General features: G+C 58.9%; 43 protein-coding genes, 1 tRNA gene and 10 pseudogenes (2 of these 54 running past the window's edge). 12 read left to right on the top strand and 42 right to left on the bottom strand.

Annotation, left to right across the window (positions count from 1 at the left end; all coding sequences use genetic code 11):
- The 4 genes and pseudogenes from A2G06_09060 to A2G06_09075 all read right to left on the bottom strand — a co-directional run.
- On the bottom strand, positions 1-2,358 hold the 5' portion of the coding sequence (locus A2G06_09060) for a translation initiation factor IF-2 (protein ANA40417.1). The gene continues 294 nt to the left of window position 1, outside the view; only the first 2,358 of its 2,652 coding nucleotides appear in the window; the start codon lies at positions 2,356-2,358; the stop codon falls past the left edge of the window.
- A complete protein-coding gene (locus A2G06_09065; protein ANA40418.1) occupies positions 2,336-2,953 on the bottom strand; it encodes a 50S ribosomal protein L7 in 618 nt (205 codons plus the stop codon). The genes A2G06_09060 and A2G06_09065 overlap by 23 nt, the downstream gene beginning before the upstream one ends.
- 3 nt (positions 2,954-2,956) lie before the next feature.
- Positions 2,957-4,125: pseudogene (locus A2G06_09070) on the bottom strand (transcription termination/antitermination protein NusA).
- A gap of 25 nt (positions 4,126-4,150) precedes the next feature.
- The gene (locus A2G06_09075; GenBank protein ANA40419.1) at positions 4,151-4,630 is read right to left on the bottom strand and encodes a ribosome maturation factor; all 480 of its coding nucleotides are present in this window, start codon (positions 4,628-4,630) and stop codon (positions 4,151-4,153) included.
- A gap of 231 nt (positions 4,631-4,861) precedes the next feature.
- Here A2G06_09075 and A2G06_09080 point away from each other — a divergent pair, with 231 nt between their 5' ends.
- The 3 genes from A2G06_09080 to A2G06_09090 are packed head-to-tail and all read left to right on the top strand — an operon-like array spanning position 4,862 to position 7,920.
- Positions 4,862-5,851, top strand: a complete 990-nt coding sequence (locus tag A2G06_09080) for a biotin synthase BioB (GenBank protein ANA40420.1) — start codon at positions 4,862-4,864, stop codon at positions 5,849-5,851.
- Entirely contained in the window at positions 5,844-6,566 is a 723-nt protein-coding gene (locus tag A2G06_09085) for a dethiobiotin synthase (protein ANA40421.1), read from the top strand. The genes A2G06_09080 and A2G06_09085 overlap by 8 nt, the downstream gene beginning before the upstream one ends.
- Positions 6,559-7,920 (top strand): adenosylmethionine--8-amino-7-oxononanoate aminotransferase BioA, encoded by a 1,362-nt coding sequence (locus tag A2G06_09090; protein ANA40422.1) that lies wholly within the window; start codon positions 6,559-6,561, stop codon positions 7,918-7,920. Before A2G06_09085 ends, A2G06_09090 begins: the two co-directional genes overlap by 8 nt.
- A gap of 36 nt (positions 7,921-7,956) precedes the next feature.
- Here the strand turns inward: A2G06_09090 and A2G06_09095 are convergent.
- The 5 genes and pseudogenes from A2G06_09095 to A2G06_09115 form a co-directional block, all read right to left on the bottom strand.
- A pseudogene (locus tag A2G06_09095) lies at positions 7,957-10,598 on the bottom strand (polya polymerase).
- A gap of 45 nt (positions 10,599-10,643) precedes the next feature.
- Entirely contained in the window at positions 10,644-11,510 is an 867-nt protein-coding gene (locus A2G06_09100; protein ID ANA40423.1) for a hypothetical protein, read from the bottom strand.
- Positions 11,511-11,589: 79 nt separating this feature from the next.
- The gene (locus tag A2G06_09105; GenBank protein ID ANA40424.1) at positions 11,590-12,549 is read right to left on the bottom strand and encodes a GTPase; all 960 of its coding nucleotides are present in this window, start codon (positions 12,547-12,549) and stop codon (positions 11,590-11,592) included.
- Between the two features lie 87 nt (positions 12,550-12,636).
- On the bottom strand, positions 12,637-13,041 hold the full coding sequence (locus A2G06_09110; GenBank protein ID ANA40425.1) for a methylmalonyl-CoA mutase: 405 nt from the start codon (positions 13,039-13,041) through the stop codon (positions 12,637-12,639).
- An 11-nt stretch (positions 13,042-13,052) separates the two neighbouring features.
- The gene (locus A2G06_09115; GenBank protein ANA40426.1) at positions 13,053-13,583 is read right to left on the bottom strand and encodes a cob(I)yrinic acid a,c-diamide adenosyltransferase; all 531 of its coding nucleotides are present in this window, start codon (positions 13,581-13,583) and stop codon (positions 13,053-13,055) included.
- Positions 13,584-13,877: 294 nt separating this feature from the next.
- Here A2G06_09115 and A2G06_09120 point away from each other — a divergent pair.
- Positions 13,878-13,952: transfer RNA gene (locus A2G06_09120), tRNA-Val, on the top strand.
- 83 nt (positions 13,953-14,035) lie between these two features.
- On the opposite strand, the gene A2G06_09125 is transcribed toward A2G06_09120, so the two are convergent.
- From A2G06_09125 to A2G06_09150, 6 genes and pseudogenes are all read right to left on the bottom strand, one after another.
- Entirely contained in the window at positions 14,036-14,494 is a 459-nt protein-coding gene (locus tag A2G06_09125) for a 2-deoxyribonucleoside glycosidase (GenBank protein ID ANA40427.1), read from the bottom strand.
- Positions 14,495-14,602: 108 nt separating this feature from the next.
- A complete protein-coding gene (locus A2G06_09130; GenBank protein ID ANA40428.1) occupies positions 14,603-14,794 on the bottom strand; it encodes a hypothetical protein in 192 nt (63 codons plus the stop codon).
- A gap of 28 nt (positions 14,795-14,822) precedes the next feature.
- Positions 14,823-17,794, bottom strand: a pseudogene (locus A2G06_09135) (amino acid dehydrogenase).
- Between the two features lie 44 nt (positions 17,795-17,838).
- Entirely contained in the window at positions 17,839-18,138 is a 300-nt protein-coding gene (locus A2G06_09140) for a hypothetical protein (GenBank protein ID ANA40429.1), read from the bottom strand.
- A 13-nt stretch (positions 18,139-18,151) separates the two neighbouring features.
- Positions 18,152-20,100, bottom strand: a pseudogene (locus tag A2G06_09145) (penicillin-binding protein).
- A 454-nt stretch (positions 20,101-20,554) separates the two neighbouring features.
- Positions 20,555-21,379, bottom strand: coding sequence for a mechanosensitive ion channel protein MscS (locus A2G06_09150; protein ANA40430.1), 825 nt, complete (start codon positions 21,377-21,379; stop codon positions 20,555-20,557).
- A 474-nt stretch (positions 21,380-21,853) separates the two neighbouring features.
- Here A2G06_09150 and A2G06_09155 point away from each other — a divergent pair, with 474 nt between their 5' ends.
- Complete coding sequence (locus tag A2G06_09155; GenBank protein ID ANA40431.1) at positions 21,854-22,225, top strand: FMN-binding protein; 372 nt, start codon at positions 21,854-21,856, stop codon at positions 22,223-22,225.
- A gap of 39 nt (positions 22,226-22,264) precedes the next feature.
- A complete protein-coding gene (locus tag A2G06_09160; protein ID ANA40432.1) occupies positions 22,265-22,468 on the top strand; it encodes a tautomerase in 204 nt (67 codons plus the stop codon).
- Here the strand turns inward: A2G06_09160 and A2G06_09165 are convergent.
- The 4 genes from A2G06_09165 to A2G06_09180 all read right to left on the bottom strand — a co-directional run bounded on the left by A2G06_09165 (position 22,440) and on the right by A2G06_09180 (position 27,915).
- A complete protein-coding gene (locus A2G06_09165; protein ID ANA40433.1) occupies positions 22,440-23,048 on the bottom strand; it encodes a Cro/Cl family transcriptional regulator in 609 nt (202 codons plus the stop codon). The genes A2G06_09160 and A2G06_09165 overlap by 29 nt on opposite strands.
- 27 nt (positions 23,049-23,075) lie before the next feature.
- Complete coding sequence (locus A2G06_09170; GenBank protein ID ANA40434.1) at positions 23,076-23,561, bottom strand: rubrerythrin family protein; 486 nt, start codon at positions 23,559-23,561, stop codon at positions 23,076-23,078.
- 113 nt (positions 23,562-23,674) lie between these two features.
- Entirely contained in the window at positions 23,675-26,878 is a 3,204-nt protein-coding gene (gene carB, locus A2G06_09175; protein ANA40435.1) for a carbamoyl phosphate synthase large subunit, read from the bottom strand.
- A gap of 602 nt (positions 26,879-27,480) precedes the next feature.
- Positions 27,481-27,915: a hypothetical protein gene (locus A2G06_09180; protein ID ANA40436.1), complete on the bottom strand. Its 435-nt coding sequence runs from the start codon at positions 27,913-27,915 to the stop codon at positions 27,481-27,483.
- 261 nt (positions 27,916-28,176) lie between these two features.
- On the opposite strand from A2G06_09180, the pseudogene A2G06_09185 reads away from it, so the two are divergent.
- Positions 28,177-29,259, top strand: a pseudogene (locus tag A2G06_09185) (transposase).
- Positions 29,260-29,505: 246 nt separating this feature from the next.
- Here the strand turns inward: A2G06_09185 and A2G06_09190 are convergent.
- A pseudogene (locus A2G06_09190) lies at positions 29,506-29,778 on the bottom strand (hypothetical protein).
- Between the two features lie 113 nt (positions 29,779-29,891).
- On the opposite strand from A2G06_09190, the pseudogene A2G06_09195 reads away from it, so the two are divergent.
- Together A2G06_09195 and A2G06_09200 are read left to right on the top strand one after the other, a co-directional pair.
- Positions 29,892-30,085 (top strand): annotated as a pseudogene (locus tag A2G06_09195) (hypothetical protein).
- A 9-nt stretch (positions 30,086-30,094) separates the two neighbouring features.
- Positions 30,095-30,388: a transcriptional regulator gene (locus A2G06_09200; protein ANA40437.1), complete on the top strand. Its 294-nt coding sequence runs from the start codon at positions 30,095-30,097 to the stop codon at positions 30,386-30,388.
- 37 nt (positions 30,389-30,425) lie between these two features.
- Here the strand turns inward: A2G06_09200 and A2G06_09205 are convergent, their stop codons facing one another.
- From A2G06_09205 to A2G06_09300, 20 genes and pseudogenes are all read right to left on the bottom strand, one after another.
- Positions 30,426-31,229, bottom strand: a complete 804-nt coding sequence (locus A2G06_09205; protein ANA40438.1) for a transposase — start codon at positions 31,227-31,229, stop codon at positions 30,426-30,428.
- Positions 31,230-31,346: 117 nt separating this feature from the next.
- Positions 31,347-31,508, bottom strand: a pseudogene (locus A2G06_09210) (transposase).
- A gap of 251 nt (positions 31,509-31,759) precedes the next feature.
- Complete coding sequence (locus A2G06_09215; GenBank protein ANA40439.1) at positions 31,760-32,323, bottom strand: antibiotic biosynthesis monooxygenase; 564 nt, start codon at positions 32,321-32,323, stop codon at positions 31,760-31,762.
- 888 nt (positions 32,324-33,211) lie between these two features.
- Positions 33,212-33,631: a hypothetical protein gene (locus tag A2G06_09220; protein ANA40440.1), complete on the bottom strand. Its 420-nt coding sequence runs from the start codon at positions 33,629-33,631 to the stop codon at positions 33,212-33,214.
- A 103-nt stretch (positions 33,632-33,734) separates the two neighbouring features.
- Positions 33,735-34,562 carry a DNA polymerase III subunit beta gene (locus tag A2G06_09225; protein ANA40441.1) on the bottom strand — a complete coding sequence of 276 codons (828 nt, stop codon included), beginning with the start codon at positions 34,560-34,562 and terminating at the stop codon, positions 33,735-33,737.
- 43 nt (positions 34,563-34,605) lie between these two features.
- Complete coding sequence (locus A2G06_09230) at positions 34,606-35,364, bottom strand: hypothetical protein (protein ID ANA40442.1); 759 nt, start codon at positions 35,362-35,364, stop codon at positions 34,606-34,608.
- Positions 35,365-35,431: 67 nt separating this feature from the next.
- On the bottom strand, positions 35,432-35,827 hold the full coding sequence (locus tag A2G06_09235) for a hypothetical protein (GenBank protein ID ANA40443.1): 396 nt from the start codon (positions 35,825-35,827) through the stop codon (positions 35,432-35,434).
- A gap of 2,023 nt (positions 35,828-37,850) precedes the next feature.
- Positions 37,851-38,447, bottom strand: coding sequence for a hypothetical protein (locus A2G06_09240; GenBank protein ID ANA40444.1), 597 nt, complete (start codon positions 38,445-38,447; stop codon positions 37,851-37,853).
- A 129-nt stretch (positions 38,448-38,576) separates the two neighbouring features.
- Positions 38,577-39,356, bottom strand: a complete 780-nt coding sequence (locus tag A2G06_09245) for an AAA family ATPase (protein ANA40445.1) — start codon at positions 39,354-39,356, stop codon at positions 38,577-38,579.
- Positions 39,344-40,603 (bottom strand): hypothetical protein, encoded by a 1,260-nt coding sequence (locus tag A2G06_09250; GenBank protein ID ANA40446.1) that lies wholly within the window; start codon positions 40,601-40,603, stop codon positions 39,344-39,346. The genes A2G06_09245 and A2G06_09250 overlap by 13 nt, the downstream gene beginning before the upstream one ends.
- A gap of 247 nt (positions 40,604-40,850) precedes the next feature.
- Positions 40,851-41,222 carry a hypothetical protein gene (locus A2G06_09255; GenBank protein ANA40447.1) on the bottom strand — a complete coding sequence of 124 codons (372 nt, stop codon included), beginning with the start codon at positions 41,220-41,222 and terminating at the stop codon, positions 40,851-40,853.
- Positions 41,223-41,590: 368 nt separating this feature from the next.
- On the bottom strand, positions 41,591-42,676 hold the full coding sequence (locus tag A2G06_09260; GenBank protein ID ANA40448.1) for a transposase: 1,086 nt from the start codon (positions 42,674-42,676) through the stop codon (positions 41,591-41,593).
- A 1,059-nt stretch (positions 42,677-43,735) separates the two neighbouring features.
- Positions 43,736-44,626 (bottom strand): integrase, encoded by an 891-nt coding sequence (locus A2G06_09265; GenBank protein ANA40449.1) that lies wholly within the window; start codon positions 44,624-44,626, stop codon positions 43,736-43,738.
- On the bottom strand, positions 44,623-44,985 hold the full coding sequence (locus A2G06_09270; GenBank protein ID ANA40450.1) for a hypothetical protein: 363 nt from the start codon (positions 44,983-44,985) through the stop codon (positions 44,623-44,625). Before A2G06_09270 ends, A2G06_09265 begins: the two co-directional genes overlap by 4 nt.
- A gap of 322 nt (positions 44,986-45,307) precedes the next feature.
- Positions 45,308-46,054: a hypothetical protein gene (locus A2G06_09275; GenBank protein ID ANA40451.1), complete on the bottom strand. Its 747-nt coding sequence runs from the start codon at positions 46,052-46,054 to the stop codon at positions 45,308-45,310.
- 39 nt (positions 46,055-46,093) lie between these two features.
- Positions 46,094-46,585, bottom strand: a complete 492-nt coding sequence (locus A2G06_09280; GenBank protein ANA40452.1) for a hypothetical protein — start codon at positions 46,583-46,585, stop codon at positions 46,094-46,096.
- Between the two features lie 181 nt (positions 46,586-46,766).
- On the bottom strand, positions 46,767-46,994 hold the full coding sequence (locus A2G06_09285) for a hypothetical protein (GenBank protein ANA40453.1): 228 nt from the start codon (positions 46,992-46,994) through the stop codon (positions 46,767-46,769).
- Between the two features lie 189 nt (positions 46,995-47,183).
- Positions 47,184-48,230: a transposase gene (locus A2G06_09290; GenBank protein ID ANA40454.1), complete on the bottom strand. Its 1,047-nt coding sequence runs from the start codon at positions 48,228-48,230 to the stop codon at positions 47,184-47,186.
- Positions 48,231-48,652: 422 nt separating this feature from the next.
- Positions 48,653-49,468: an exodeoxyribonuclease III gene (locus tag A2G06_09295; GenBank protein ID ANA40455.1), complete on the bottom strand. Its 816-nt coding sequence runs from the start codon at positions 49,466-49,468 to the stop codon at positions 48,653-48,655.
- Between the two features lie 139 nt (positions 49,469-49,607).
- Positions 49,608-50,867 carry a cytochrome C gene (locus A2G06_09300; GenBank protein ANA40456.1) on the bottom strand — a complete coding sequence of 420 codons (1,260 nt, stop codon included), beginning with the start codon at positions 50,865-50,867 and terminating at the stop codon, positions 49,608-49,610.
- 308 nt (positions 50,868-51,175) lie between these two features.
- Between A2G06_09300 and A2G06_09305 the strand changes: the two are divergent.
- From A2G06_09305 to A2G06_09315, 3 genes and pseudogenes are all read left to right on the top strand, one after another.
- Positions 51,176-52,803 (top strand): annotated as a pseudogene (locus tag A2G06_09305) (AAA family ATPase).
- Positions 52,800-53,324 carry a hypothetical protein gene (locus A2G06_09310; GenBank protein ANA40457.1) on the top strand — a complete coding sequence of 175 codons (525 nt, stop codon included), beginning with the start codon at positions 52,800-52,802 and terminating at the stop codon, positions 53,322-53,324. Before A2G06_09305 ends, A2G06_09310 begins: the two are co-directional and overlap by 4 nt.
- Positions 53,297-53,497: a hypothetical protein gene (locus A2G06_09315; protein ANA40458.1), complete on the top strand. Its 201-nt coding sequence runs from the start codon at positions 53,297-53,299 to the stop codon at positions 53,495-53,497. Before A2G06_09310 ends, A2G06_09315 begins: the two co-directional genes overlap by 28 nt.
- A 42-nt stretch (positions 53,498-53,539) precedes the next feature.
- On the opposite strand, the gene A2G06_09320 is transcribed toward A2G06_09315, so the two are convergent.
- Both A2G06_09320 and A2G06_09325 read right to left on the bottom strand, forming a co-directional pair.
- Complete coding sequence (locus tag A2G06_09320; protein ANA40459.1) at positions 53,540-55,327, bottom strand: exodeoxyribonuclease V subunit alpha; 1,788 nt, start codon at positions 55,325-55,327, stop codon at positions 53,540-53,542.
- Positions 55,324-57,671: pseudogene (locus tag A2G06_09325) on the bottom strand (exodeoxyribonuclease V subunit beta); it runs 1,264 nt beyond the window's last position. Before A2G06_09325 ends, A2G06_09320 begins: the two are co-directional and overlap by 4 nt.

Here is a 57,671-nt window from a genome sequence, read left to right on the forward strand (position 1 = left end):
CTCGCGCAGGGTTGGCTCGAGGAGCCCTTCCATGGCCTTTTTGATATCCTCCACCGCATCGTAGATGATGTTGTAGAGACGGATATCGACCCCTTCCTTCTCGGCAAGGACGGACGCCTTCGGCTCGGGCCGGACGTTGAAGCCGAGGATGATGGCGTTGGACGCCGAGGCCAGGTTGACGTCGGTTTCGGTGATGGCACCGACCGAGGAATGGATGACGTTGAGCCTTACCGCATCGGTGGAGAGCTTGCGCAGCGATTCCGAAACAGCCTCCACGGAGCCTTGGACGTCGGCCTTGACGATGGCGTTGAGGTCCTTGACCTCGCCCTTCTGGATCTTGTCGTAGAGTTGCTCCAGCGACATCTTGCTGTGCTTGGCAAGTTCGGTTTCGCGAAACTTTTGCTGACGATGGGAGGCGATTTCCTTGGCACGCTTTTCATCGGTAAGGCTGATGAACACATCGCCCGCATCGGGGACCCCCGTAAAGCCGATGACTTCCACCGGCATGGAGGGGCCTGCTTCGGCGACCTTTTCGCCCCGATCGTTCTGCATGGCGCGGACCCGTCCCGAGTGGACGCCGGCCACGAAGTAATCCCCGACCTTGAGCGTTCCTTCCTGAACAAGCACCGTAGCAACGGGGCCGCGGCCACGGTCGAGCTTTGCCTCCACGATGGTGCCGCGGGCGTCCTTGCCCGGATTGGCCTTCAGGTCCATCACGTCGGCTTGGAGGAGCACCATTTCGAGCAGTTCCGGCAGATTGATCCTCTTCTTCGCCGAAACCTCGACAAAGATGGTTTCACCGCCCCACTCCTCGGAAACCAAACCGAATTCCATGAGTTCCTGCTTCACCCGCTCGGGCTTTGCCTCGGGCTTGTCGATCTTGTTGATGGCAACGATGATGGGAACTCCGGCGGCCTTGGAGTGGTTCACCGCCTCGCGGGTCTGCGGCATCACACCATCATCAGCGGCCACCACAAGAATGACGATGTCGGTCACCTTGGCGCCGCGGGCGCGCATGGCGGTAAACGCCTCGTGGCCCGGCGTATCGAGGAAGGTGATCTTCCGGCCGTTTAGTTCCACATCGTAGGCACCGATGTGCTGGGTGATGCCGCCGGCCTCACCGGCGATGACGTTGGCTTCGCGGATCGCATCCAGGAGTGAGGTCTTGCCGTGGTCGACGTGTCCCATGATGGTGACCACGGGCGGCCGTTTCCTGAGGTTCTCAGGCGCGTCAGGCACCGATTCGAGCATCTCGTCCACATCGATCGCAACGTTCTCGATTTCGTACCCGAATTCAGCCGCAACCAGGGTAGCGGCGTCCACATCGAGGGGATGATTGATGGTGACCATCATCCCCATCTTCATCAGGAGCCGAATCAGATCGGTCGCCTTGATCCCCATCCGCTTGGCCAGTTCGCCGACGGTAATCGACTCGGAAATCTTGATGATCCGCTTGATGGCCTTGGGCACCGTGATTTCGGTCTTTCTGCCGAGAGAGACCATATCCCTCTCGCGTCTCTTGCCTTTGCCCGTCTTTGGCCCGGGCTCAAAGATCCGTTCACGCTTCTCAAGAAGTTCCGCCTTCTTGAACGCTTCCTTCTTCTTGCCCGCACCGCCTCCGCCGGGCTTCTTGGCGCCCCTGTCGGGCTCGGCCGGAGCAACGAACTCCTTGCCCTTGCGAGGAGGGGGCGGAGGAGTTCCCGCCCTGCGGCGGTCATCGCCCGCAGACGCCGGCCGTTCGGCCGGAGAGGGGGTCATGATACGCTCTTCGATCCGCTTCCTGGGCGCTGTCGCTTCGCGCCTGTCCGCAGACCTGGGTGCAGGAGTCGTGATGCCTGGAAGCTCGACCCGGCCGAGAATCCGCGCCCTGTTGGGCGTGGGCCTGTCATCCACAGGAGGGGCGACGGGCGCGACCGGAGCCTTTTGCACAACCGGGGGCTCGGGGGCGGACTCGGCAACAGATGTAACCTGCTCTTGCGCCGGAGCGGCCACTGGCTCCTGCCCCACCGAAGGCTCGACAACGGACGGCGCCTGGTCGGCAGCCCCCGTGGCTCCTTCGATTTCAACCGGTGCGGCTGCGCTTTCGGCCGGAGGGACAGCAGCCTCGACCGGCGGCTCGACGGGAGCGACCTCTGCCACACGGCGACGACGGATGACGGTTGTCGTCACGCGGACTTCTTCCTGGGGGCCACTCTTCGGGGGCGCGGCAGGCGGCGCGGTTACCTTGCGGACATCTTCTTCCTCCAGCACCGACAGGTGGTTTTTCACCTCGATGCCAAGGCTCTTGAGTCGGGCAAGGAGCTCCTTATTTTCAATCCCCATTTTCTTTGCCAGTTCATACACGTGGGTTTTGCTCATCAACCGCACCCCCATCAAGGAAATTACCGTAACGTTCTAATTCTTTCAGAATTATAGGGACAAAGCCGCTCTCCCCGATTGCCGCGACACTCCGCAACCCCTTGCCGAGAAGAGCGCCGACCCGATCCTTGTCCAAGAGGCGGAAACAAGGTACCTGGTATCGTTCGGCCAGGGAAGTCACTTTTTCACCAATATCAGCGGAAATGTCTTCCGTGAGGATCACGAGACCAAGCCGGTCACCGCGCCGAAGGCGCTCCATCACCGTGTCGCTTCCCGACACGACCTTGCCTGCCTTGTTGGCCAAGGCCACATACGAGGATATCCGCTCCTCGAGACGTGCCCGTATCTCAGCGATCAGCGTATCCGCAGGGGCAACGCTACCCTCCCCCCTGAAGGCCCGCGCAAACTGCTTCCGCGCTATGGCAGCACGCACACAGACAGGATCGGGACAGGTATATGCACCGCGGCCGGGAAGCTTGGCGACGATATCGGGGACGACTCTTCCCTCGGGATCAAGAACGAAACGGAGCAGTTCGCTCTTGCCCCTCTCCTGCCGGCAGCCGATGCAGGATCTGCGTGGCTCGTCTCCCCCCATACCCTATACTTCCGCCTGCTCCTCGGCAACCACTTCTCCTGCGGCCTCAACGGCTTGGGGGGCCTCTTCGGCAGCCTCTTCGGCAACCTCTTCCGTAGCGCCATCATAGGAGGAATACTGGAGCAACTCCGCCTCAGCGGCCGTGGTTTCGCTCTTGATATCGATACGCCAGCCGGTAAGCTTTGCGGCAAGCCGCACGTTCTGCCCTTTTTTGCCAATGGCCAGCGACAATTGGTCGTCGGCGACGATGATCTCCATGGACCGGTTCTCGTCGTCGATGTACACCTTCGACACCACGGCCGGTTGCAGCGCATTGCACGCAAAGCGGGCCGCGTCCTCGGACCAGGGGATGATGTCGATCTTCTCGCCCCTCAGTTCGGACACCACATTCTGCACGCGGCTACCCCGCATGCCCACGCAGGCACCAACGGGATCCACGTCGGAATCATGGGAGTAGACCGCAATCTTGGCCCGACTGCCCGGTTCGCGCACAACCGCCTTGATCTCCACGATCCCCTCGGCGATCTCCGGAACTTCCGCTTCGAAAAGCTTGGCCAGGACGCCGGGATGGGTGCGCGACAGGACGATCTGGGGCCCTTGGGGGTCATCCGGATGTCGGTGATCAGAGTCTTGACCCGGTCACCCTGGCGATATACCTCGCGCGGCGCCTGCTCCTTGTGGGAAAGCACCGCTTCGGCGCGCCCGAGATCGACAACCAGATCACCCTTTTCAAAACGGCGCACAACGCCGGTCACCAGTTCGCCGATCCGATCCTTGAACTCGTTGAAAATGGTTTCCCGCTCCGCCTCGCGCACCTTCTGAATGATGACCTGCTTGGCGGTCTGGGCCGCGATGCGGGTGAAACCGCTCGCATCAAGCTTCATGCCGAGAGAGTCGCCCACCTCCACGTCGGGGTCGATCTCCCGGGCTTCCTCCATGTCGATTTCCTTGTAGGAATCCTGAACCTCGTCGACCACGGTAACAAACTCGAAGAGCTCAACCTCGCCAACTTCCGGGTTATAGTGGGCCTCAAGATCGCGGGTATTGCGGAACTTCTTGTTCGCAGCAGTAAGCACCGCCTGTTCCAGGGCCTCAACGACGATGTTCCGGTCGATCCCCTTTTCCTTGACGATCTGGTCAATAATGTGCTTGAGGTTGAAGGTCGTTTCCACGTCCAATCTCCTTGAGCTGATCTCTCTAAAATTCGAATTCCAGGTTGGCTTTAGCTATTTTGTCCAGAGGGATGCGGGCCAACTGCCCTTCCCGAAGCGTAAGGGTGACGACTCCGTCGGAGAGGCCGACGAGATCGCCCAGAAACGTCTTGCGCCGGTTCCCCTCTTCATCCGCCAGGAGCTCGAATGTGCGCACCTTGACAAGGCGCCCCGCATAACGCTCGTAGTCCGCCTCTTTCTTGAGGGGACGATTGAGGCCGGGCGAAGAGACCTCCAACATATAGTGCTCGCGAATAACATCCTCGACATCGAGGATTTCAGACAACTCACGACTTACCGCAGCGCAGTCGTCCAGGGTTACCCCCTCCGGCTTGTCAATGAAGAGACGCAGAACCATCTGCCGCCCCTCACGCTTATACTCAGCCTCCACAAGCTCCAACCCTTGAGGGGCGAGCAACTGCTCGGCAACCACTGTTATCCGACTGACAACATCATCCTTCTGCATGAATCGAAAACCTCAAAAAACAAAAAAAGTGAGCTGCTGAGCCCACTTTCTAGTGAACGATTTACTTGAAACAAATGTTTAACATGCGTTGCAAGGAAATGCAAGTAATTATTTTGATGTACCAAATCGATATCAGGGCGTGCAGCCGACCATTGTCAACCGCAAAACATGTACGGGTTGACAATGGCGCGCGGCCTATGGTAATCCAGGAAACCGGAGGAACCACACACAATGACCAACTTCCCTGAATCACTTGCAAATCGTATCATCGAAGGAGACATCCTCGACGGGGACGAAGCCCACAGACTGCTCCTGCTGGAGAGCACCGCTGCCTACGCCCTCTTCCTGGCGGCCAGTCGTGTGCGCGATCATTTCCTCGGCACCGGCGTGGACCTGTGCTCCATTATTAACGCCAAATCGGGCCGCTGCCCGGAAAACTGCTCCTTTTGCGCCCAGTCGTCCCACCACCCCACCAACGCGCCCGTCTACCCTCTCGTCGACGAAGAGCAGATCATCGCCTGCGCCAGGGAAGCGGCAGGGGCCGGCTCCCATTGTTTCGGCATCGTAACCAGCGGCTCGTCCATCTCGCCGGGCGGCGAGCTGGACCGGATTTGCCGCGCGCTGCGGCGCATCCGCCGGGAAACGGCCATAGAACCGTCCTGCTCCCTCGGCGTCATCGACTACGAAACCGCCCTGGCGCTTCGCGAGGCCGGAGCCGTAACCTATCATCACAACCTTGAAACAGCCCGCAGTTTCTTCCCGAACATCTGTACCACCCATGATTACGAAGAGGATGTGGAAACAGTGCGCGTCGCCAAGCGGGCAGGGCTCAAGGTATGCTGCGGCGGCATCTTCGGACTGGGAGAGACCCCGGAACAGCGGGTCGAAATGGCCCTTACCCTGCGCGAACTCGACGTGGATTCAATCCCCCTCAACTTCCTGAACCCCATTGAAGGGACGCCCCTGGCCGGTGCGGACCGGATCACCCCGCTCGAATGCCTCAAGACCATCGCCGTGTACCGCCTCATCCTCCCGGATCGAAAAATCGCCGTTTGCGGCGGCCGTGAGCGCAACCTGCGGGACCTGCAGTCGTGGATGTTTTTCGCCGGTGCCAGCGGCACCATGATCGGCAACTATCTCACCACCACCGGTCGCCCGCCCGAGCAGGACTGGCAGATGCTGACCGACCTGGGGCTCACCGTGAGGCAGTGCAATGGCTGAGAAAGGAATTTTCATCACTGGCACCGACACGGGGGTGGGCAAAACGATCGTAGCGGCGGCCATCGCCCGCCTGCTGCGGGGCCGGGGCGTCAACGTGGGCGTGATGAAGCCGGTCACCAGCGGCTGCATCGAACGCGACGGCACCCTGGTTTCCGAGGATGCAGAATTGCTTGCCTGGGCCGCCGGGGTTCCTCTGGACGAGGCCTGCGCCCCCTATCGCCTTCGCACCCCGATCGCCCCGTCCGTGGCCGCCAGCCGCGAAGGGGTCAAGATTGACTTCAACCTTCTGAAGGATGCCCATGATACCCTGCGGCAACGGCATGACTTCGTCATCGTCGAGGGAGCCGGGGGGCTTATGGTTCCCCTGTCGGGCGGCATGCTGGTGGCGGACCTTGTGGACCTCCTGAAACTGCCGCTTCTCGTGGTGGCCCGTCCGAATCTGGGAACCATCAACCACACGGTCCTCACCTGTTATGCCGCGCGCCAGCTCGGCCTTGATGTGCGCGGGGTCATCGTCAACAGCTATCCCGAGTCGCCGGACATGGCCGAGGAGTATGCGCCGCACCTGATCGACTCGCTCTCCGGCGCACCGCTTCTCGGTGTCTTTCCCCGCATCGAGGGAGCTGAAGGACGCGCCATGGTGGAACAGCTCGCGGCACGCCTGGCAACGGAACCAACCACAAAAATACTGGCAAGGGAGATCGGCTGTGCCTGACTATGATACTCAGACCCTGAGAGACTGGGACCGTCGCCACATCTGGCACCCCTTCACCCAGATGAAGGAGTGGGAGGAAAGCGAACCGGTGGTGATCGTCGAAGGGGACGGCTCCTGGATCGTCGATTCGGAAGGAAACCGCTATCTGGACGGCGTGGCTGCCATCTGGACCAATGTGCACGGACACTGCCGCCACGAGATCAACGAGGCGCTCAAGGCCCAGGTGGACCGCCTGGAGCATTCGACGCTCCTGGGGCTCACCAACGACAAGGCAGCCGTTCTGGCCAAACGCCTCGCGGAGATCACACCGTCCGGGCTGTGCAAGGTCTTTTACTCCGACAACGGCTCCACAGCCGTGGAAGTCGGCGTCAAGATGGCATTCCAGTTCTGGCGCCATGAGGGGCAGCCGGAAAAATCCCGGTTCATCTCCTTTACGAGCGCCTATCACGGCGACACCCTGGGGGCCGTGAGCGTGGGGGGCATCGATCTGTTCCACGGCGTATTCCGGCCCCTGCTCTTCCCGACCATCCAGGCACCGGCGCCCTACTGCTACCGCTGTCCCATGGGCAGGGGCACCCCTGCCGCCTGCGGTATGGAGTGCCTGGCGGAGCTGGAGCGGATCATGGAAAGCCATGCCGGAGAGGTGGCTGGCCTCGTCATCGAGCCGCTGGTTCAGGGTGCGGGTGGGATGATCGTGCAGCCCGAAGGTTTTTTGAGGGGTGTGCGGGAACTCTGCGACCGGCACGACATCCTGATGATCGCCGACGAAGTCGCCGTGGGCTTTGGCCGCACCGGCGCCATGTTCGCCTGCGGACGCGAAGGGATCACTCCCGACATCATGGCGCTCTCCAAGGGGATCACCGCCGGCTACATGCCCCTGGCCGCCACCCTGGCGACCCAGCGGGTCTATGATGCGTTCCTGGGCGAATACCGGGAGATGAAGACCTTTTTCCACGGTCACACCTTTACGGGCAATCCCCTCGGCTGTGCCGTGGCCCTGGCGAGCCTGGACCTGTTTGAGAGCGACCGGCTCCTGGAAAAGTTACCAAAAAAAATCAATAAATTAAAAGAAAAGCTTCAAGGACTGATTGAGCTTGGACACGTGGGAGATGTGCGGCAATGCGGCATGGTGGCCGCCGTGGAACTGGTGCGGGACCGGGCAACCAAAGAACCGTTCGCCTGGGAAGAGCGGGTGGGGGTCCGCGTCTGCCAGGAAGCGCGCACGCATGGTGTCTTTTTGCGGCCCCTCGGCAACGTGATCGTCATTTTCCCGCCCCTTGCCATCACTGTGGAGGAAATCGACTTCCTCGTGGACGGATTGGCAAAGTCAATCCGCACGGTCACCGAAGGGTGAGCCACACACTGCACAGGCATTGAGCACTGGCGATTGTCAGGCCGGGGCCGCCAGGCTCCTGACGATGCGCATCTCGTCCTCGCGGGTTGTCGCTTCACCGTTGAGGCGGGCGGAGAGGACCTGATCGAGGATCTCCCGATACCGCGGCCCTGAAGGGATCCCCAGGACCTTGAGATCATTGCCGGTAATGTGGGTAACAACGCTCCGCAACCGGGTCACGTACAGGGAAACGTAGCGCCTCACCTCGTCACTCCGGGTTTTTGCCATGATGTAGAGCAGCACCTCGGGAGAGAGCCCCCGGAGCCAGAAGTAGATATCGCTGCAGCGCACCCCCTCCCGCCGTCCCGCCCTGCGTGCCATGATCTCCAGGACCTGCTCGCCCTGGATCCTCATGTCGATGAGCTTTTCCCGGTAATGCTCTGACACGGAGAGCCGCGTGCAGGTCCCCCAGAACCCCTCGTCCGGCAGGCTTGAGGTGAGCGCCAGGAAATACACCACCCACGTCTCGACCTTCTCTCCCAGGTAGAGGAGCTCGAACCAGGTAATCACCTTCTTGACCTCGTCCAGCACCCGCAGGGTATCGGACGTCAGGGCCAGGTCCGGGTGAATGAAGTGGAGAAGCTCCAGGCCGGACATCCGGAGAATGGCCTTGACCGGCTCCCGCTCCCGCAGGATCAGCACCAGCTCGTTCAGCAGCCGCCTCCCCCCAAGCTTGTCCAGAAATCCCATTTTCACCGCATTCTTGATGAGATTTTCCGTGTGCCGCGAGATCGGGAAACCAAGCCGCTGTTCGAAGCGGATGGCTCGGAACACCCGGGTCGGATCCTCGACAAAGGACAGGTTGTGGAGCACCCGGATGGTCTTTTCCCGCAGGTCGCGGTAGGCGCCGAAGTAATCGATCAGGGTGCCGAACCCCTCGGCATTGAGCTTGACCGCCAGGGTATTGATGGTGAAATCACGCCGGTACAGGTCCATTTTGAGCGACGAACGCTCCACCGTGGGCAGGGCGCCCGGCGTTTCGTAGTATTCGAGCCGTGTGCTCGCCACATCCACCTTGAGTCCGTCGGGAAAGACGATAACCGCGGTTCCGAACTTGGCGTGGCTTTTCACGCGGCATCCCATGCGGGTCGCAACGGCCTCGGCGAACAGGATGCCATCGCCTTCCACCGACACGTCGATGTCGTCGTTCTCGGCGCCCAGGAGCAGGTCCCGCACAAAGCCGCCGACTGCATACACGGGCAGCTCCAGTTCGTCCCCCACCTTGCCCAGATCACGTAGTATGGCCACTGCAGGGCGCGGCAGGTGCTTGTTCATGAGATGGACCACCTCGCGTCGCCGCACCGGCAGATTCTCGCTGCCCAAGTCATAAACCGGTTCGGCGCTACGCTGCATGCCGGTGTACATGTACCGCAGGAGGTCGGTCCGCGTTATGACCCCTGCGAGCCGCTCGCCGCTGAATACCGGCACCAGCCGCCGATGCTGCCCGACGATATAGTCCTGGATGGCGGCGATGGGGGTATCGGGGGCAGCCCGCATGAACTCCGTGTGCATGTATTCGTCCACAGGCAGGTTGCCGAGGCCGTGATACAGAGCCTTTTCCACGATCCGGCGCGAGATGATCCCCGCCATCCGCTCCCCGTCCATGACCGGCATGGCATTCACGTTGTAGCGGGTGAGGATCTCCCGGGCCTCGGCGATGGTCGTGGCAAAGGGCAGGGTTATCACCGGCGACGACATAAGGTCCGCGGCGGTTCTGACCGGATTGACCAGCTCGGGCAGGAGAAGGTTGAGGCGGCCGAGGACCTGAATCACGGTCTGGCCCCTTACCGTAGCAGCCGCCGCGGTGGCATGCCCTCCCCCGCCAAAGGCGCGCGCGACAGCGCCGGCATCGACTTCGGCAATGCGGCTGCGCGCCACCAGGTAAACCCTCTCCCCCATCCCGACCACGAGAAAGACCGCGTCCAGATTCTGCATATCGCGCATCATGTGGGCAAGAACCGCAATATCGCCCACATAGTGGTCAAGGGTGGCATGGGCCACGGCAATGTCGACCCCGTTCACCGGGGTGCTGCGAAGGGACTTCAGCAGATCGTTCAGAAGCGCGACCTGTTCGGCGTTCAACTCCTGGGAGACAAAATCCGACACGATGTTCAGGTTGGCTCCCTGCTCCAGGAGCCAGGATGCTGCGGCATAGTCGTCGGGTGTGGTGGAGGGAAAGGTCAGGTTGCCCGTGTCTTCATAGATGCCCAGCATCATGAGGGTTGCCTCGACCGGCGTCACCCCGATGCCCTGCTCCATGAGCTTTTGGGCCAGGATGGTCGTGGACGAACCGCAACCGCGAATCTCTCCGCCGCTCGGCCGGATGTCGCCGCTGGAGCCGGGATGGTGGTCATAGATATGGACCTCGACGCCTGGCCGGCGCGCAACCTCCGCAAAGCGGCCGATGCGCGAGGTATTCTGGCAGTCCACGAGGACCAGTCGCGTGATGTTCGGGAAATCCACATCCCTGAGCCGGGTAAAGGGGAGTTCGTAGCCGGTTGTCTTGAGGAAGAGGTCCCTCATGCTCTTTTCCTGGGAGCCGGAGAAGACCATGAGGCGTCGGGGTAGAGCTTCCTGGCCGCGACCATGGCGCCGAGGCAATCAAAATCGGCGTTCATGTGGGTGGTAATGACGTCCATGGAGAAGAGTGTGCCGCAGCCTCGGCAAAAGTAAAGATCGGCCCGCTAGCGCGTGGCGACCATTGGGCGCAACGGAGCCGGCTGGTAGGCAGGGTTCTCGCCGACTACCTCCACAACGGGTCCATTGCCGATAAGTTCAAGGGTGCCACTGTCGGGGCCGAAATCGGCCTCTCCCACGGCCCAGTCGTACAGTTTCTTTGAGTCGTGCAGCACCGGTCGTCCGGGGGTACCGTACATCCGGTTCTGCATGGGCTCGTCAAACAACCCCACACAGCCGTGTGAAGCAGGTTTGCCCGGCAGATCGCGGGCATGGATCCAATACCCCACGTTCTGCTTGTCAATGAAGAATCTCATGGCGTAGTCCATGGGATACTGGGCCGACTTGTCGTCGGTCTGGTAGAGCGACGAGGTATGGGTACGATCCCGGGCATCGATCCGGAAGAGCCCCGTCGGGGTCTCGTTTCCCTTCTTGCCGGTTGCCGCCGGCATGGAAAACTTCAGCGTGCCCCGTTCGTAAGCCCCGATCCACTGTTCGGTGAGGCTGATCAGGATGTATTTTGCATAGCGCCTGGCCGGCTCGTGCTCCTTAGGCAGCGGGGAGTACGTGCGGGCAACCTCCATGTCCCGCGGCACCTTGATGGTCATGCCGGGGTAGGTGTGGCGGCGGTCGATGCGGTTGAAGCGGGCAACGTGGGCCCAATCGTCGCCGAAGAGCGATTCAAGCGTGTCGTTGGGCCTGATGAAACGGGGATACCAGTCCAGATCCCGCTGGCTCGGGTAGTCCACCCGTGACAGGTCTTCCTTGGCCGGGTCCAGGGGTGAGGCCGCCGGTTCGGCCGTGATGTTCGGCTCGTGCACGACAATGGCGGCAAGAATGATGAGTGCGACGACAACAGCCAATCTGCGGATCATGATAGGTCCCGGGAAAAAAGAATGGGGCTGTCGCCCCATTGGAATTCTTGCGCAAAACTAGCATGATTGACACATCGGGTCAAGATTCTTGGCAAGGGGTCCCGAAACGCTCCGAGATCACGGTGTCCACGGCACGGTAAGGGTCGGTGCGACCGGATGCCATGGCCTCCACGATCTCCCGGTAGCGGCCGTTCACCCGGATATGGCCGAAGACTTCCGCAAAGAGCCTTTCCCGAAGCAGCTCCTCGAAATGGCGAACGGACCGCTCCTGGCGGATGCGCTCCAAAGTCCCCGAATCCGCCAGCCATGAACGGTGAAGCGCTATTTCGTCCACCAGTTCGGCGATTCCCCGATTGCGGCTCGCCTCGGTCATCATGACCTTGGGCAGCCAGTCGCCGGGCGCTGTCTTCTTCATTTCAAGCATGACCGCCAGTTCCCGGGCGGTCCGGTCCGCGCCGTCCCGGTCGGCTTTGTTCACCACGAACACGTCGCCGATCTCAAGAACCCCGGCCTTGATCGCCTGAATGTCGTCGCCGAGCCCGGGCACCGACACCACCACCGTCGTGTGGGCCAACCGGACGATATCGATTTCATCCTGCCCCACCCCCACGGTTTCGATGATGACGACCTCCATCCCCATGGCGTCCATGACGTTCACCACGTCGGCAGTGGCGCGGGAAAGCCCTCCCATGTGGCCGCGGGTGGCGAGACTGCGGATGAAGACCCCCGGATCGTCGGCATGCCGGTTCATCCTGATCCGGTCTCCCAGGATAGCGCCCCCCGTAAAGGGGCTCGTGGGGTCGATCGCCACAACCCCAACCCGTTTCCCCTGCTCACGGTATGCGGCGGTAAGCTGATCCACCAGCGTCGACTTGCCGGCTCCCGGAGGACCGGTGATGCCGAGAATGAACGCACGTCCCGTATGGGGATAGAGTTCCTTCATGTCATCGACGGCACTCCGGAAACCGTCGTCCAGGTTACGCATGAGTCGGGCCGCGGCACGCAACTCGCCGTCGAGTATCCGAGAAGCCAGGGACATCGTCAGGTTCCTTCCAGAAAATCGGTCAACTCCGGTGTTCGCGGCAACAGTCCAAGGAGATGGCCGCGACACCGGAAACAATGGTGGTTACGCCCGCGGTGCCACGTTCTCCCGCACCCACTTGACGATGTCCTCCGTGGAGGTGCCGGGGGTGAAGACCTCGCAGACGCCAGCCCCCTTCAACCCGGGGATGTCGTCTTCGGGAATCACGCCGCCGCCGAATACGATGATATCGTCGGCCCCCTTCTCCTTGAGGAGCTGGCAGACGCGCGGCAGGAGCGAGTTGTGGGCGCCCGAAAGGATCGAGAGTCCCACGGCGTCCACGTCTTCCTGGATGGCGGAGGACGCGATCTGCTCAGGCGTCTGGTGGAGGCCGGTATAGATCACCTCGAAACCGGCGTCACGGAAGGCCCGAGCCACCACCTTGGCGCCCCTGTCATGGCCGTCGAGCCCCGGCTTGCCAACGAGAATACGCAGCGTTCTTTCAGTCATGACCATCTCCTTTATTTTTCGATTCCCGTACGCGCCGGCACGCCGGCACGGTAATAGTGCTTGATCTCGCGCATCTCGGTGACCAGGTCGGCCGCGGCAATGACCCGTTCATCGGCATTGCGTCCCGTGAGGACCAGTTCCACCCGGGGCGGCTTCAGGGCCATCAGATCCAGGACGTCATCCACCGGGACAAGGCCGAAGGAGACGGCACCGTTGATTTCGTCGAGGATCACCAGATCGTAGCACTCCCCGGTCAGCGCCGCGCGGGCCATGTCGAGGGCCTCGCGGGCAAGGCGCACATCCTCCGGATCCGGGTTCTCCCGATTCACCCAGCCCGGCCGGCCAGTGGCGATGATGGTCAGCTCCGGGGCCAGACGCTTGGCTGCCTCATGCTCGCCATAGGGGCCGCCCCCCTTCATGAACTGAATCATGAGAACCCGGAATCCCCGCCCGGCCGCCCGAAAGGCAAGCCCCAGGGCAGCAGTGGTCTTGCCCTTGCCATTGCCGGTATAAACCTGGATGCATCCCTGGTCGAGCTTCACGGAGTTTGCTCCTGCGGGGGCGAGCTAGTGCCGCGCTCTTTTGCCGTCACTGCGGGCCGATTCTGCCGCCCGATCAAAACCGCCTCCCGTTTTATTCTCAATAAAGAACAGGCACGGACTATAACAACAGCCTCAGCGCGCTGTCAAGCCGTATTCACGGAAGTATAACGGGTTTTTAGCGACAATGAAACAACGTCCGCGCAGCCGGGGCCGGTCGCCTTCCCCGGCTGTCCGAAAAATCGCCCTTGACATCAATGCCGGCATTTGATATTCAGTCAACTCTACTTTTTAGACGGGCGCTTAGCTCAGCGGGAGAGCACTGCCTTCACACGGCAGGGGTCACTGGTTCAATCCCAGTAGCGCCCACCAGAAAACACACCGGCCAGGTCGCAAGACCCGGCCGGTTTTTTATTGCCATCAGTCGGCACGCACGGATCAGGCAGGCAACGGCCTCACAGGCAAATATCGTCAATACGTCTGAACAGACACCCGCCGCTCCGCTCGATGAAGCGCAGAATCTGCAGGTTGATCGGGACGCCGACAAAGTCCCCGCAGTCCCTGATATCCGTCCTCAAACCGTAGCACTTCCTGCCAAGGGCCGAGGCGAATCCCACCTCGCCGGCCGTCCCCGAGTCGACTTCGGCACCGTCCAGTATCGCCAGCAATCCGTCGCACGCCATGATGCCTTTTTCGTTTATCTCTCCTATCCCTGACGCAATGGCCCTGAACTCGTCCACTCGGGCGTGGAAGTCCCCAATCCGGTACGCCTGTTCAATGCGCCGGACAAAGTGATCCTGTTCCCAGGGGTCGAACACATCGTGTCCCAGGGACCTGAGCTTATGTTTGACCTTTTCGAGATAAGATTTCGTTTCGGGGCTGAACCCAAGGGGCGATGCTAGATAGATGTTCATTGGCACCTTCCCTCGTGTCGCAGTCGCTTTACTTCTGCTGCCATTTCCTCGCCATACCGTGTTTCGGACATGATCAGCACCCCGCAGAAGCTGCTACGCTCCGGTGAACTACTCGCCTTCCCCCGCCACGAGCCGCACGGGCAGCGGCTCCTTGTCCCACGTGACCTCAGGATAGAGAGCCGGGTTGAGCCGCAGGTAGGTGCCGTCGACCCCCTTTTCGGCCCACCAGCATTCGGAGCCCCTGATGGGGAGGTCATTAAAGAGATACAGGTCGTTGTTCTTGTCTCGTGCCAGGTACATGGATGGGTCTCCTTTGCCGATTGAAAGGTTATGCGGTTGGAAAACTGCGCATCAGGTGGAGGCGGATCATGTCCTCGAACTCGGTTTCCCGGTCGCCCCGATAGACCATGGACGAGCCGATCTCCGCGGCGAGAATGGCAGACAGGTACTTCTGGGGCAGTTGGGCGAGGCGGCGGCGGAAACGGGGCTCTGCGACAATGATCTTCGGCAGGTGAGCCAGAATCGCCCGGCGGTAGAGGGGCTGGAGGCAGAGCTCGGGGCGCGTCTGGAAAAACCTGAAGAGCCGGGCGTAATTGGCGTTGATCTCGGTGCTCAGGGAGTCCGATATCTCGGTGCACAGGGCTCCCGGCTGTTCCCGGCGGCGCTTCAGGATCAGCCTGGCCTCGTCGCCGGCCCGCTTCTCCAGGATCCGGAGCACGTCGGCCACGTAGCGCTCCTTGTACTCCATGAACTCCTTTTCCGTCAGGAGCAGATTGGCGATGATCTCGTAGGAGGAGGAGATGACGCCGCACTTGTTGGCCGAGGCGTCGCGCATGACGATGATCCCCTTTTTCTGGAGCTCCACGCGGGCCGCCGGGCTGATGAAGGAGTTGGCCCCCTCCACGATGGCTTGGGCCGAGGGGGTGCCGTCAGGCAGGAGGAATCGGTCCCAGTTGTCCTTGTCGATGGTTTCCGGGCGCCGCCGGCGGGGATGAAGAGATCCGCCGGCACGCTGAATACCAGGTCGCCGAACTCCTTGGAGAATTCGTCCAGTGATATCCACTCCTCCACGAGCCCCGCATCGGCCCTGGTCACGCGCCGGAAGAGCTCCCGCAGCCCCTCGCGCCGGCTGCCGGTGCGGAACAGCATGAACCCGCCCGGATGGAGCGCCGCCGGATCAAAGGCATCCAGGTCCTCCTTCAGCATGATGCGGCCCAATTCGCCGTGATCAGCGCCTTCGGGGTCGCACAGGGCCGCGGTACCGTCGAGGATCAGGCCGATCTTCACCTTGGGGCAGCGCTCCAGCATGATCCGCATGGCATTGCCGGCCACGTCGCCGTTGGGGCCGCCGGTGAACTTGACGGTGAAGGGGTCCTGACGGATGTCGATGCCCAGCTCCGCCATGGTGATCTCGGCGAACGCTACCACGCCGGTGGAGGTGACGCCGTACTTCTTGTGGTTGATCCCCACCCGCTTGCTGGACATGATGCCGATGCCGAGCATGTAGCCGCGCCGTTTGGACATGCTGGCAATGGTCTCGATCATGTTGTCGTGCATGTTCTCGTCGGGACCCAGCTCGATGGGCTCGTCCTCCCGGTAGTAGTCCACCACGGCCGGATGGCGGGCCACGCCGTTGTCGGTGGTGAAAATGTCCAGAAAGGCGGCGGTGATGCCGTACTGGAGTTTGTAAAGACGCCAGGTCTCCAGGGGCCGGTCCTGCGCCTTCAGGTCCGAGACGTCCAGGGCCACCACCAGCTTTGATCCGCCTTCGTAGATGTCCTTGTTCTTCAGGTGCTGGGTGTGGGCCAGGACGAAGTTCTCCCGGAACAGGGTGTTGGCGTTGATGACCAGGTCGTCGGGGGTGCGGCAGATGACCGTGCGCCATCCGCCCCGGGCAATGTCGGAGAAGCCGATGTGGTAGCCGAACCCGAAGCGGCTGAAGAAGAAGGTGACCCGGAAGGGCATGGCCGGGGGCAGGTCCGCGGTGAAATCGGTGCCCAGTTCGGTCAGGTAGGTGGGGTCGAGCCGGAAGGCCAGGGCCTGTTTTTCCAGGACAAAGAAGTTGGTCTTCAGGGTGCGGGTGATGAAGATGAGGCAGCAGTGGAAAATGGTCCTGCGCACCTCATCCAGATAGCGGTGACCGGTGTTGTACTCCGCCACCTCGTGCCGGGTTTCGGCCAGTACCCGCTCGTAGAGCGCGGCCCGGTCCTCCGCGGCCGGGTCGAAACGAGCCCGGAAGAGCTTCGCCAGTTGGAGCGCTATCTCCGGGTGAGCCAGAAAGGCGCCGCGCACGTCGTCAAGGCCGAAGCGGTCGGGCTGGTTGTGGGCCAGGTTGGAATGGCAGAAGGCGATGAAGGCATTGGTGAGAGTGGCGTCCTCGCCGCTCATGAGCCCGGTGATCACGAACTCGCGGTAGGCATGGGAGCGGGTCGCCAGGAGCTGGGTGTTGGACAGTTCCCGCTGGAGCCTGCCGAAGAGCTCGGACCCCCGCTGCAGCACTTCCCCGTCGCGCCGCCGCACATAGAACGTGCCGAGGAAATAGGGATGGATGCCGTTGGAGATGGTCAGGCAATAGGCGCGATTCACGCCAAGGTCGAGCCGGTTGAAAACCTCCATTACCTGAAGGAGGAACTCCTTCTGGGGCGGGTTTCCCACGGCGAAGAAGACCCGCGATTCATTGCCGCCCGTTCCGTCCTCCCTCTCTTCCACATCCAGGTAGAGGCCGCCGCAACGGTTCCCTTCCTGGAGGAGGCGCAGCGCCTGGGCCACCCGGCGCGGGGGGGAGATGCGGACGTAATTCTCATTGTTGAGCCAGAGGATGCGAAGCAGCCGGTCCAGGCCGGCCAGGGCCAAGTCGGGGTAGTATTTCCGCACCGCTGCCGTCACCGTGCGCCGGATGCCCGGAGGAACCTGCACGTCCCTGCCGGCGAGGATATCTTCATTGGTCTTGCGGTCAAACTCGAAACGCTGGATCTCCAGGTTCTGGTCAAGCCCCGGGATGGGGTCGTCCGAGTGGGCGATCATGGCGTAGGATATCTCCCGCTCCTGAAGCCGGCGCAGGGTGTCGTAGAGGGAGCCGGGCTGATCGACCATGGCCATGATCAGGGCCTTGTCCCGGTCGGCCAGGATCAGGCGCCGGTTGCGCCGCAGCATGCCCAGTTCGCGGGTCAGAACGGCCAGGGCCTCGGGTTCGTCCTTCATGGCGATGAAGAAGTAGGGGTTCATCTGCTCGCGAAGCCATTGGCGGTTCTCCGCCCGTTCCGCAGCATGGGTCCTTCCGGTGGTTCCGGCAGCATTCATGGTTGTAGGCTCCTCTCGCTGTCAGACATGCCCCTTGTTCGCGGTCAGCGCAGCTTCTCCTGCACGCTCCGCACCTTGTCTTCCATGGTCTGGTTCCGGTCCGTGCGGGTTCCCAGCTTGATGGTGGTGGTGATGCGGGGCGCGCCCATGCCGTGCACCACCTCGTGGCAGCGCCTGACAGCGGTGAACACGGCATCCCACTCCCCCTCGATGTTCGTTCCGTAGGAATGGAGCGAGGTCTTCAGCCCCGCCTCGTCAAGCACCTTCTGACAGGCCGCCACATAGGGGGAAAGAGAAACCCCCACGCCGATCGGCACGATGCACAGATCAACCATCACGTTCATGCACGCCTCCTTGTCACATCGGATTGTCGGTGGCCGCAGGCTCCTGGTTTTCCCCTTCCGGCATCGGCTGGCCAGGCGGTTCGGGCATCAGGAGTTCCCCGCCGTGGGCAGGGCAGTATTCGACCGGTTCCGTGCCGGCCATGAAAAATTCCTCCCGCTGTTCCGGGCACTCCGGCGCCGCCCGGTACCCCGTGGCAGGATCCACGGCCACGGCAACGACCGTTTCCGGCCGGGCAAAGTCGGCGGCCGGCCGGCCAGCCAGGGCCGATGCCATGAACCCCTCCCTCCCGGCCGGGGCTTGTCGTGGCCGACCCAGATGCCGGTAACGACGCCGGGAGTATAGCCGATGAACCAGGCGTCCCGGTAATCGTCGGTGGTGCCGGTCTTGCCGGCGGCCGGCCGGGCCTGGCTGAACTTCCTGAGCGACTTGGCCGTGCCGTACACCATCACGTCCTTCAGCATCTGGGTCGTGACATAGGCCGCGGCGGGCGAGATGGCCGGGGTGACCGCCGGCGGATTGTCGGTCCAGGCGCGGCGGCGCTTGTCGTAGATTCGGAGCACGGTCCTCGCTTCGGCCCGGAGCCCGCCGTTGGCCAGGGGGGTGTACGCCGAAACGAGGTCACGCAGGGTCACCTCATCGGTGCCCAGGGCCAGCGAGAGGTCGTTGGGCGACCGGAGCGACAGCCCCAGATTCCTGGCGATCTCCACGAAGTAGGGAACGCCGACCGTCTCCAGCACCTTGACCGTGATGACGTTGTTCGAGTAGGCCAGGGCCTTTCTCAGGGAAAGTTCCCCGTACTGCTCGCCGCCGTAGTTCCTGGGCTTCCAGGTCTGATTGGCGCCGCGGACATAGGCAACCGGGGTATCGTCCCAGACGCTCGCGGCAGTGATCCCCTTTTCCAGGGCAGCCGCATAGATCAGGGGCTTGATGGCCGAGCCGGGCTGGCGCCGCGCCAGGAATGCCCGGTCATAGGAGCTCTTGGCGAAGTCCACGCCCCCCACGGCCGCCAGCACGTCGCCAGTGGCGGGATCCAGGGACACCAGCGCTCCCTGGAGGTCGGGCGAAACCCGCTTCACCCCATCCCGCAAGGTCTTTTCGGCCAGTTTCTGCAGGTTCAGATCCATGGCCGCAGTCACTTCCAGCCCCCCCGCCTCGATGACCTGGGGGCCGTACCGCTCCACCAGCAGGTTCCGGATATGGGACAGATACCACGACGCCTGGTCCGGCGGGGTAACGGCCACTCGCTGGCTGCGCAGCTTCTGCTTCTGCCGGGCGGAAATCATCCTGAGGTCTGTCATCCGCTTGAGGACCACGTCCCTGCGCCGCCCCACGTCAGCCGCCTTGCCCAGCGGGTTGTAGCGGCCCGGATTCTTGGGCACACCCGCCAGCAGGGCGCATTCGGCCTCGGTCAACTCATCCGGGTTCTTGTCGAAGTAGACGCGGGCCGCCTGGGCAATCCCCCAGGCTCCACGGCCGTAGTAGATTTCATTGAAATACATTTCTAGGATCTGGCTCTTGCTGTATTTCTTCTCGTAGTCCATTGCCAGCCGGGCTTCTTCCAGCTTGCGCCCGATACTCTTCTCCCCGGAGAGATACTTGTTCTTGATCAACTGCTGGGTAATGGTCGAGCCACCCTCGGCCAGCCTCCCCTTGGCCACATCCTTTACCAGGGCCCGGGCAATTCCCCGCACATCGATGCCGCCATGCTCGTAGAAGCGGGCATCCTCCACCGCCACCACCGCCTTTTGCAGGAAGGCAGGGATGCGGTCGATGGGAACCCAGTAGCGCTTTTCGGGAAGAATCCGGCCCGCAAACCGGCCGTTACGGTCGAAAACTTTGATGGAAGAATAGCCGGCGGGCAGGATTGGATGAGTGGCGATGGCATCCTGGGCCCCGGCCGGCGACGTCAGGCTCAGGGTCAGGACGATAAGTACGATCAGGCAATAGGACAGCTTGGACATTACTCCTACCCTCGCGGGCGGCATTCATCGGTTCAACGGGTGTTCCGCCCGTTGCGGGGCAGTCCGGACCGGTGACGGTGACGCTTGAAGTGTTTACGCTCAAACAGGCACCGCAAACGGTATATGCTTCGTTGAAGGATGTCAAGGGCAGGCACGGCAGGGAGCGGGGGCATTCGGCGCCTGCGGGGAGGCACCGCTGCCCGGAGCGGGAAGAGCAGCGAACGCAGAGGGGATCGCGGTCGCGGAGAGAATCCGGCCCCCCGGCCGGCGGCGGCGTGAGGCCGAACCCGCCGGCAATCCGTCCTTGCCCGTGCGCTACCTCCTCGCCCGGAGGCATTGGTTACGTCAAGTCAGCCCTGTGGGGCTATGGCGATGTCCCGCCGGATCGCACGTCAGCCTGGCCGAGCGGTAATCGCGCCGCGGCAGTTCCCGGCATATCCGGCACAGCGACCGGTCATCCCCCCTGCGGATTCTGGACCAGCACCACCTGGGCAGGCATTGGCGCCGGGAATCCGGCCGCGGCAAGGGCCTCGCGGATCGTGCGGTTACCGTCGAAATAGACTTGCCAGTAATGGTCGTTGTGGCAGTAGGGACGAACGGCAAGCACGGGCCCCACCAGGGTGAAATCGAGGATCTCCACATCGACCGCAGGCATTGACAGCACGTTCGGCACCGCCGCCAGCTTCTCCCGCAGCAACTCCATGGCAGCCACATGGTCGGCGCTGCCGGCCAGTTGGCATTTCAGCTCAACCCGGCGGTAGTCGTTGATGGTATAGTTCTGGATGGTGTCGTTGAAAATCTTGGCATTGCCCACCATGGTCATGACATTATCGGGGGTGTTGATGGCAGTCACGAACAGGCCGATTTCCTGCACGGTTCCGGTGATGCCGCCGATGGTGACGAAATCCCCCACCTTGAAGGGACGCAGCACCAGGAGAAACGCCCCTGCCGCCAGGTTGGAGAGGAGCCCGCCCCAGGCGGCACCCACGGCAATGCCGACACCGGCCACCAATGCGGCGAAGGTGGTCGTCTGCACCCCGAAGTAACCCAGGATCGCAACCACCAGCACGATGTTCAGGGCAACACCGAGGAAATTGCCCAAGTACCGCATGAGACTGGGATCGACCTTCTGCTTCTCAAGGACCTGCTGCAGCATCCGCTGGACCAGATGGATCAGCCAGCGACCGACGATCCAGAAGATAATGGCGGCGATGATCTTTGTCCCGATTTCCGTTGCGTAGGCGATAACAAGTTGCTGATACTGGCCAATGCTGTCCATGCCGTTCCTCCTTGATGTGAGCCGTTCTCCCGGATGGTGCGCACACCTGGAACGGCCGGCTTCCTGCCGGCGCCCGCTCCACCAGGAGCCGTTACTGATCAAGTCTACCGCTAATCGGGTGAATTGCCATTCATTCGGATGTCTCATCTCCCCGTTTCAGCCGGCCCGCGCAACCGGTGATGCTCGACTCCGGCGCCATTGTAGCTACAGAGTCTCGTCTGTTTGGACAAAACTAATTGAAACTCCACCTCCCAATGGGGACAAAAATCGACTATCCTAACAATGTTGTTCAGCCGTTGCGGGCAGCCCTGCGCAACAAATGGCGCGGTCGGGCCGGAGCAGCGGGTGCGGCCGGATAATCCGGCACAGACACGTAGTGAAAAGGTACCGCATCATTCACGGTCAGCACAAACAGAGATTCTTCCGGTCGCAGAACCCGGCCGGACCACTCTCAACCAACAGGAGGCAGCACGGATGATCCCCGAAACATTGATGGAAATACTGAAGCAGGACGGCATCGTCGCCATCGCCACCCTGGGCCAGGACGGCCCGCATCTGGTCAACACCTGGAACAGCTACGTCCGCATCTCCGACGACGGCCGCCTGCTGATCCCCGCCGGCTACATGCACCGCACCGAGGCCAACATTGCCGTCAACCCCGAAGTTCTGATCACCATCGGCAGCAGCAAGGTCAAGGGGCTGCACGGACCGGGCGCGGGGTTCCTGATCAGGGGCACGGCCGCGTTCCTATTCTCCGGCCCGGAGTTTGACCTGCTGAAGGCACGGTTCGACTGGCTGCGCGCCACCCTGGCCGTAACGCCCGGCTCGATCACCCAGACCTGGTAGCATATGGCCCTGCACGACATCTGAAAGGAGAACGGTTTCATGCCCTACGTGAACATCAAGATCACCCGCGAAGGAGCGACGGCGGAGCAGAAGGCGGCCCTGATCAGGGGGGCCACCCAGTTGCTGGTGGATGTGCTGGGGAAGAATCCGGCCACCACGGTGGTGGTGATCGACGAGGTGGATACCGACAACTGGGGGATCGGCGGCGAGTCGGTCACCGTGCGGCGCAGGGCCGGACGCTGACCGTCCGCACCAGCTCCACGTCGGGCAGGTTGGCGTACACGTCCCGATAGTCGTCATGGCGGCGCAGCACCGAGACCACGCAGTCCAGTGGCTCCGACCATATCTCGGGAAGATCGGCTTCCAGGCTGTCGTCCGGCGAGAATGCCAGGCGCTCGACCGGCGGAGTGAACCGGGCATCGATCCCGTCCCTGTTGCCCCGGGGATCGATCCGATACCAGCCATGCGCGGGCAGGAAAACCGCATTCAGGCCGTGCAGACAGTACGGCGCCCCGTGACCGCCCAGGCTCAGCCGCTGATAGCAGAATCCCGCCGGAATGCCGCATGCCCGCAGGAGCGCCGCGAGCAGATGGCTTTTTGCATAGCAATACCCGGTCCGATGGCGCAGAACGTCCGACGCCGTGCAGGTCACGGGGTTGAGCTTATGGTCCCAACTGTGGCGGACGTTGTCGCGCACCCACTCAAAGCATCTTCCGGCAATCTCGCTCTCCGGGCGGCAACCCGCCGAGAGCGCCGTTGCCAGCGAGAGGATGTCCGGGTGGCTCCAGTCAATGATGTCCGACTCCGCCAGGTATCGATCCATCTCGGTCGTTGTCCTTTCAGACGCGGGCTACCCGGGGAGAACGGCGGCGCACAGGTTGCGCACCTCCTGGAGCATCACGAGGTGCGCCCTCTCCTCGGCCATGATCGCCGTGATGACATCGGCATCAAGACCATCGAGACCGGCCGCCGCCTCCGCGTAAAAGGCGACGGCATCGGCCTCCATGGCTATCGCCATGTCCAGCGCCTTGCCCGGGTTCGAGGCGATGACCATCTCGCTCACCACGCTCGCCCGGGGCAGGACCTCCCTGCGCACGCGTTCCGCCGCAGCCATGAGCTCCTCTTCTGTCAGGTTCGGACCGCGCAGCCCCTCCGGCAGTCCCTCCCGCATGCGCGTAAAGGTTTCCAGGTGATCAATCTCCGCCTTTGCCAGCGTGGCGGCCAGCGCCGCGATCCGCCCGTTGCCGCAGCCGAGGGCCAGCGATTCATAGAATGTCCGGCCCCGCCGCTCCAGCTCCATTGCTATCTGCAAGATCACATCCGCAGTAAGCTTCACGGGTTTTATCCTCCTTCCGCCCCACCCTGCGGGTCATCCTGCCCGGCAGTTCCTCCGTGCGCAAGCATATCGCCAGGTTACCCCCGGGACAGATCAACCCCGGCGCATCAAACCTACCGACCGATTCCCCCATGATACTCCTGCAGGCTCCTGACTGACTCCTTCCCCTGCCTGCGGGCGGCAATGCCGTCAGCGGCGGCGATTGCCGCGGCAATGGTCGTAACATAGGGGATCTTGTGCTTGATGGCCGCCTTGCGGATGTACGAGTCGTCATGGATGCTGGCCTTGCCCGACGGCGTATTGACCACCAGGTGAACCTCGCCATTCTTGATGGCGTCGGCCACGTTCGGCCTTCCCTCGTGCATCTTGAGCACGGTCTTCACGGTTACTCCGTTGCCGGCAAGGAACGCCGCTGTCCCCTGGGTGGCCATGATCGCCAAACCAATGGCGGAGAACCGCTGTGCCGCCTCAAGGGCTCCGGCGCGATCGTGCTCGTTGACCGTGATGAGCACTGTCCCCTCCAGCGGCAACATGGCGCCGGCCGCCTCCTGGGCCTTGTAGAACGCCATCCCGTATGACGACGCCATGCCCAGCACCTCGCCGGTGGAGCGCATCTCCGGCCCCAACACCGGATCCACCTCCGGAAACATGTTGAAGGGGAATACCGCCTCCTTCGCCCCGAAATGGGAAACAGCCACTCGGGCCAGTCCCATGTCCTTCAGTTTGGCGCCCAGCATCACCTGCACCGCGATGCGCGGCATCGGAATGTTGCAGACCTTGGAAACCAGCGGCACGGTGCGGCTGGCCCGGGGGTTGGCCTCCAGGATGTAGACCTTGTCGTCGCTAATGGCGTACTGGATGTTCATGAGCCCCACCACCCCCATCTCCACCGCGATCCGGCGGGTGTACTCCTCGATGGTGGCAACATGTTTCGCCGGGATATTGACCGGCGGTATCACGCAGGCCGAGTCGCCGGAATGGACGCCGGCCATCTCGATATGCTCCATCACCGCCGGCACGAAGGCGTCGGTCCCGTCGCTGATTGCATCGGCCTCGGCCTCAATGGCGTTCTGCAGGAAACGGTCGATCAGGATCGGCCGCTCCGGGGTCACATCCACCGCCTTGGACAGGTATTCGCGCAGCATCTCCTCGTCATGCACCACCTCCATGGCCCGCCCCCCCAGCACGTAGGAGGGACGCACGATCAGCGGATAGCCGATCCGCTCGGCAATGACGATGGCATCCTCCAGCTTGCTGGCCATGCCCGATTCGGGCTGGGGTATGCCGAGCTTGCGCATTATGGCGTTAAACTGCTCCCGGTCCTCGGCCAGGTCGATGGTATCGGGCTGCGTGCCGATGATCCGCACTCCCGCCTCCTGAAGCTGACGGGCGATGTTGAGCGGCGTCTGGCCGCCGAACTGCACCAGCACCCCTTCCGGCTGCTCCTTGGCGTAGATCGACAGCACATCCTCCACGGTCAACGGCTCGAAGTAGAGCTTGTCCGAGGTGTCGTAGTCGGTGGAAACCGTCTCCGGGTTGCAGTTGACCATGATGGTTTCATAGCCTGCATCCCTGAGGGCAAAGGCGGTGTGGACGCAGCAGTAGTCGAACTCGATCCCCTGACCGATCCGGTTGGGGCCGCCCCCCAGCACCATGATCTTTTTGCGTTCCGTGACCGCCACGCTATCCGGGGCATTGTACGTGGAGAAGTAGTAGGCCGCATTCTCCACACCACTGACCGGCACCGGCTCCCACGACTCCAGCATGTCGAGGGTGATGCGCCGCTCACGGATCCGCTCTTCGGGAACGTGGAGGAGTTGCGCCAGATAGCGGTCCGAGAAACCGTCTTTTTTGGCCTGAACCAGCAGATCGTTCGGCAGGCGCCCCCATTTGTGGGCAAGAATCCGCTCCTCCAGTTCCACCAGCTCCTTCATCTGCTGCAAAAACCAGGGCTTGATATGGGTGCGGCGATGGAGCAGGTCGATATCGGCTCCCTTGCGCAGTGCCTCGTACAGGATGAACTGCCGCTCGCTGGTGGCCTCGGCCAACAGCTCCAGCAGTTCGGGCAGGGAACGCTTGTTGAAGTCCTTGGCAAACCCCAGGCCATAACGGCCGTTTTCCAGGGAGCGGATCGCCTTTTGCAGCGCCTCCTTGTAGTTCTTGCCAATGCTCATCACCTCGCCCACGGCCCGCATCTGGGTGCCCAGCTTGTCTTCGACCCCCTTGAACTTCTCAAAGGCCCAGCGGGCAAACTTGACCACCACGTAGTCGCCGGAGGGGGTGTACTTCTCCAGGGAGCCGTCCCGCCAGTAGGGGATCTCGTCCAGGGTCAGGCCGGCGGCCAGCATGGCCGAAACCAGGGCGATCGGGAAACCGGTGGCCTTGGAGGCCAGGGCCGATGAACGGGAGGTGCGGGGGTTGATCTCGATCACCACCACCCGTCCGGTCTTGGGGTCATGGGCAAATTGCACGTTGGTGCCGCCGATCACCTCAATGGCGTCGACGATCTTGTAGGCATCGGCCTGCAGGCGATCCTGCAGCTCCTGGCTGATGGTCAGCATCGGCGCGGTGCAGAAGGAATCGCCGGTATGAACCCCCACGGCATCCACGTTCTCGATGAAGCAGACCGTGATCTTCTGGTTCTTGGCGTCGCGGACCACCTCCAGCTCCAACTCTTCCCAGCCCAGGATCGACTCCTCCACCAGCACCTGCTTGATCGGACTGACCGACAGGCCACGGTTGACGATGGTCTCGAACTCCTCCATGTTGTAGGCAAAGCCGCCGCCGGTGCCGCCCATGGTATAGGCCGGCCGGATCACCACCGGGAAACCGATCTTCTCCAGCACCGCCTTGGCCTCATCCAGGGAGTGGGCAATGTCGCTGCGGGCCATTTCGATGCCCAGGCTATCCATGGTCTGTTTGAAGGTCTCGCGGTCCTCGCCGCGCTTGATGGCATCCAGGTTGACCCCGATCACCTTGACCCCGTACTTTTCCAGCACGCCGGCCTCGGCCAGGGCGCTGGACAGGTTCAGGCCGGTCTGGCCGCCCAAGTTGGGCAGCAGGGCATCAGGGCGCTCCTTGTCAATGATCTCGGTCAAGGTTGGCACGTTCAACGGCTCGATGTAGGTCACATCGGCCGTGCCCGGGTCGGTCATGATGGTGGCCGGGTTGGAGTTGACCAGCACGATCTGGTAGCCCAGCTTGCGCAGCGCCTTGCAGGCCTGGGTGCCGGAGTAGTCGAACTCGCAGGCCTGGCCGATGATGATCGGGCCGGAGCCGATAATGAGGACTTTGTGGATGTCGGTGCGTTTGGGCATTGGCGATACACTCCTTTGTGCATAGAGGTTGGGTACCTGTCAGCTATGATCTGGTTCTGTGGGCGCCCGACTCTGCCGTCGCCCCCATGGGGCATACGTGTCAGCGGTCATGGCGCCATTGCATGGCATCTTATCATCCTTCTCCGGTTTTGATCTCCGCGAACCGATCATCCGGGAATTTCCGATGGCAGAGTAAACGGCCGGGGCCCGAGTTGTAAACCCACTCTTCGGTAGCCACAGTCGTCAGGAACGTCCTGCCGCGAGTCACCGCCCGTACGCGCGCTTCCCGCCGCTGTTCCTTCCGGGCCGGTTCATCGCACTCTTCGCCCCCCTGCCCGCGTATGCCCGGACGCCACGACCCTGTCGCCGCAGTAGAACTTCGCCGTGGTGGAGCCGGGCTCCCTGAGGATCGGAAACGTATTTGCCGGCGGGGACTTTTTCTCGCTCTTACGTAAGTGTGGAACTCGTGGTGGCGACCGGTTCGTTACAGGCACTACTGGTCCCGCTGGAGAATGCCAGCGAAATCGATTGCAGCTATAATTGCACAGGATGCCGAGAAAATAAATCGCTTAACAAAGCTTACCCTTGAATAACGCACAAGCTCAGTTATCAACATGGCTGGAGGGCCGTTGCCCCCATAAACATCTTATGAAGTAATTCGCTCGGAAAAGCTTTGGAAAACTGCAGCGCCCCACTTCTTCCCTGCCTTGGATAAGACGCTGTGGTTCGGGATGACCGAGTCGAGATCGTATCCCGGAGACCAGAGCCAGTCCATTCGCTCCGGAACGGTTTTCATCACCTCCCGTTCCGAGCGGACATTTGTAGAAAACGAGAAAGAGCATCAACTTCAATATTATCAGCGAAATGACCGATTCATTGCCGTTGTTGCCGGAGCAATTCTTCACCTCGGCATAGGCAAAATCGAAGTCGATCAATTCATTGACCGTGCGAGGCGGGTGATCGTTTCTGATCCACTTGTCGAGGTTGACACTGTAATGGAATAGGTTGTGCTGAGGTTGTTCCTGTCTTCCCATCATAGCTGGACTCCGGCTGTAACGATGGACAGATTATACGTGCTTAGAACCGGCCTCGTCTTGGTTTCGGCAACAGGCCGTGCCACACCTGACCCGGTATGCAGTGCCGATTCGCTCGTGCCATGTTATGTTGAGTGCTCAATTATGACCCTGAAAATGCGCTTCTAACAGGTCTTTGAAAAACTCACTGTATTTACGTACAATTTGATTCGGTTTTGTGTTATGATGCCGCGCATATCTCACTGATATTACAGGAGAAACAGTATGCGCGGTTTTGAGCAGCAATCTGATGCTCTGTTCGTCTACATCTCGCCGGAATCCTTTGTGCCCAAGGATCATCTTGCGGCCCATCCGGCAGATGGTTGATGTGGCCCTTGATGATCTGTCTCCGGTTTTCTGTCAGATGTACTCCCACACCGGCCGGCCATCGGTTCCGCCAGAGCAATTGCTCAAGGCAATGCTGCTGCAGGTGCTGTACTCGATTCCCAGCAACGTCAAGCTGGTGGAACAGATTCACTTCAGCATCCTGTTCCGCTGGTTCCTCGGTCTCGGTCTTGATGAGCCAGTTTGGGATCACTCCAGTTTCAGCAAGAACCAGGAGCGCCTGATTGAGACCGATGTTGCCACAAAGTTCCTGGCAGCGATCCTTGAGCAGGCCAGAGGCAAGAAGCTGCTGTCAAAAGATCACTTCAGTGTTGACGGTACCCTGATCCAGGCATGGGCCTCCATCAAGAGTTTCAAACCCCGAGATGACGATCAGGAGCCGCCAGCGGGAAAGAATCCGACCCGTGACTTCCGGGGTGAGAAACTGGTCAACGATACTCATGCCTCGACCACCGACCCGGAAGCAAAGCTGTATCGCAAGAGCAGCACCCATGAGGCCAAGCTGTCGTTTGCGGCCCATGTCCTGACCGAGAACAGAAATGGGCTGGTCATGGTCAGCACCGTCACCGAAGCCGATGGCTTTGCCGAACGCGATGCCGCAGAAAAGATGCTTGGCAGCGTTGTCAATGGCAAGCGGCGCATCACGGTGGCTGCCGACAAGAACTACGACACCAAGGGATTCGTCAAAGCAGCTCGTACCATGAAGCGACGCCCCATGTTGCCCAGAATACAGAACGCAACGGTGGTTCAGCCATTGACGGACGCACCACCCGGCACAGTGGGTATGCAGTGAGCCAGAAATTCCGTAAGCGCATCGAAGAAGTATTCGGCTGGCTCAAGACTACCGGCCAGTTTCGGCAGACCCGCTATCGGGGAGTGACCAAAATCAACTGGTACTTCACCCTGGCGGTAACCGCTTACAACCTGGTCCGAATGCGAAACTTGGGGGTTGGTACCGCATAAAGTGGGGAGAAAACCGCCCACAAGGCGAAACCGGGCCGAATAATCGGCCAAAAAGAGTTTCAAAGAGCAAGATAACCGCAGAACAAACAACAAAATCAAACTGAGCCGTCCCGAAAAATCTCTCCTGGAGGTCATGGGGGCAAAAACAGGGAGTTTTTCAAGACCCTGCTAAGGGTAAAAAACCCTCTGAAATAGATGTAATTGTTGAAATATCGGCAGGCTGGCTTGGCCCGACCCGTTTCACGTACGGGTCGGCTCGCCGCACTTCTCGATCACCCCTGCCCGCGTATCTCCGGGCGCCACGATCCTGTCGCCGCAGTAGAACTTCGCCGTGGTGGAGCCAGGCTCCCTGAGGATCGGAAACGTCTTGGCCGGTGGAGGGTTCTTTTCGCCTTTGCGTGAGTAGTGGGCGACCGTGGCGGTCGGTTCGACACCGGCACCAGTGACTCCGATGGTGAAGACCAGTGAAAAGATCACTGCCATAAGTGCACAGGATGTCGATCGGGTCAATCGCTTCACAATATTCACCTTACTGAGGCTGCCCCGCCCCTTGCGGGTCTGTCCAACGGCTGAGCATGGTTACTGCCGTATTATGGGTTGACAGCTTGTAGCCAACTGGCTACAGTATAATCATGATTGAAATCCGCAAAACCGAACTGTTTGCCAAATGGCTTGACAATCTTCGTGATGTAAAGGCCAAGGCTCGGGTCCTCGTGAGGATTGAGCGGCTTGCGTCCGGAAATCCCGGAGACGTCAAACCGGCGGCGATAAAGGCAGCCAGTCTCGGGATATCAAGGCGGCAATCCGCCTCGCACAGAACCTATAGGAGGTGAACATGACCAAAACCGCTACCAGTCGCTATGACGTCGCCGAACATCTCCGCACTCCGGAGGAAATGGCCGCCTACCTTGAAGCCTCCCTCGAAGAGGCTAATGGCGATGCGACCTTCATCGCCAAGGCACTCGGAGACATAGCCCGCGCCAAGGGGATGTCGCAGGTTGCACGAGATGCCGGTCTTTCCCGCGAAAGTCTTTATAAGGCACTTTCAGGAGAGCGGGTTCCCAGCTTTGATACCATCCTTAAAATCATTGCGGCACTTGGACTTAAACTGCACGCAGAAGCCAGGTAACCTGCTGATAGCAGGAACTCCTGAGGGTCGGACCTCGCTAACCAATTGAAACTACATCGTAATCGTCCCAAAAGAATGCATTTCCAGGGCTTAGAGCCTCATTTTTGCCGGTAAAATGGGCATGGTAAGGCTCCGCATCCTCTCTCAGTAAACTCGCTCCGTCCACCTGTTCTTCCAGCTTCCGTCCCTTGGCGCTGCACCCCATCTTCCGTTGCGTGTCTGTGATAAAAGCCGAACTGCCGACTGCAATGCTTTCGGTCCAATGGCCTTCCCGATTCATGCCCTTCTTCAGTGCATCCTCAACCCATTTACGGTGCTGTTCGGCAAAACTCCCGTAATCCGGGAAACCGCAAGCATCGAAAAGACTGTGCCTGTCGATAATGGCGTATCGGTCCGGCGGATTCTGAATCTCGTTGTATCCGTTCATTTCCCATTCCGCTGGATGCGTTACGACACCGGCGCGGACCATGTTCAGATCGATGTAAACGAGGCAACGGACGAGATGCTCGTTTCTCTCGATCGCGGTTGCGTGGTACCGATCTTCCCAGAACGCCCCTTTTCGATCTTTCCGCTGATTGAATTCCTGCGCGGTTCTTCCGGCGATCAGTTGGATGCTCTTTGCCACGACCTCTGGTTTCGTATCCACTACCAGCAGATGAACATGATTTGAGGTGACGGCATAATTCAGAACCTGCAGCCCGAACCGCTTCTTCGCCTCGAAGAGCCAGTGCAGCCACCGACGCCGGTCTCTGGCAAACTTGAGAAGAAACTCTTTCTTGTGACACCGGTGTGTGATGTGCCACACCTGACCCGGTATGTAGTGCCGATTCGCTCGTGCCATGTTAAGTGCTCGATTATGACCCTAAAAATGCGCTTCTAAGGGTAAAAATCTCCCAAAATTGAGGTGTAATTGTTGAAATATCGTTATGTTAGCTTGGTCCGACCCGATTCACGTCACGTAATTGAGGACCTGCAGCCCGAACCGCTTCTTCGCTTCGAAGAGCCAGTGAAGCCACCGACGCCGGTCTCTGGCAAACTTGAGAAGAAACTCTTTCTTGTGACACCGGTGTGTGATGTGCCACACCTGACCCGGTATGTAGTGCCGATTCGCTCGTGCCATCTTCTTAAATGCTCGCTTTTAGCGGTGAAAAGGTGGTTCTAAGGGGGAAATTCGCCCTAATATTTAAAGAAAACAACGTTGCATCATTTGGTTAGCTTGGTCCGACCCCGGAACCTTCCGATCCATCATTTGGTTAGCTTGGTCCGACCCCGGAACCTTCTGATCCGAGACCTGGTCCACGCGCTTTGTTGGAACCTAAGTTATCCATTTACCAATGACTGGTACCTTTGGTTCCCGAAGTCCCTTTGGCCTTACCTAAACAACCATCGCTGAACAAGTCTTGTATAGCGGGGCATCACCACGTAAACCATGAGAAAAACGACTATCCCGGTCACGGCCAATGTAGCAAGGAGATGGTTGTCCGCAACGCCCAGGTATTGCAGGATGGGAGTAACGACCAGAGGCATGCCCAAGGCCAAAGGATAGATGGCGGACCACGTCAGCAGACACTGTTTCCAGCGCACCGGCACCTTGACCTTTGCCCCTGCAGGAGTGAACCAGAAATCCAACCCGCTACTGATAAAGAAGTCGTCGTCCGTAGCAAGAAGTGGCCGAACCTTTTCTATCAATCGGGCCCGCGTCGATGATTCCATCCACTCCCGCAGGTGCGTTTCGGTATCGAACCGGATTACGATGGTATAAGTTTCGGACAATCCGGGTATCGGACGGACGATGTGCCAGTCCAAATGACCGGGTGAGGCTTTGCTCAAGGGCGAAATTTCCTCGAGCCACCGTTCGTATTCTTCCTGCCTGCCTTCACGCAACCTGTGCGTAATTACTACCGTCGCTCCTTCGCCTGTCTTCTCGTCGTTCATTGGACCCTACCTCGTAACTTTGCTAAACCAAAAGCCATCAACGCGTTACCTGTGAGCCAGAGGGACATTGTTGAAGTTGTTGACTTATTCCCTCTGCTGCACCAGAACAGCCACGCCCGTAGAAGGGGTTCAAATAAGTCAACAACGGCAACTACGTCCCCTTGGCGCCTGCTCCAACGGGGCGGGAGAACACCGGCGGTTTTAGGCCGGTGCTTCTGCCTGGTTAGTGCTTAAAACTTATGTGCTATTGTCCACAGCATTTCTTGTATTTTTTGCCACTATTGCAAGGACATGGGGCGTTTCTAGGTATTTTAGATGTTTTTAGAGAAGTTGATTGTTTCTGTAATTTAATGTTTTTCTGGTCTTCAAGTAGGTGTTCAATAAATTTATCCTTAATGTCCATATCCTTCTTGAAGTACGAAGTTTGTATCTGAATAGCTAATGCTATGAGTGCTATCAACACAGCTATCCATTGTGCTGAATTATTGATTGCTGGTAGGACGTCCGAAAACCATTTTGCTACGTCCGAATCTTCTTCATTGATTTTATTGATTACTTCTTCACGTGAAGAGGCTTGTAAACGGGCAGATTTCAGTATTCGATCAAGGACGCGCAGTTTGTCGAGACTAGTTTGAGGACCAGTCAGAAATTGAATTGTCTCGTTAGCATAACTATACGTTCCGTCAGGGATAAGACCAGTACCACCGCAGGATGGGCAAGGCCCGACTCTCGTGTTGGTCATTTTAATTTTTACAGACCCAGGTCCACCAATGAAGTTAGCTATGTTAAATATTGTGCTGCAACCTGGATTTTCACAAAAGGCAATTAGCTCATTCATTCTTCACCTTTCTTGGTGCGCTAACGTCGTGGGGGCGCAGCGGCGGAGCGTCAGCGGAGCCCGTCTGCCGCCGCCTTGTTGGTTGTGTCTTTGATTATCCTTGCGCCGTCACCCTTGATGAATATCCTTGTCGGCCGACTTTTTACCGCTAGTTCGATGACTGGTAAAATTGCTTCTTTGTATTTAACGACGGTGAGCTGATCAAACGGAATAGAGATGGCTGGAATCCATCCCCAAATTCCGGTGGGGATGAGGCACAATTCGTTTGGGGTTATCCTGAGGTTGATGCTGTATCGATATCCGGCTGGAATTACTCCGTGAATGATGTCCACAACCGAAGACTCTTCGACCACTCCGCCAACTGAGCAAAGGCCTTCGAATTGCTTTTTTAGCCTTTTCAGGGATGTTACCGTGAAAAGCCAATATAGAAGCGCAATCGCTACGAATGCTCCAAAAATCAAGAAATTCATCTTCTTCCTTTTTCAGCCAACGGGCCGGGAGATCACCTGACGGCTTTTTGGTCAGGTGCATCTTCCTGGTTGAACATTTATTGTTTCTGTTGCCTATGAAGCCTTACGGGTTTGGGTTTGGATCAGCAGTCACGTTATCAAGCAGTATTTCCAACTGTGCCATGACTGATTGTGGGAGTTCGATGTTATGTGGTCTGACAACCGCCTCTATCAGCTCTCTACTCCACCTCCATGACTCACAATAGGCTCTGCACAAAGGAACACGTTCAGCGCTGGCCGTACAAGTCAGGTAGCGACGATATGCATTACCAGAAAGGTCGATCTCGAGACCCCGCGAAGGAGTCGGCCAATGGTCAGTCTCCCCTTCATGAAGTCGAGCCAGCTTTAGCAGATTTTCGTGCGCCTTGCCCAATAAAGCCCATGCACGAGCGTATTCGCCTCTATTGAGAAGATTTGCGCCGAACAGCATCAGGTTGATCAGGTTAAGGGACAGACCCTCTACCAGTTCAGCCCCTTCACGTTTTGGAGGCCCTCCCACAAGCAGCCGCGCATACTGCGACAATTCGCCTTCTCGATCCAGCAACACCGCCGCTTCAAGCGAAGGAAACCACCCGTATCCCTGCCAGCCGGCAACAACCGACTGCTCCGAAGCCCGCATAAAGTGGAACTCGCCACGCACGCCGTTCTCGAAAAGTGCTGTGTGGTGGCCGAAATCGTCCAGGAAGTAAGCGGCAACCGGGCTGAATGAATTGAGCCATGAACGCTGATCGAAATCATTTAACGAGTCGTCGCGGATGAACACCGCGAATTCTATATCCGAATATTGATCACCCTCGCCGGTTGCGAACGACCCGAACATCAGCGCGGACACAACGCGAATGTCCTGGTGACACTTCTCACGGATATTCTCAATCATTTTCTCTTGAAGCATGCCCTCTCCTTTACAAAATAATTCCTGTTCTTCTTTTCACTGATCAGGCAAGTAAAACTGCATCCGCGCACAGCCAGAAAAGCTTCTCGCGTATGGTGGTATTTGATTGCCATAAACGTTCATCCCACTCCACGCAGGTCAGATCGTCCCCGCCATATAATATCTGTCCTAAAGTTACACCACGAAATTGTGCAACTGCCATCATGCCGGCGCTTTCCATTTCTACAGCAAGACAGCCTTCTTCTTTTCTTTTGGCTATTCTATCCGGCGTCTCTCTGAAAGGTGCATCGGTCGTCCAGGTTTTACCGACAAGATGCGTAATGTTCTTTATATTCAAGGTGTCCTCAAGCGCCTTCACCCCCGCTGGGTTCGCAAAGACTTCTCGGCTTGGTGGCAGGTAATGATATGAAACGCCTTCGTCGCGGATTGCGCTGGATACAACCATTAAGCTCCCAACGCTCATATCTTTATCAAGAACTCCACATCCTCCACAAACCATAAATTTCCGACCACCATAAGCAATGACCTTTTCGAGCAGACCCGCAGCCAGTGGTGCACCAATACCTGGATGAAAGAATGCCAACCTCTGGTCGTTGTATTCAATTTCGTAAACCGGATGAGGTCCATCCTCCCACAAGTCTGTTACCAATACCTTTGCATTGTGTTCGATGACAATTTTATCGATCACTTCTCTGAAAAAACAGATTACACAACACTGAGGCATATCCAGAGGCATGATAACCTTTGAAGGTTCAATAAAGGCAGTGCGGGTTGGGTCATATTCAAGAATTGGAAATATCATCCACAAGCCTCCATGGTTCAACGGGCCGGGAGATCACCGGCGGTTTTAGGCCGGTGTATCTTCCTGGTTATGCATTGCCGTCCGAATAGGTACCATGACCGTGCACAGCCTCGATCCTGTTTTTGATTTTGGTTCTGAAGTCATTCGAATTTGTCTTTGACCAAGTGATACAGTTGTATTGTCGTATGTCGAAGTGCAGGTTTTCAAGGTCGTCTTCTCTGCAAGTCCAAATCACCTCCAACTTTAAACCTTTTGCGAATCCTGCCTCAAAATACACTCCGCCTCGATGACCTGTAAAATCAGCGAGGACGAAACGGCTTTTCCTGATTTGAGCAATGATTTCATCATCAATTTTTTCATTGTGCTCGCGTTGATCGACTCTGTGAGGCTTGTAACCCGCGTCAAGGATTGCAGGGGCAATGATGTTGTCATAGATTTCCTTCATCTCATCTGCAAACCACATTGCTACAAAACACTGATTACTGTCCGGTGAATTCCGCTTTAATGTTTCTAAGTGAGCCCAGCCTTCTGGAGCTACTTTAAGTCGTAATGCGTCAATAACCCCGTAATCTTTAATTCGTTCGGCGGCTTTCAAAAAGTTGATAACTTCACTGAGTTCTTCAGCATTGATGCACCACCCACGACTAATCCAATCTGTCCTTTCCTCGATGTACTCACCAGCATATGAGGTGTCTTTTTCTAAGCCTAATAAGAACTTATTTGCCTGTTCGTGGAATGAAGGAGGTGGGAGATGAGATAGTTGATCTATATTTGCGGTAGAAATCTCGAAATCTGGGTTCTCGTTGAGCCACCCTGAGATATTTGCTCTTTGCCTTGGACTCAACTCGGTATTTCGTAGGTTTACGAGTGCTGTACGAGTGATAACGTATCTTCCGCAACGAGGGCAATTTACGGATGTTGCATCTCTCGCTCCAGTGCGGGCATAGGTCATATCCTCGCTACAAACTGGGCATGGTTCCATTTCTTTATCCTTTGCATAACGGGGCTGAGGCTGACCGGCGGTTTTAGGCCGGTCGTGCCGATGGTTAGTCATCACAGTCCCTCAACTTCAGGAGGGAATATGTCAGAAATAGATTCATTTGGATTTGCACCAAAAGCGGGGCCGTTTGGCTTGTCCGCTACTGATCGTCTTTTTGGTAACATTCACGCAGCAAGGCTTTTACTTGCTGAAACAACAACAGAATCTTTTGATAAAAACAAGGTGCGTCTTGAGCGAATCCTCGAACATGCGGCTTCTTGGTTTTCTCAAGTTATTCCCCTAGATGATGTTGGCGGCCACGACGCAACTTAGAGACAAATTCCGAGAGCCTTGAATAACTGTCGGCATATCCCCCCATATCTCCTCCGGCAAATATCCATTTCTCTCCGTTCCATTTTGCGTCTCTATTGGTTGCTTTTCCTTGGTCCATGTGGACTACTTCAATATCAGCAATTGAGGTATCTTGAAATTCTTGGCAAACGACACATTCGCGGGACTGAACCCAAATCCATTGTCCGGGGTACACTTTTGGTTTTTCCATTTTGTCTCCATTATTTTTCATTTTGACTAACGCCATAAGCCTGACCGGCTTGTTTTTGGCCGGTCGTGGCGCTGGTTGGAACTGATTACTTCTTTAGCAAGCGGATAACTTCGCTTAGCAAGAAGTCGACATTATTGGAAAAATCAATTTGTGTTACGTTTGGCAGTGACTCTGATTTGCGAATTTGGGAGTGCAGGTAGTAATCAGAAATTTTCCTGGAACTGTTTTCAAGGTTTTGCATTGCCTCTTTGAATGACTTTGCACCTGAATAGTTGTTGGCGACTTGCTGAAAGCTTGAACTCCCAAAAATCGGAGGCACATGATCCAATATTGCTCGTGTTAACATTACCATCGACAAGTAACACTCACCCGCAAAACATATATTTAACTCTTCACACAAACGAATAAGCTTTGAAAGATCGAAGCTTTCACTTGAGATAGTTTTAAGTTCATTGATTCTGTCTGGATCAACGTAGGCCCGAGAAGTTGTATTCAATTTAATTTCTTTTCTTCCGATTTGCATTGCCTCATTTTGAATCTGGCTGGAGCCGACAACCCTTTGATTTGTGCACGAAGTGGCAAGTTCCCAAGCCATCTGAGCCTTTGTTGGACTGTCAGCCTAAACATAGACCATGAAGCTGGGTCATCGTAGTAACCGCCGCCCATCACTAAATTTGAATTACCCTGCGAAGCCCAATCAGCAGATAAGCCAGAATCAGGGAACTTGTCATTCAACCAACGCCCGACTGAGCTAACCCATCGGTTATACTCACTGTGTGTTTGGACCGGCTCATGTTCATCTAAGAAACGTTGTCCCTTGGCTACCAAATTGTCTAGTCCATCAAGTTTCATATGATTCTCTTTTTCTGTTCCAACGGGTCGCGGCGTGACCTGCGCGGCGGTTGCTTCGCCGCGAGAATCTTCCCCCGATAAAGTAGACACGGGTTATGCCATGCTCCACTCATACTCCTCCGGCGACAGATAGCCAAGAGAGGAATGCGTCCTTTTTGAGTTATAAAACTGAATGTAACTCCGAATGTGGTTCGAAAGTGCCTGCACGTTGGCGAACTTCGCGCGGTGGATGCCTTCGGCTTTCATTGAATGAAAGAACGATTCGATCGTCGCATTGTCCGTCATCTTCCCGCCGAGACGGTTCATGCTCTGGACGAATCCGAGGCTGGCGAGCCGGTCGCGGAAGGTGTAGGCACAGTACTCGGACCCGCGGTCACTGTGGAATATGGTCCCCGGTTGCGGCTTGCGATGTTCAACGGCGTTGTTGAATGCCCTGAGTGTGAGATCGGTATCCCTCCACCTGCTCATGGCCCAGCCGACGATACGCCGGGAGAACTTGTCCAGGACGACGGCGAGGTAGCGCCATTTGCCGCCTGCTCTGAGGTACGTGACATCTCCGGCCCACACCTGGTTCGGTCCGGATGGAACGATTCCATAGCTGTGGTTCGGGATGCCGTCGAAGAACTTCTTGACGCCAGGTTTAAGCCGGTAGATCCGCGCACAGCGAGCCTTGATGCCTCGGCTGCGCATCAGCCGCTCGACACGCTTACGCCCGACATGGATGCCATTCTTGCGCAGTGCGTCGTGGTGTCAACGGGAACGTAAAAGTGTACCAGTTTCGGGAAATGAAAAGTGTACCACCCTCTGGGAGAGAACGTCTCAATCAGGGGAAGCAGAAATTATAGCGTCACCTCCTTTCTGGGAGAGTTGTTTGGCGAACGCGTGACCCTGGAGCCGATAGCTGTGCCCCTTGATGTTGATCACCCGGCTATGGTGCAGCAGTCGGTCAAGGATGGCCGACGCGATGACCGGATCGCCAAAGAGTTCCTGCCAGTCGGAGAAACTCTTGTTTGAGGTAATGATGGTCGAGCTCTTCTCGTAGCGGTAAGTCACGAACTGGAAGAAGAGATAGGCCTCCTGGCTGGAGACCGGGAGATAGCCGACCTCATCGACGATGACCAGGCTGGAGTTGAGGTAGGCCTTCCCCTTGGCCTGGCTCTCCTTCAGTTTGGCGATCAGGGTGTGCATTGTGGTGAAATAGACCCTGAAGCCGTGATAGCAGGCCTTGATAGCCAGAGCGATGGCGAGATGGGTCTTGCCGACGCCGGGCGGGCCGAGAAAGATGACGTTCTCGTGTTTGTTCAGGATGGTCAGGTCGAACAGTTCCATGACCGACTTCTTGTCCAGATGGGGATGGAAGGTGAAGTCGTACTCTTCAATGGTCTTGGCCATGGGGAGGCCGGCGATCTTCATGGCGGTATCCACGCGGCGCTTGTCCTTGGCCGCCACCTCTTCCTCCAGGAGCTGGTCGAGGAACGAGAGGTACGAGCCGCCACTGGCTTGGGAAAGAGTGGCAACGTCATCGAGGATCTCCACCGCCTTGAAGAGCTTCAGCCGTTTCAGGTTGTCCTGGAGGCGATCAAAGGTCAGTTGCTCCATGATGCACCTCCTGCGGCGGCATAGCGGTCATATTCGGCAAGGGGACGGCGATAGACCTCGGGATAGAGGGTGCGGGTCACCAGTCCTCTGGTTGCCTTTCCCTTGTCCCTGCCATAGCGGGGCGTTTGTTGCTGAGTACGATCCGGCCGGGACGGAATGCCGATGGTCTGCCCCTTGGTCTCCGGAATCTCATAGACGGCCAGGAGATCGGCATCGTGATAGATGCGGATGATGCCGCTCTTGACCTTGAGCAGCACCCTTTTGCCGACTACGTGAGGAGAAACATAGAAACGGTTGCGGCCGAAGGAGACGAGGCAGTCCTTGTACACCTTGCGGAAGAACTTGAGAGAAGTGTCGTAATCGGAAGCGGGAAGCGGCCCCAGGTGCGGGATCTCCTGTTCCCAGCGCAGCTTCACCTGCTGCCGGTAGGTCCCGTGAATCCGTTGGTGGGCCGTTTCAGCAATCCAGGCACTGATATCGTCATTGGCCTGGGAGAGAGAACGATACGAATAGCCTCGCCAGAAGCTTTCCCGCAGGTAGTCCATGGGGCGCTCCACCTTCCCCTTGACCCATGGGCTATACGGCGGGCAAAGCCGGGGCGTGAAACCGTAGTGCCGGGAGAAATGGAGAAACTCCAGATTGAAGGTCGGTTTGCCGTTCTCCCGGCCAATCACGACGTGCTTCATGTTGTCGTAGAGGATTTCGGCCGGCACGCCGCCAAGCTGCCGGAATGCCCGCAGGTGGCAATCCATGAAGGATTCCATCGTGCAGCGCTCAACGAACTCGACATACATGGCACGGGAGAAGCCGAGAACCATGACAAAGGCATAGACCGTGGTGGTCCTGCCTGAGCTGTCGACGATCTTGAACTCGCCCCAGTCCACCTGGGCCTGGAGTCCCGGCTCCGTCTCGAAGCGGGTGTAGGCGATCCGGCACTTCTGCTCTTTGATAGAACGGACAAACACCTTGACGGTGTCGTAGCAGCCGGCATAGCCCATGCGCTTGAGGCGCTCGAAGATCCAGGTGGCCTGGTAGTCGTCCTCGTCGAGGAAATCCCGGATGATCTGGTGATACGGTTCAAGGATGGATGGCTTGGCAGACTTGCGCGTGTAGGTGGGAAAGGAGCTGCTTTCCAGATGCTTCTTTACCGTTTTGCGATGGATGCCAAGTTTTTTGGCAATCCACCGCAGGCTGTGGCCCTGGCGCTTCAATGCAACAATGTCCATGTACACCTCCGTGGAGATCATCGGCATCCCTCCTTTCATGAGAAGGGATACCATGGTTTCGGGGTGGTACACTTTTCGTTACCGCGTTTGGGCCATTATTGCATTACCGGTGACACGTGGACTCTGGGGCTGCCGTACAGACAGCGGCTCTTGCGGTGAATTGCTTCGATCCTCTGACCAAGGACTTCGTCGTCAAGGCTGCGCTGGCTACGCCCGCGAGACCTCCACGCATAGTACCCGGCACGAATCACCCCATAAAGCCGGCACATCATCGTGACTTCGTGTCTTTTCCGGTTCTGCTCGATGAAGGCGTAGATTTCTGCTTTCGTTCGGAACAGAACCGGATGGCTTTTTTTAAGAGTTCGTGCTCCTCCTTTAAGCGAGCATGCTCTTTCTCAAGCTGTCGTAGTCGCTGCAACTCTGAAGCGGTCGCCGGGGTCTCGATGTCGGGCGTGTCATTGTCCACGATGAGTCCCTCCCGGTACTCCTTGCGCCAGCGCGAGAGCATGAACGGGTGGATGTCCAACGACTCCGCCACGTCTTGCACCTGCACACCGGGCAAGTGACTAAGTTTGACGGCCGTTGCCTTGAACTGCTGGCCATAGCTGCGAATTTTCTTCGGTCCGATGATTTTTGCCATTTCCGACACCTCCGTTAGGTTGAGGTGTCTACACTACCGGGGGAACTTCCTTAACGGGTGTAGTGGCATGTTAGCTGCCGACTTTTTTTGAGACTACATCACTAATTCCTGGCATGGTTGGGCCATGATCCCCAGTCAACAATCCGGAATCTGAACGACTGAAAAGTGATTGCAATATAATTTTTCTGGATTCTGTATCGATTTCTGTTTCATTCACTAACAGGCCGTTGAAAATCGGCCCCATTTGACTTGCTGAACTTTGCAGTTCGTTTTTTTTGAATCAGTTTTGTTGCTCAGAACCTTTGTTCCTCGTTCTTTTTGCTCTTTATCAACCTCATATACTGCTGATGTAGCCTGGTTTTCCCCTCTCAGGTGACACCGAGACCCAGGTTTTTCATCCGAACCAGGTTGTAGGCCGCAGCGTGCAGATCAAGTTGCATGGCGATCTTCTCGATTCCCCGGTACATCGTCTTGCGTAATCTGCCCACGGTCTTCATCCAGCCAAAGCCTTCTTCGATTCGTTTCCTGATCTTCTGGCTGATGGTGTAGTTCGGATGCTTGGTGGTTCTGCCGTCGATGGCCGATTTCCTGTTGGAGGTGTTCTGGGCCACGTGTGGCGTGATCTTGAACCTACGCAGCTCTTTGACGAATGATTCTGTGTCGTAGCCTTTGTCGCAGCCAAGAGTGATCCGTCGGGTCGTCCTTGGCAATTGCTGCACCATGGCCTTTGCTGCGTCGCGCTCACCGCAACCGGTTGCCGTTGTCACCTTGGTCCTGATGATGAGGCCACTGCGATTCTCCATCAGGGTATGTCCCTGGTAGCAGAGCTTGGCTTCTTTGTTCTTCCCCTTGCGGTAGAGCCGGGCATCAGGGTCAGTGGTGGAACCATGGGTTTCGTTGGTAAGTTTCTGTCCCTTGAAATCCACGGTATCGTTTCTGCCGCCACCACCGGCTGAAGGAGGTCCATCCTTGGGCTTAAAGCTCTTGATGGAAGCCCAGGCTTCGATGAGAGTTCCGTCAACGGTGAAGTGTTCGCGGGACAACAGTCGCTTACGCTCTGCCTGGGCCAGAACCCGGGAAAGAAACTCTGCGGCAACTTCGGAGCCAATCAATCGGTCACTGTTCTTGGTAAAGCTGGAATGATCCCAGACTTTCTCGTCCAAGCCCATGCCGAGGAACCAGCGGAACAGGAAGTTGTAATGGATCTGCTCTACCAACTGCCGGTTGCTGCGGATGGAGTAGAGGATCATCAGCAGTTGGGCTTTCAAGAGCTTCTCCGGTGGGATTGAGGAGCGGCCGGTTGTGGCGTACATGCTGTCAAAGAGCTTGTCCATCCCTGCCAGAGCTTCGTCGGCCATCTTACGGATGGCCCGCAAAGGGTGGTCCTTCGGGACAAAGGATTCAGGTGTCACATAGGTAAAGAGAGCTTCTGTGTTGCTGTCAAAACCGCGCATAACTTTCCTCAATAATTGTAGAGCGTTATGCGCGATAATGTACCACAAATAGGCTGTTTTCTCTATTTCAATTTCAACAGCCTGCTAATGCGAGATAGAGGTAGCAAAGTTGCTCTCTCTCCTCTGCATCACGCTGAAGATGGAATGAACTGAAAGTCAGTTTGCCAAATATCCTTATCAAGTAAGCAACTAAAGACAGAACTGATGCGAGTAAAATAATCCCCTGCCAATGGTGCACAGAAAATTTCTCAAAGGCTTGTCCTGACTTCAGCCATTGGGAAAACAACCAACTAAACAAGATTACTGATGCGATCGTTGTAAGAGCGACAACTGTTCCCCACCGATGCCCAATTGTACGAAAATGTGAAGCTCGTGTTCTCCAGTATTCAGCAGGTTTTTCAAGTTTTAATTTTTCTGAATACAGAGCTTCTAATTCATCAATTCTGGTCTTAGCTTTACTGAAAAAATCATCTCTTGCGGTTCGGTCTTCATCTAGCTGTGTCGCAAGAGCCTCAACTGTAGTTTGTTTCCACTGACTCAATTCATCCTTAAACAACGTGGCGCTTTCATTGAGATCGTGAAACAGAGTTTCGGATACAGCTATTGTTTCGTCGGTCTTGTCAGTAAGTTGTTTTCTTAAAGCCCCAATGGCTCTTTTTTCCGCTTCCCTTCTTTTTGTAATCAAAGACTCATCTTGGAATAGATATTCATAACCAAGTATTGCTCCTTGTAACGAAGGGAATGTAGTATCAGGGAGTTGGCTATTATTCGGCTGAGTTACAAAAGACCAGAATGATTGGGCCTGCCGCTGCCCTAAAGCGACCGCTTCAAGAAGTGCTACTGCAAAAGGAGTGTTGGAGAATGCTGCTCTCTTTAGATGCTGTGCGATTTTATTTGGAAGATTTTGCAGTTCACGCGTTTTAACATCTTCTGCCCACTGCGGATATGAACTCTTAAATTGATTGATTTCATTCATGCTTTGATTAAACGCATTACGGATTCCGTTAGACACCTCATTATTACTGTAGCGCGCCCGGTACCCTGGACACAAGATAAGAGTCACGCAGCCTTCTTGACTTGATACTCCTCGAAAGCTTGTCGTGGGCTTCTGAAACCGAGTTTTTCAACCAGCCACAGCCGGTTGTAACGATCCATGAAGTCAGCTACTGCCGTCCTTACTTCTTCAATTGTGCGGTAGTGGCGGCCATAGATGACCTGTTCTTTGAGAGTCCGATTGAACCGTTCCGTCACCCCGTTGGTCTGCGGTTCGGCAACAAACGAGAAACTTGGGGCGATTCCCCAGAACTTGATCTGGTTCTGGAAATGTTCCGAAAGGTATTGGCTGCCGTGATCCATCCTCAGTACCAGCCCACGGGCAGCAGCAGCTCCGACTGAGCCGAAACGGGCCTTGATTCCCATGAAGAGCGGCTGCAATGCGGCAAACCGATCGCCATTCTTGGTCACATGCCAACCGACGCACTCGGCGTTCCAGTGCTCCACGGCGCTAAACAACCAGCACCACCCTTCTTCCAGGGTGAAGATCCTGGTGCCATCGGTACCCCACATGACGTTGGGAGCCGCCGTGATGATCTTGCCGTCGTGCTTCTTGGTCTGTCCCTGAACAACCCGGTGAGGAGAGAGCAGGTTGTTCTCCCGCATGAGACGCAGCACCCGCTTGCGGCCGACTTTGATCCCTTTGACGAAGCGTAGGCGTCCCCAGACCTTACGGTGCCCCTCGCCGATAAAGGGGGATGTCTCCAGATCGGTTCGGATAAGAGCAAGTACCTCGTCGTCAGTGAGCGGTGTTTTCGGGCCACGCTTGAGCAATACCGATGGCAGGGTTTTTCTGCCTTGGCGGCTATAGAACGACGAGCGGGGCATTTCCCAGGCACGGCAGACGCGCTGAACGCCGTAGGCTTTACCGGTGGCAGGGGAGATCGTAGCGCTCATTTCTTCGATCTCCTCTGGGCCAAAGGGTGGGCACGCCTCGCTTTCTCCCGGAGGAGCTCGTTTTCCATGGTGATCTCACCGATGCGCTTGAAGGCTGCATCGAGTTCTGCCGCCAACGGATCACCTTCACGAGCCTTGAGAGCAGATTCTATTCCCTGGAGTGCTTTCTGATGCCACTCTTCCAGGCGATAGATTTCGATGCCCAACTCACGGGACAAGGCATCGATTGGTTCACCGCGCATCAACCGCAGGACAACCTCCTTTTTGCGGTTGGCGCTCCAACGTTTGACTTCCGGTGCTGCTCCAGTCGAGCTACGCTCTCCTTCCGCCGCACCGGAGACACTGACATCCTTTTCCATTGACGACCTCCTTGAACACGTAGATTTACCTCATTTTCGTGTCCAAGAAAACCGGGGCCGCCATACACCTCATTATTACCTAATTTCCCTAATGCCTCTGACCAATAGGTCTGCTCTTTTTGGAAAAATTCAGTAATTGAATTTAGATTTGAAAAATTTCGTTCTTCACCTATTGCGTCTCGGAATTTTGCTTCAACTTTCAAATTGTCGAAGTCAGACATGAGTCCTCCGCAATACTATATTCTTTACTTAGCTAACGGGGCCGGCCATGACCCGCGACCGAAGGGAGTCGGAGTCTATGGCTGTGTTGAGCATTTGCTTCTTATTTCGGTTCAGGCATTTTTTCTTCTAGACTTTTCAGGAATACCGTACTTTCCTTTGCGCCAAGCGATCTGGCCTTTTTCAGGTTTTCCCACGCCTCAGCATACTTACCTTCTCTGAACAGAGAGTGCGACCAGCGAAGCCAGGAGTCGGAATATTTGGGGTCGAGAGTTGTACTTTCGATGAAATTCTGATTTGCGAGAGTGAAATAGCGTGCCCGTTCATTGAGGTTGTCTTTAGGAATGCTGTCAGCCTTGTATGAATAGATTGTTCCAGCATCGGCGAGTAAGGCTACCTTTTGAAAATTATCGTCACAGAGACTTTTCGCTTTTTCTAAATATTCAATCGCATCATCAAGCTTGTCTTGTTCCGCTACGACCCGAGCGAACCCCCAGTAGGGTTGGTAATTGTTAGGGTTGAGCAGCCAAGACTGATTGTATCGCCTCATGGCATAGTCAACGTTACCTTCTTGCATAAATTTTTCAGCTTGTGCATGCCATGCCTTGCTTGCAGCCTCACGGCTACCGAAGCCACCGGAGGCTTGTTTGACAAAATCATCATCAGCTTTTTTCAGAAATTCAGGGCGTTCAACTTTCGGTTGGCCGTACATAGGAATGTTGTCAATTCTTGTCCCGTGGTTTGTTGCACATCCACTCGCAAGCAACATCAGGCTTATCAGACAAGCAGCCAAGTAGTTTATCCGTTTGCTCATTCTCATCTCCATGTTTTGCTCAACGTGTATGAGCATGACCGGCGCGTAAGCGTCCGTGTCTATGCGAGAGTTATGTCATCCCTTCGGCTTGGCAAACTTCAGGAGACTTTCTATATGATCCAGATAAAACTGACTAAACTCTTTTCTGTTTGTGATGTTGGCGGGGTTATACGTTTGTGCCTGAGAAAAATAGTCGTATTCGCAGTTCTTGTACTTTTCCCATGCCTCGTTGAATCCGCCCAAGTCGGGCGTGTCGATGAAGGGACCAAATATAATTCTCGCTTTTTCATGCCTTATGATTGTTTCATTCGTAATGATTCGGTTAACAAATTCATTTCCAGAGGCAATATTCTTCCTGAGCATGAAAATCTCGTTTACAAACTCGGCGCGGAAAACGGCAGCGGCTTTGTTAAATTCTGTGACTCTGAGGGTTTCATAATTTCTGGCGATAGCCAGTCGGTGGTCAATTTGGGTTTTCAGAAGGTAGCCCAAGACTCCGCCAATAGTGCCTCCGGCAAGATACTTACTAATTTCAGCGATAACTTTGAGAAATTCCTCAAAAGTCATGGGTACTCCTTCTGCCTTTTCCTGAGCTGGCTCTCCGGGTGCGTGATGACCGGCCTTTATTGCCTTTTCTGCATTAACCGCTTCTATTCACATAACTCTTATAAGGCCCCAGTCAGTCAATAGGCAAAATGGTGCCCAACCGATTTTGAGTCGTTTTCTTTGACGAATCTATCTCGACATCTTATCCGTTCTGACTTGATTTCCAATACTGGGTCAGGAAAGAATCCTGCACCAAACTCTTATCAAAGCTCAATTCGCTGCGGTTGTTGCTGCTACAGCGATTGCGAAGGCATTCCTTGCGCGGCTTAGAAACTATCCCGTTCCCTCGGCCGGCCCATTCATGAAGCGTGCTCATCGCTGGTGCGAGGCACAGTTGATCCCGGTTTCCGGCGAGGGGCAGAACATTCAAAAGCTGAAAAGAATAGATTCAGTTATGTAAGGAGCGGGACAGGGCTCCAATCTCGTTAACTTGCTCCCTGAGCATCATCAAATCGACCGGTACGTGTTCTCAGCCGCACCTCGTTGTCTTTCACGGTCGTGGTCATGCTTGCTCGTGTGGCTCCAGTTGTGCACTAAGCTGCCTCTGTCCCCTCCAGCTTTACGCCGTTGCCAAAAACTTTTCCCGGTCGAACGGCACATTGTTTTTCAGCATGTAGAAAATCGCTCGTGCCAGTTTGTGGGCAAGGATCGAAATCGCTTTCCCTTTGCCATGAATCTTGACCAGTTTCTCCATCAGGATTTTTGCCTGGGGATTGTGGCGCACGAAGAACACAGCGGCCTCAGAGAAGGCCCATTTCAAATGGACGTTGCCTATCTTGGAACCGCCGACCCCCTTTTTCTTTCCCGCTGATTCGTGGGCACATTTCACCAGCCTGCAGTAGGAAGAGAAGTCTTGCACGGTCGGGAAACGATTTATGTCATGGATCTCGTAGAGCATTACCAGGCCCAGCACCTTTCCCACGCCGTTGATTGAGCGCAGAAGTTTGAGGGCATGCAGGTTGTGTTGCCGGGCCGTTTTTTCTATGTCCGGTTCGAGGACATTGATGACATCGTCAAAGGCGTCGATCATGGCAACGTCAATTTCGATAATTTTCCTCACTTCCGGATCGTGGAAGAGCTGAGCTACTTCATGGCGGTTCTCTTCGACTCCGAGATCAATGCCAAGAGGAGCCAGATTATATTGGGTTACCGTGTTCTGGATGTGTGCCATAAGCTCAGCACGTTTTCTGACGAAAAAGTTCCGGCGGCGCAGGAGGTCCCGTGTTGCCCGCATTTCCGGCGGGTAGACGTAGGCTAAGGGAAACATGCCGCCGCGGAGCAGCACAGCAATCTTGTGGGCGTCAATCTTGTCGCTCTTTGCTTTGCCACCGTGGACTGCCTTCATGTAAAGGGCGTGACCGAGCACAAACTCGATCTTTTCATTACGGCAAAGGTCTGCCAGCCAATACCATGCGAACATGCATTCCACGCCGACAACCAAGTCCTCCCGGTAGGGTGCCACGAGGCGAAGGAAGCTCTCAGGATTGCAGTTGATTTCGCGATGAACCAGCACGGTCCCTTCCGAGTCGAGAATGCAGACGTACTTTTTTCGGGCATGAAGATCAATTCCGCAGTAGTACTTGTGAGTCTTAGTGTAAAATCTCATGTGTAAGGCCTCCTTTGGAGAATGGGTTTCGCCAAAGTCCAGCATACGCTAATCCGTATGCCCAGAGGGGGCCTTACACAGTATCCCGTAAATCACCCGTTAGGGTGTGCTATCTACAACTATATATAACCAAGTACATGTAGATGGAAGCATCTACATCTATATGGGGGCAGGCTATATACTTGTAGATGGAAGTCTGCATTTTTTACTTATCCGAGACCATCTACATCTATATACCTTTCCCAGCGGAGTACCGTCGTTAAATCGGCTCCGGAGGGAGATCAGGAACACTCCCCACCTTTCCCATACCCGAATCAATTCCCCACACATCACTAACACCCTTTCATAAATCAATTACCATCCCCGTTCAATCAGGAAAACCCCTATACGCCGCGTCCTCGGAGCCGCGTTTCAGGCGCTGATCACACTTCCACCTCCACCCACACGGGGCAGTGGTCGGAAGGCTTTTCCATGGCGCGGATGTCGTAGTCGATGCCGGCGGCGCGGCAGGCTTGCTGGAGCGGACGGGTGAGGAGGATGTGGTCAATGCGCAGGCCCCGCTTGGGCTCGGACTCGAAGCCGCGGCTGCGGTAGTCGAACCAGCTGAAGCGGTCGTCGATGTGGGGGTAGAGCTCGCGGTAGCTGTCGTGCAGCCCCCAGTCGCGCAGGGCGGCGAACCAGGCCCGCTCTTCGGGGAGGAAGCTGGTCTTGCCGGTGCGGAGCCAGCGCTTGGCGTTGTCGGCGCCGATGCCGATGTCCGGGTCCACGGGGGCGACGTTGAAGTCTCCCATGACCGCCAGGGGGGCGTCGGGGTCGCAGGAGGATTTCAGGTAGGCGAGCACGTCGGCGTAGAAGCGTTCCTTGGCCGGGAACTTGACCGGGTGGTCGCGGCTTTCGCCCTGGGGGAAGTAGCCGTTGATGACCCGCAGGGGCGACCCGGCGGGAAGATCGAAGGCGGCGCTGATGAAGCGCTTCTGGGCTTCGTCGCCGTCGCCGGGAAGGCCGAGCCGGACGTCACGGGGGGGCTGGAGGGAGAGGAGCGCCACGCCGTGGTGGGTCTTCTGGCCGTGGTAGATCACGTGATAGCCCAAGGCCTGGACTGCGGCCAGGGGAAAGTCGGCATCCTGCACCTTGGTTTCCTGGAGGCCGATGATGTCGGGCCGATGGGTACGGACCAGTTCTTCGAGTTGATGGAGACGGGATCGCAGGCCATTGACGTTGAAGGATACGAGTTTCATCCCGGGTCACCTCGCAAAGGGGAATTGTGCTCGTATCACTAGCAGATTGCGGGTTTATTATCCATTGGTTTGTGAACAGATTTGAGGCGGGCGGAAACGTGCCCCGGACCGGGCGGTCCGGGGCGGTGCGACGGGTCGGTCAGGGCTGGTAGCCGTCGGTGAGTGTTTTCATGAAGGCCACCAGGGCGTCTTCTTCGGCATCGGAGAGCTTGAGGTTGCCCAGTTCGGCGGTGTTCATGTTGAGGGCCAGCTCGGGCAGCGGCCAGCAGGTCACCTTTTCGCCGGGGGAGCCGGGCGCGCAGGTGGGGAGAACGTCGCGGGTGTTGTAGAAGTGGACGATCTCCTTCAGGCTCTTGAAGTAGCCGTTGTGGCCGAATGCCTTGACGACATCGGGGGCTGCTTTCTTGTCCACGTTGCGCAGGGTGGGCACCTTGTGCTTGCCGAGGTTGGCCTTGGCAAATCGGCTGTAATCGATGCGCGACTCAAGGAAGCCGCCGAGCCCCAGGTCGATCCAGGCGGCCCCCAGGGGATTGAAGGTGGACTGATAGAAAGGATTCTCGACATTGCGCGGTACGCCCAGGTTGTCGTAGGTGTAGTCGGTGAAAAGCGGCTTTTTGCCGGTGTTGACGTGGCAGCGGGCACATTTGCCCTTGCCGTTGAAGAGAGCGAGCCCCCTTCTCTCCTCGGGCGTCAGGAATGCCTTGCCGGCCAGGAAGGCGTCGTACTTGGAGGTGAAGGCGTTGGATTCGGCCGAGCCCTCGTAGGCGGCAATGGCCAGGGCGATGTAGTCGTAGGCCAGATTGGATTTTGCCCGGTTGGGAGCATCCAGGTTCACGAAGGCCCCTTCGGTGGCGCAGGCGGTGTCCACGTCAGCGGGCCAGGCGATGGCGCACGAGCCGGGCCAGACGGCGTCCATGGCGGTGCCGTAGGTGGCGGTGCATACCCGGTGGACCACGCAGGCCGAGTCGGGGAGCGCCTGCTCCAGCGGATTCAGGAACGGGCCCTGAGCCTGGTCGGCGGCAGGATTGCCCAGTTTTTCGCCGGTGGCGCGACCATCCCAGAAGTTGCCCCCCACGAACATGCCGCCGCCCTGACGGATATATTTGAGGATGGGCGCGGTGGTGGCGTAGGCCGATGAGGGTGGTTTGCGGTTGCCGAAGCGCCCGGCAATGGAGCCTTCATACACGGCGCCGTGGGCGTTGACTTCCGAGGTGGGCCCGGTCCACCCCGCCTCGGGGGCGTGGCAGTCCGCGCATGACTGGTTGCCGTTGATGGAGAGGTTGGTGTCGAAGAAGATATCTTTGCCCAGTTGTTCCTTGACGGTCAAGCCTGCCGCGCCGGCGGCGCCTGCCGCCAGGAGGAGAAGTGCCGCCGCCCCCATTAGTCGCTTGGATACCATCCCTGTACCCCCTTGTTGTGTGGAACCTGACCATGTCGTTGTCGGACAGGTTTCCGGAATATGCGGTCGCATCCCTGCCTTCCCCGGCGCCGTATCACCCTCCTTTCCCGTCCGCCTGTTGCCGGCGCTCATGTCCGGCCGGGGCCCGCAGAGGTTAACTCTACATAATTATTAACCTTTGTCAAACGCCCTCCGTCCGGGCCCGCCAATGAATTACTCCTTGACATCCAGGGATTTGAACTTTATAACTAGTTGAAAATCTGATTATTTTACTCGCCGGGCAGTTTTCCGGCCGATGTTCGTGCCCCATGTATCGAGACCATTTCGGCTTTACCGAACAACCCTTTGCGCTCACCCCGAACCCTGATTTCCTCTTTCTGAGCACCCACCATCAGGAGGGGTTCGCCCACCTGCTCTACGGCATTGACACCCATGCCGGGTTCATTGAGCTGACGGGCGAGGTGGGGACCGGCAAGACCACCCTGATCAGGACCTTCCTCAACCAGCTCGACCCGGCCACGCACCGCACCGCCCTCATCTTCAACCCGACCCTGTCGTCCCTGGGACTGCTCCAGGGGATCAACCGGGAGTTCGGCCTCCCCTGCGCCAGCTCGGAGCGGGGCGAGTTGCTGGAGGCCCTGAACCGTTTCCTGCTGGAGGAAAGCTCGGCCGGCCGCACGGTGGTGCTGGTGATCGACGAGGCCCAGAATCTTTCCGTCGAGGTGCTGGAACACATCAGGCTCATCTCCAACCTGGAGACCGAGCGGGACAAGCTGATCCAGATCGTGCTGGTGGGCCAGCCGGAGCTGAAGCGGCTGCTGGCGCTGGAAGAACTGCGCCAGCTCAACCAGCGGATCACGGTGCGCTACCACCTGGAGCCCATGGGATGCGACGATACGCGGGAGTACATCCGGCACCGGATCAGGGTGGCGGGCGGCGGGCGGGAGCCGGTGGCGTTCACCCTTGGGGCCGTGAAGAAGATCTACCGCTTCTCCAAAGGGCTGCCCCGGCTGATCAATGCCGTGTGCGACCGGGCGCTCCTGCTGGCCTACACCAGGGACAGCAGGGAGATCACCGCGTCAATGGCGGCCGAGGCCATCATCGACGTGCGCCAGGAAGAAGGGCGGCGCTTTCCCATCCCCCGCAAGACCCTGCATTTCCTGGCCCTGGCCGCGGCGATCAGCATCGGCGTTGCCCTGTTCAACCGCACGGACAAGGAGCCACCGCCCCCGGCCGTGGCCGGAGAGGCAACGCCTGCCCCGACCCCGGCGCCGCAGCCGCCCCCCCTGACCGGCGATGCTGTCCGCAAATCTTTGGCGGCAACGGCCGTGGGGGACAACATGCTGACAGCTGCCAACGCCCTGCTGGGGGCATGGCAGGCACCCGCCATCGACCGGGCCGGGCGCAGCGACGATATCCGCACCCTGGCGGCACGGCGCGGTTTCACGGCCACGGAAATCAAGGGGAACCTGGACGACATCCTGCATTTCGACGCTCCGGTGATGCTCCAGGTGGAGCTTCCCGACGGCACCAGCCGGTTCCTGACCCTTACGGCCGCGAACAACGGCTCGTTCACCGTGGTCCCGGCTGTTGCGGGGAAAGATTCCCTTTCGCGCGGCGAGATCGAGGCGTTCTGGGAGGGACGGGCCTGGATGTTCTGGAAGAACTTCCACGGAATACCGTTACGGACCGGGCGGGAAGCAGGGGCAAGGGAGTGAAACCGCTTCAGGAATTGCTGAAGGGGGCCGGTTTCTACGATGAAAAACCCACGGGCGACTTTGATGCGGCTACCGAGGAAGGGGTGCGTCGCTTCCAGCAGTCCGAGGGGCTGCAACCTGACGGCAAGGCGGGGGAGAAAACGCTGGCGCTCCTCTACCGCAGGGCGGGCGGGTTTTTCCCGCCGGGACTTACGGGAGCAAAGGGGAGCACGCAATGAGCCTGATTCTTGACGCGCTGAGAAAAATGGAGCAGGAGCGAAAAGCCCGGCGCGGGGCCACCGAGAACATCCGTCCCGACGTGCTCGGCCACCGGGGCGCGCAGCGCTCCGACAGCCGGAAACGGTGGCTGTTCGCGGCCGGCGCCACAGTGATCCTCCTGGCGGGACTGGCAGTGGGCCTGTTACTGAAGGGCGGCAACGACGCCACGCGCACGGCGGCGGTACAACGCCGGGACGCCGGCCGGCCGGCCCCGCTGACGGCCGGGTACCAGGACGAGGGTACGGAGTCCGCGCCGGCGCCGGCCGGGCCCCCGTGCCGCAGCCCCCGGTTCCACAGCCGCAACCGGCTCCGGCCCTTGAGGCGCCGCGTCCCGTCCCTGCCCCACCCGCGGCTGCTGTTCCGCGCCCCGTGCCCGCGGCACCGCGCCCGGACGAGGAGGAAGAAGAAAGTGCTCCGGCGGTACGCGCCCCAAGCACACCGGCACCCGTTGCCGTGGCCCAGCCCGCGGACCTGTCCGTAACGGGCATCGCCTGGCAGGATGAGCGGCGTCTGCGCCGGGCCGTGGTGAACGGCACCCTGGTTGCGGAAGGAAACGTGGTGGCGGGCGCCCGCATCGTCTCCATCGGCGAGCGCAAGGTCCGCTTTTCCAAGGACGGACGCACCTTCGACGTTCCCCTCTCCGGCGGTCACTGATCCGGCGCGGCTGTCCGTCCGGCCGCGCCCCCCATCACCCCATCATCCCCACAACGCTTCCCGCAGGCCCGACCGTCGTTCGCTCCTCCGCGCCGCAGCGGACCGCAGGATCTCCTCGTCCGCCCAGATGACCGCACCGGTCCGGGCGCGGGTGAGTCCCGTGTAGACCAGTTCCCGCGTGAGCACGGGGCTGTCGAAGGGAGGGAGCACCAGCAGTATCCGGTCGAACTCGGACCCCTGGCTCTTGTGGACCGTCATGGCGAAGACCGTTTCATGGGCCGGCAACCGGGCCGGGGAAATCTTTCTGACTCCACCGCCGGGCGCGGGAAAGCAGACGGCCAGCCCGCCGCTGAAGGCGGGATCGGCAACGGCCAGGCCGATGTCACCGTTGAAGAGCCCCAGCCCGTAGTCGTTCACCGTCACCATGACCGGCCGCCCCGGGTACCAGACGCGGTCGACATCGATGAGCCCCTGCCGTGCCAGGACCCGCTCGATGGCCCGGTTGAGCCCCTGCACCCCGTACTCCCCCTGCCGGACGGCACAGAGGACCCGGAAGCGGTCGAAACAGACCAGGGCCTGTTCCGGGTCTGCCTGGCCCAGGTACTCGCCATACCCCGCAACAACGCTCTCGGCCAGGGCCCCGGCAAGCCGCTCCGCCGGCGGCACGGGCCGGAGCGCTACGCCTCCGTCCATCCCTTCTCCTGACACAAGCGCCATAAGCCGGTCTCCGTCGCCCTCGTTCACGGCAGCACTGGCCGCGCCAATGGCGCTGGCCGCACCGAAGCGGTAGTTCCTGCGCAGGATCACCAGGGAGTCGGCCGGTGTCCCCGGCTGCCCATCCCCGTCGTCCCCGGCTTCGCCCTCGATCTCCTCGCCCGCGGCATCACGGATGAACTCCCGGAACGGGGCTGAGAACCGGTGCGCCCGCCCGGTGTCGCAGATGTCGCCCAGCACGGCCCCTGCCTCCACCGAGGCGAGCTGGTCCCGGTCCCCCAGGAGGATGAGCCGGGCCGACGGTGCCAGGGCCTCCACCAGCCGGGCCATGAGAGGCAGCGGCACCATGGAGGCCTCGTCCACCACCACCACCCGGTGGGGCAGCGGATTGTGACGGTTGTGACGGAAGCGGACCGAGCCGGGAATCACCCCCAGCAACCTGTGGATGGTGGAGACCTGGCCGGGGATCCGCTCCGCCACGGGGGTTACCGCCGCCAGGCGCTGACGGGCGTCGCGGATGGAGTCGCCGAGCCGCGCCGCGGCCTTGCCCGTGGGCGCTGCCAGGGCAATGCCCGCCCCTTCCTCGCCGGCCTGCTCCAGGAGCAGGGCCAGGATCGAAACCACGGTGGAGGTCTTGCCGGTACCCGGCCCCCCGGAGATGACGCAAAAGCCGCTCCGCACCGCGGCCGCGGCAGCCACCCGCTGCCAGTCCACGGCATCGTCCCCCTTCGGCCCGAAGATCCGGTCAATACCCGCCCGCAGGAGCGGCAGGGAAACGGGACGGATCTCTGCGGATTTTTGCTTTATGAATTCAGCAACTAGATATTCATAGTTCCAGTATCGATAAAGGTAGAGGCGGTTCTTTTCGTCCAGAATCAGGGGGGTACGGCCACCGGGCGGACCCACCACCGGCAGGGCCCTGAGGGTGGCGGCCAGGGCCGCGCCGTCGCTGCCAAAGGCTTCGTCCAGGTGCAGGCAGACGTGGCCGGCCCCTACGGCGGCGCTGGCGTGCATGGCGGCCCGATGGAGATCGTCGTTCTGGCCCCCGGCCAGGCGGCAGAGGAAGTCGGCAAAACAGGCGTCGATGTCGCGGAACTGCAGGTCGTCGGCACTCACGGCGCTCCTCCTTCCCGTCCCGCGAGGCAGTCGGTCAATGCCCGCACCAGGTCGGGCCGCGGCAGGTCATGATAGACCCCCAGGGGGGGGCGTTCGGGATCGATCCCCCGCAGGAACAGGTAGAACACTCCGCCGAAGTGCTCCTCGTAGCGATAACCGGGCAGGCGGCGCTCCAGGAAGCGGTCGAGGGCCACGGTGTAGAGCAGGTACTGGAGGGGATAGAGGGAGCGCTCCATCTCGCGGCAGAGGCGCTCGGGGCCGTAATCCTCGGCCCGGTTCCCCAGGTGGTTCGATTTCCAGTCGATCAGGTAGTAGCGGCTACTGTGGCGGAACACCAGATCCATGAAGCCGCGCACCATGCCCCGGGCCTCGCCGAAGACGATCCGGCGTGCCACCGCTCCCAGGTCGGCCCCTTGGGGAAGCACCCCGGCCCCGGCTAGAATGGTCGCCACCTGGGTGTCCTGCACAAACCGGAGCGGGAAATAGAACTCCAGCTCTGCCAGCCAGCTGCCGGGGGCCAGGTCGGCCAGGCGGAATGAATTCCCCTCACCGCCCAGAGGAACATTCAGGACGTTGCCGACCATGCGGCTCACCGGGTCGAGCCATTGGGCGCCATGGCCGTGGCGCTCCAGTTCGCGCCGAACCAGGTCTCGCACCGTATCGTCGCCGGCAACGGCAAAATCGAGCTGCTCGAAGAGGCCGTGCAGGAAGATGCCGGCCCGGGGCCCCGGGGAAAGGCGAACATGGAGCCTCGGGCGGGGTTGTCGCGTCACTGGCCGCGTCGGACGGAAGCTCCGGCAGGGTCTGGTCCCGATCCGGCAACTCGGCGGTTTCCCGGTGCCCCGAGGCAAAGGAGGTGAAGCTGGCCACTCGCCAGCCCGCGTCGATTTCGCCCCTGAACTCACGGCAGACCAGCGGCGCCTCACCCACGGCTGGCCGGAAGCGGGGCAGCCGGTCCGGGCACGGGTCTTCGGTCACGGCCACGCCCCCGCCGCTTGCCCCTGCCAGGTGGTTGAGCCGCTCCAGCAGGGTCTGGTCGGTCGCCTTCTTCAGGGTTTCTTCCAATTGTTTCACCGGGTCGCCTGTCCCGTCGGTCCGGCTGCCGTGGAGGAGCCAGCCCGGAGCCGAGGTCTCGGCGCCGCGGAACTTGCCCCAGACCAGGTAGGCGCGGCAGCGGGCCCTGGTGAGGGCCACGTAGAGGAGGCGGAGGTTCTCGGCCAGGGCCTCGGTGCGGGCCCGGCGCTGCCGCTCGTCCCGGCGGTCGGTGCCGAAATCCGCCACCAGCCGGAAGCCGTCCTCGTGGCAGAGGGTCAGGTCCCCGTCATCCCGCAGACCGCCCCACATGAAGGGAGCAAAGACCACGGGATACTCCAGCCCCTTGCTGACGTGGACCGTGACGATGCGGACCGCCCGGTCGTCCGATTCGAGCCGGATCTGGTACTCCTCCCCGGGCGGGGACACGCTCACCCGCTCCCCGAACCACGCCGTCAGGGCATCGGGGCCGAGACGCCGCTCAACGGCCGCCTGGTGGAGCACCTCGGCGCAGTGGCGCAGGTTGGTGAGCCGCCGCTCCCCGTCGGGCAGGGGAAGGCACCGCTCCCTCACCCCCTCCCGGTCCAGGAGGCGCGGAACATGGTCATGAAGCCCCGCTCGCGCCAGAGGTCGCGGTAGTCGCGGAAGGCGGCGATCCGCTCTTCCCAGGCCGCCTCCTGCTCCATGAGAAGCGCCAGGTCGTTGCCGTTGAGCCCGAAGAGCGCCGTAACCAGAGCAGCCCTGACCCGCCCCTCGTTCCCGGGCTCGGCCACGGCCCCCATCACGGTCCAGACCTCGCCGGCCTCGCGGGTCTCGAACAGGCTATCGGCACTCTGGACCACGGAGGGGATACCTCGCTCCCGCAGGGCCTGCTGGACCAAGCCCGCCTCGAAGTGGGACCGGACGATGACGGCCACGTCGCCGGGGGTGAGGGGCTGCATCCGCCCGTCCTCGTCCTCCAGACAGGCCGTGCCGGCGCGGCCGTCGGCCAGGAGCCCGGAGATCTCGTCGGCAACGGCGGTGACAATCCGCTGCAGGCCCGTGCCCAGGTTGATGCAGTCGCGGTCGCTCTCGCCCCGGCGGAAGAACCAGAGCTGGAGCGGAGCCGGATCGCGGTCGCCGAAGGAGCATCCCTGCTGCCGGGCCGCCGTGACCGGGGGAAAGGCGATGTCGCCGACCAGGAAGGGATGCTCCCCCCCCAGGCGGAACAGGGAACTCACCGCTTCGACCATCTCCGGCGTGGAGCGCCAGTTGCGGTCCATGGTGAAGCGCCGCTCCGCCGGGATCTCCTGCCGGGCCTCCAGGTAGGCGA

The organism is Geobacter anodireducens (genome assembly GCA_001628815.1).
In the GTDB taxonomy this organism is placed as follows: Bacteria; Desulfobacterota; Desulfuromonadia; order Geobacterales; family Geobacteraceae; genus Geobacter; species Geobacter anodireducens.

Bases quoted from the DNA above. Each gene is read 5' to 3' on its own strand.
- A2G06_09235 (ANA40443.1), bottom strand. From the start codon at position 35,827: ATGTGGTTTGCAGATGAGATGAAGGAAATCTATGACAACATCATTGCC.
- A2G06_09105 (ANA40424.1), bottom strand. From the start codon at position 12,549: ATGTCCCTGGCTTCTCGGATACTCGACGGCGAGTTGCGTGCCGCGGCC.
- A2G06_09255 (ANA40447.1), bottom strand. From the start codon at position 41,222: ATGGCAAAAATCATCGGACCGAAGAAAATTCGCAGCTATGGCCAGCAG.
- A2G06_09065 (ANA40418.1), bottom strand. From the start codon at position 2,953: ATGGGGGGAGACGAGCCACGCAGATCCTGCATCGGCTGCCGGCAGGAG.
- A2G06_09125 (ANA40427.1), bottom strand. From the start codon at position 14,494: ATGAACATCTATCTAGCATCGCCCCTTGGGTTCAGCCCCGAAACGAAA.
- A2G06_09165 (ANA40433.1), bottom strand. From the start codon at position 23,048: ATGGATCGATACCTGGCGGAGTCGGACATCATTGACTGGAGCCACCCG.
- A2G06_09080 (ANA40420.1), top strand. From the start codon at position 4,862: ATGACCAACTTCCCTGAATCACTTGCAAATCGTATCATCGAAGGAGAC.
- A2G06_09295 (ANA40455.1), bottom strand. From the start codon at position 49,468: ATGAAACTCGTATCCTTCAACGTCAATGGCCTGCGATCCCGTCTCCAT.
- A2G06_09180 (ANA40436.1), bottom strand. From the start codon at position 27,915: ATGATGGGAAGACAGGAACAACCTCAGCACAACCTATTCCATTACAGT.
- carB (ANA40435.1), bottom strand. From the start codon at position 26,878: ATGCCCAAACGCACCGACATCCACAAAGTCCTCATTATCGGCTCCGGC.
- A2G06_09155 (ANA40431.1), top strand. From the start codon at position 21,854: ATGATCCCCGAAACATTGATGGAAATACTGAAGCAGGACGGCATCGTC.
- A2G06_09225 (ANA40441.1), bottom strand. From the start codon at position 34,562: ATGCTTCAAGAGAAAATGATTGAGAATATCCGTGAGAAGTGTCACCAG.
- A2G06_09220 (ANA40440.1), bottom strand. From the start codon at position 33,631: ATGAATTTCTTGATTTTTGGAGCATTCGTAGCGATTGCGCTTCTATAT.
- A2G06_09215 (ANA40439.1), bottom strand. From the start codon at position 32,323: ATGAACGACGAGAAGACAGGCGAAGGAGCGACGGTAGTAATTACGCAC.
- A2G06_09250 (ANA40446.1), bottom strand. From the start codon at position 40,603: ATGATCTCCACGGAGGTGTACATGGACATTGTTGCATTGAAGCGCCAG.
- A2G06_09100 (ANA40423.1), bottom strand. From the start codon at position 11,510: ATGATCCGCAGATTGGCTGTTGTCGTCGCACTCATCATTCTTGCCGCC.
- A2G06_09240 (ANA40444.1), bottom strand. From the start codon at position 38,447: ATGCGCAGCCGAGGCATCAAGGCTCGCTGTGCGCGGATCTACCGGCTT.
- A2G06_09140 (ANA40429.1), bottom strand. From the start codon at position 18,138: ATGAACGTGATGGTTGATCTGTGCATCGTGCCGATCGGCGTGGGGGTT.
- A2G06_09150 (ANA40430.1), bottom strand. From the start codon at position 21,379: ATGGACAGCATTGGCCAGTATCAGCAACTTGTTATCGCCTACGCAACG.
- A2G06_09110 (ANA40425.1), bottom strand. From the start codon at position 13,041: ATGACTGAAAGAACGCTGCGTATTCTCGTTGGCAAGCCGGGGCTCGAC.
- A2G06_09260 (ANA40448.1), bottom strand. From the start codon at position 42,676: ATGCGCGGTTTTGACAGCAACACAGAAGCTCTCTTTACCTATGTGACA.
- A2G06_09265 (ANA40449.1), bottom strand. From the start codon at position 44,626: ATGAGCGCTACGATCTCCCCTGCCACCGGTAAAGCCTACGGCGTTCAG.
- A2G06_09245 (ANA40445.1), bottom strand. From the start codon at position 39,356: ATGGAGCAACTGACCTTTGATCGCCTCCAGGACAACCTGAAACGGCTG.
- A2G06_09205 (ANA40438.1), bottom strand. From the start codon at position 31,229: ATGGCACGAGCGAATCGGCACTACATACCGGGTCAGGTGTGGCACATC.
- A2G06_09160 (ANA40432.1), top strand. From the start codon at position 22,265: ATGCCCTACGTGAACATCAAGATCACCCGCGAAGGAGCGACGGCGGAG.
- A2G06_09275 (ANA40451.1), bottom strand. From the start codon at position 46,054: ATGCTCATACACGTTGAGCAAAACATGGAGATGAGAATGAGCAAACGG.
- A2G06_09230 (ANA40442.1), bottom strand. From the start codon at position 35,364: ATGATATTTCCAATTCTTGAATATGACCCAACCCGCACTGCCTTTATT.
- A2G06_09130 (ANA40428.1), bottom strand. From the start codon at position 14,794: ATGTACCTGGCACGAGACAAGAACAACGACCTGTATCTCTTTAATGAC.
- A2G06_09085 (ANA40421.1), top strand. From the start codon at position 5,844: ATGGCTGAGAAAGGAATTTTCATCACTGGCACCGACACGGGGGTGGGC.
- A2G06_09300 (ANA40456.1), bottom strand. From the start codon at position 50,867: ATGGTATCCAAGCGACTAATGGGGGCGGCGGCACTTCTCCTCCTGGCG.
- A2G06_09270 (ANA40450.1), bottom strand. From the start codon at position 44,985: ATGGAAAAGGATGTCAGTGTCTCCGGTGCGGCGGAAGGAGAGCGTAGC.
- A2G06_09075 (ANA40419.1), bottom strand. From the start codon at position 4,630: ATGCAGAAGGATGATGTTGTCAGTCGGATAACAGTGGTTGCCGAGCAG.
- A2G06_09310 (ANA40457.1), top strand. From the start codon at position 52,800: ATGAGCCTGATTCTTGACGCGCTGAGAAAAATGGAGCAGGAGCGAAAA.
- A2G06_09280 (ANA40452.1), bottom strand. From the start codon at position 46,585: ATGACTTTTGAGGAATTTCTCAAAGTTATCGCTGAAATTAGTAAGTAT.
- A2G06_09290 (ANA40454.1), bottom strand. From the start codon at position 48,230: ATGAGATTTTACACTAAGACTCACAAGTACTACTGCGGAATTGATCTT.
- A2G06_09200 (ANA40437.1), top strand. From the start codon at position 30,095: ATGACCAAAACCGCTACCAGTCGCTATGACGTCGCCGAACATCTCCGC.